Raw genomic sequence first — 55,797 nt, forward strand, 5'->3', positions numbered from 1 at the left:
GCCCTGCTCGGCCGCCCGCTCGCCGCCGACCAGGGCGACGTCGACGACCGCCACGTCGCGCTCGGCGGCCACCGCGGCCATCCGCACGCAGGTGTCGGGCCGCACCGACGAGCAGATCGCGACGACGGTCCCGGGACGGGCCACGTCGCGGATGCCACCCTCGCCGGCGATCGCCTCCTCGACCTGCGCGTCGTCCACGACGACCAGCAGGACCAGGTCGGCCTCCCGCGCCACGTCGGCGGCCGAGCCGCGGAACTGCGCGCCGGCCGCCCGCACCCGCTCGTCGGCCCCCGGCGCCGGATCGGTCGCGAGCACCGGCCAGCCGCGTTCGACCAGCCAGCGGCCCATCTCCGCACCCATGCGGCCCCAGCCCACGACGCCGACCGTGCCGATCTCCCCCACGGCGCCCATCAGATGACGAACGTCTCGGTGGACTCGGGGGCGAACAGCTCCGCCGGCTCGTACTGCCGCCGGGACAGCCCCTGCTCGTGGTGGTACCGGAGGAAGGTGCTCAGCACGTGCTCGTTGCCCTGCAGCCCGTAGGACCAGTAGTCCTCCCCCATCAGCGCCCGCGCCTCCTCGAGCCCCGGGATGAGCCAGGGCAGCATGAAGCGCAGCGCCGAGGCGTCGTAGAGCTCGGCCGCCGCCTTCCGCTTGGCCAGGTGCAGCGCCTTGGTGAGGGTCTGGGCCACCCACGGGTGCCGCTCGTAGACATCCCGGCGGACCACGACGACGTGCATGATCGGGAAGATCCCGGTCTCGGCGAAGTACTGCTTCTCCGCAGCCACCGGGTCGGCGAACAGGCGCCGCACGTTCCCGCCGGGGACGAAGGACGACGGCACCCGCGGGCCCTGGAAGGCGTCGATCTCGCCGTCGGCCAGCATCCGCGCCAGCGTCTGGTGCGGGCCGATCGGCGAGATCCGGATGCGGTCGCCCAGGTCGACCGCGGCCTTCTCGATGCGGCCGGGGGTCTCCTGCCCACCGGTGCGGTACTCGACCGAGTCGATCGGCACCCCGTACCGGTCGGCCAGCAGGCCGCGGATCCAGACGTTGGCCGTCAACTGCCACTCCGGCGTCCCCACGACCTTGCCCCGGAGGTCCTCGGGCTTCTCGATGCCGGACTCCGCGTTGATGAAGATGCCGGCGTGCCGGAACTGCCGGGAGGTGTAGACCGGCAGCGCGACGAAGCCGGGGTCCTCGGCGTCCAGCGACTTGACGTACGAGGACAGCGACATCTCCGCGACGTCGAACTCGCGGTACCGCATCATCCGGAAGAAGGTCTCCTCCACCGGCAGGCGCAGGAAGGTCAGGTCGATGCCGTCGGGGCGCACGGTGCCCTCCTCGAGGGCGCGGGTGCGGTCGTAGTCGCCGCAGGCGAAGGTCAGGTGCAGTCGGGACACGGGCTCAGTTCCCTCTCAGACGGGCGTCGAGCCGGGGGTACACCCGGCGGGCGTTGTCCTCGAAGACCGCCTGCTTCTCGGCGTCGCCCAGCCCGGCGGCGTCCAGGTAGCGCTTCGTGTCGTCCCACTCGACGCCCGTCTCGGGGTCGGCCCCGCGGACCGCGCCGAGCATCTCCGAGGCGAAGAGGATGTTCTCGGCCGGGATGACGCGGGTGAGCAGGTCGATGCCGGGCTGGTGGTAGACGCAGGTGTCGAAGAAGACGTTGCGCAGCAGCTCGGCGGGGTCCTGCCAGCCGTTGCGCATCGCCAGCCCGCGGTAGCGGCCCCAGTGGTACGGCACCGCGCCGCCGCCGTGCGGGATGACCAGCCGCAGCGTCGGGAACCGTTCGAACAGGTTCCCTTCGAGCAGTTGCTGGAACACCGTCGTATCGGCGTTGAGGTAGTGGGCCCCGAGCGCGTGGAACACCGGGTTGCACGAGCTGGAGACGTGCACCATCGCCGGCACGTCCAGCTCGACCAGCGCCTCGTAGACCGGGAACCAGTACGGGTCGGTGAGCGGAGCGGAGGTCCAGTACCCGCCCGACGGGTCGGGGTTGAGGTTCGCCCCGACGAAACCGCGCTCCCCGACGCAGCGGCGCAGCTCGGCGACGACGCCGTCCAGCGGACCGCCGGGGGTCTGCGGGAGCTGGCACACCGGGGCGAAGTGCTGCGGGTAGAGGCCGGCCACCCGGGCGACGAGGTCGTTGCTGGCCCGCGCCCACGCCACCGCCGCCGCCGGGTCGGCGACGTGGTGCTCCATGCCCGATGCCTTGGGGCTGAAGACCATGACGTCGCCGCCGCGCTCGCGGAGGATCCGGAGCTGGTTTCCCTCGACGCTCTCGCGCAGCTCGTCGTCGCTGATGGCCGCCGGCTCCGGGGCGGCGCCCCCGCCGTCCAACGCGTCGAGCTGGGCGTTCCGGAAGCGCTGCAGCTGCGCCGGGGCGGTCGTGTAGTGACCGTGGATGTCGATGATCACCGCGGCGGCTCCTGCTCGACGTAGGTCAGCCCCTTGGCGGCCAGCGGTTCGCGCATGCCGTTCATGTCCAGGCCGAGCTGGCCGGCCCGGTAGCGCTCGCGGATGCCGGCCTCGCGCTGCTCGCGTGCCCGGGCCGCCGCCAGCACGTCGGCGGCGCGCTCCCGCGGGACGACGACGACGCCGTCGTCGTCGGCGACCACCACGTCCCCCGGCTCGATCCACTGGCCGGCGCAGACCACGCCGACGTTGACGCTGCCCAGGGTCTCCTTGATGCAGCCGAAGGCGGAGACGTGCCGGGACCACGCCGGGAACCGCATGGCGGTCAGATCCGCCACGTCGCGCACCCCGGCGTCCACGACCACCCCGCGGACCCCGCGGGTCGCGAGGGCGGTGGCCAGCAGGTCACCGATGTAGGCGGCCTGGGAGGGCGTGGTCGGCGCGATGACCAGGACGTCGCCCTCGGTGCACTGCTCCACGGCGACGTGCACCATCCAGTTGTCACCCGGCGGCAGGCTGACCGTCACCGCGGTGCCGGCGATGCGGGCTCCGGGGTGAACCGGCCGCAGCGCGGGGTCGAGCAGGTGCGTGCGGCCCTGCGCCTCGTGGACCGTCGCCACGCCGCAGTCGGCCAGCCCGTCGACGACCGCGCGGTCCGCCCGTGCGATGCCCGTCACGACGACGGTGCCGCGCTGGGCCCCCATCAGGCGTCGCCCCACGGCTTGAGCGAGATGTGCAGCGCGTCCTCACCGGTCTCGCCGGCCAGCGCGCGGATGGCGTGGTCGACGTCCTCCAGGCCGAAGCTGTGCGTGGCCAGCCGCTCCAGCGGGAAGCGGTGCGACGCCAGCTGCTCGAGCGCGAGCTCGACCGACCGGTAGCTGTGCCCGCGGGCGCTGGCCAGCGTGATGCACTTCTCGGTCATTTTCTTCAGCGGGAAGTCGGGGAACGCAGCCTCTTCGCCCTGGGTGACCATGACGCCCTCGCGGCGCTTGAGCGCGTCGATGCCGAGCAGCACCGGAGCGGTACCGGCGCCGGAGGTGCAGTCGAGGACGACGTCGACGCCCTGTCCACCGGTGAGCTCCAGGACGGTGGCCAGCGCGTCCTCCTGGAGGACGTCGACGACCGCGTCCGCGCCGAGGTCCTTCGCCAGCTGCAGGCGGGTGGCATCGCGGGTGGTGCCGGTGACGACGATCAGCGAGGCGCCGGCCTGCTTGGAGGCCACCACCTGGGACAGGCCCTGCTGGCCGGGGCCCTGGATGAGGACGGTCGTCGCGTAGCCGACGCCGCCGGCGTTGAGCGCCCACTCGATGCCGTTGGAGAGCGGGGTGACCAGGCCGGCGAGCTCGGCGGTGACGCCGTCGGGGACCTTGTGGGTGACCGCGTTCCAGGGCAGGTACATGTACTGGCTGAACCCGCCCCACAGCCGGCCGGGGTTCTCCGACGACGTGTAGCCGTAGCGGCGGGCGTCGGGGTTGGTGCGCCAGTCGGTGAGCTCGCAGTGCCGGTACTCGCCGAGCCGGCACCACTCGCAGTGCATGCAGCCGACGTAGTGCTCGACGAAGATCCGGTCGCCCTCGCGGAGCCCGTGGATCTCCTGCCACGTCGCGCCGGCCTTCGCCACGATGCCGACGTTCTCGTGACCCATGATCACCGGCGCGTCGATCGTGGGCTTGCGGTACAGCTTGACGTCGGTGCCGCAGATGCCCGCGACCTCGATCTTGAGCAGCGCGGCGTCGTCCGCGATCTCGGGCATCGGGAACTCCCGGAGCTCCGTCGTCCCGGGCCCTGTCCGGACCGCTGCCAGCACCTGCTCCGCCATGTTCGCTCCTCGCCTCGGTGTGTCCTGCAGCACCCTAATCGACGGTCTATTGGTCTGACCATGGCCGTGCTAGCGTCCGCCGCCATGGCTGACCTGCACCTGCGCACCGTCACGCGCGCCCAGGGGAACAACCGCGCACTCATCGACGGGACCGTCACGCCGGAGGGCGCGGCGTTCGACTTCGAGGAGGTCCCGGTCCTGGTGCAGGGCTTCCGCCGGATGGTGCGGGACCTGGAGTTCGACGTCTGCGAGATGGCGCTCACGACGTACCTGGTCGCCAGGGCGCACGGCGTCCGGTTCACGGCGGTGCCGGCGTTCCTCGTCCGCGGGTTCCACCACGGCGCGATCACGGTGGACACCCGGCACGGCATCTCGCAGCCGAAGGATCTCGAGGGCAGGAAGGTCGGTGTCAACCGTGGCTACACGGTGACCACCGGAGTCTGGGCTCGATCGGTCCTGGCCGACGAGCACTGCGTCGACCTGGACTCGATCACCTGGATGCTCTCCGGCGACGAGCACGTCGCCGCCTACCGGCCGCCGGCCAACGTCGTCCCCGTCGACGCCGGTCGGACCCTGGACGAGATGCTGGCCAGCGGGGAACTCTCCGCCGTGGTCGGGGTCGAGATCGACTCCCCCGACGCGCGCCCGCTGCTCCCCGACCCGCAAGCGGCTGCCTACGCGGCGCTGCGGCGGGGGCTGTGGCCGATCAACCACCTGGTGGTGATCCGCGACGAGCTGCTCGAGCAGCACCCCGACCTCGGCCGGCGGGTGTTCGACGCCTTCGCCGAGTCCAAGCGGCGCTACGTGCAGCAGTTGCGGGCCGGGACACTGCCGCAGGAGACCGCTACCGACCGCATGCACCGCACCGTCATGGAGACCACCGGCTGGGACGACCCGCTCCCCTACGGCATCGAGCCCAACCGGACGGTGCTGGAGGAGCTGCTGCGGACGGCGGTGGACCAGAAGATCCTCGACCGCGCACCGCGGCTCGAGGACATCTTCACCGCCGACACCCGCGACGTCGTGGGCTGAGGGCGGCGGCCATGCGGATCGCGATCGCGGCCGACCACAACGGGGTGGCGCTGAAGGCCCGGCTGGTCGAGGCGTTGCGGGCCGGCGGCCACGAGGTCGACGACCGCGGTGCGGCGTCGCACGAGGAGGTCGTCGACTACCCGCCGCTGTGCGAGGACGTCTGCCGCCGGGTGGTGGACGGCCGGGCCGACGCCGGCGTCGTCGTCGGCGGCAGCGGGCAGGGCGAGGCCATCGCCTGCAACAAGATCGCCGGCATCCGCGCGGGGCTGTGCCCCGACGTCTGGCACGCGGAGATATCCCGCGGCAACAACGACGCCAATGTCCTGGTCCTCGGGGCCAAGGTCGTCGCGCCCGGCACCGCCGAGGTCGTGCTGCGCACCTGGCTGGCGACGCCCTTCAAGGGAGACGTGCACGCCCGCCGCGTGGCGATGATCGCGGCGCTCGAGCGGGGCGAGTCGCTGCGCTGAGCGGCTCGCCCCCGGCGGATCAGCGGCCGAGCACGGGCAGCCGGGTCGTCGCCGGACGCAGGCGGCGCAGGAACGCGGCGGCGCTGGTGGACCAGGAGCCGTCCCCACCGCGGTAGTGGCGCAGGCGCGGCTCGCCGCTGCCGATCATCTCCGCGCTGGCACCCTCGCTGACGAACCAGGGGGCGGGCATTCCGGTGGTCATGGCAGAACTCCTCGTGATCTCGAGCGGGCTCGACCGCACGGTGGTGCGACCGGCCTCCCGTGTTCGCGCCCCGGGTAGGGGCACTCGACCATTCAACACGTCGCTGAGCTGCGGAAATGCGCTCCCGGATGTGACGTCCCGCGCACTGCGGCACCAGGGACGGTGGGTTTCATCACGCTGTGGTCTTGCACACGGTGATCCGCCCCTGACAGGATTGCCGGACTAATGGTCTGTTCTTTACTCCAGAGGTCGATGCCCGCGATGAGCACCAAGACGACCACGTCGGTCACCCACTACCACGTGCAGAAGAGCCGGCGGAAGAAGTTCGTCGAGGACTGGCGGCAGAACTGGCGGACGATCGTCCGGGTCGAGGACGCCCCCCTCGTCCCGACCGAGCGCGGCTCGCGCGTCGGCGTCTACGTCGGCGCCGACGGTGACCGGCAGACCCGCACCATGGACGCCCTGGTGCACGAGATCGACCCAGGGGTCACCACGACCGTGCACCGCCACTCGTGGGACGCGATGGTCCTGGTCGTCGGCGGCACCGGCTGGTTCGAGATCGACGGCGAGCGCATCGAGGTCGGCCCCGGGGACTCGCTGCACCTCCCCACCTGGGCCTGGCACCGAGCCGGAGTCGACGAGGACCCGGCGGCGGGCGACATGAGCCCGCTGCGCTACATGACCTTCTCCAGCGAGCCGATGCTCGAGACGATGGGCATGTCGGTTCTCGAGGACGCCGGTCACGCCGAGTTCGCCACGCTCCCGCCCCGGCCGCCGGTCGCCGAGGGCGCCCCGGGCGACGACCCCTACGCCCGCCGGCTGCGCCGCGTCGCCCGCCAGCAGCAGGAGCGCCGCTCCGGGCGGCTGCACACCAGCTGGGACGACCTGGAGCTGCTGAACACCCCCCGCGGCACCCGGACGACCTTCCTGCTCGACAAGGCCATCGGCTACCAGGCCTCGGGCATCACGATGGCGATGTTCGAGATCGGGCCGGGCCGTCGTCAGTCGATGCACCGGCACCCGGGCGAGGCCTGGCTGTACGTGCTCGACGGCACCGGCCACTCCTACGAGGGCACCGAGCCCGAGGGTGGCCGGGACTACCCCTGGAAGAAGGGCGACCTGATCGTGGTCGACCACTTCCTGTGGCACCAGCACTTCAACGACGACCCCGACAACACGGCGAAGGTCGTCCGCATCCACATGTTCGACAGCCTGCTGGAGACGATGCGGGTGCTCGCCGATCCGCTGGTGCTCTTCGAGGAGCCGCCGGACCACATCCGCGACCAGCAGGCCGGTGACGTGAGCACCATCGAGTGGCCGGCGCTCCAGCGGCCCACCTGGCCGTAAGGGATGACGCTGAGCGCGGTCGGGCCGGCAGCGAACCACCCCCCGGGCATCGTCGGGGTCCACGTGCTGCCGGCCGACCACCACGACGGCCCCTGGGACAGCATCATCACGCCACCGGAGGTGAAGGAGCGCCTGCTCGGCACCGCGCTGCTGGTGCTCCGCCACGGCTGGGTGCTGGGACAGCTGGGCGGCGCCCCGCACGGGCTGGTCCTGCTGTCCGGCCCGCCCGGCACCGGCAAGACGACGCTGTGCCAGGGCCTGGCGCAGAAGGTCGCGCTGGCCCTGGCGCCGCGAGGCGCGACGACGTTCGTCGAGGTCGACCCGCACGCCTTCCCGAGCGACATGCTCGGCGAGGGACCGCGCGCCGTGCAGCGGCTGTTCTCCGACACGCTGCCCGAACTGGCGGCCCGTCGTCCGCACACCATCGTGCTCGTCGACGAGATCGAGGCGCTCGCCGTCCGGCGCAGCACCGCCAGCTTCGAGACCAACCCGGTGGACGTGCACCGGGCGACCGACGCCCTGCTCTCCGGACTGGACATGCTGCGCACGACCTGCCCGCAGGTGCTCGTCCTCGGGACGACGAACTTCGCGGCCGCCGTCGACGAGGCGTTCCTGGACCGGGCGGACCTCGTCCTGCGCCTCGGGCTGCCGGACCGCCCGACGGTCGAGCGGATCCTGCGTGAGTCCCTGGCCGAGGCCGCCGGGATCTTCCCCGGCCTGCTGGGCGTGGCGTTCGACGAGGCGCTGATCGCTGAGCTCGCCGAACGCTGCACCGGTCTCGACGGACGACGGGTGCGCAAGCTCGTGCTCTCGGCCATGGGTTCGCACCCCGAGGTCGCGCTGGACCCCGGGCTGATGACCGCCGACCACCTGCGGGCAGCGGTCGACGCCGAGCTCCCGGCTCGCGCGCGGTGAGGGTGGAGCAGCCGTCGGGGCTGCCCGCCGAGCGCCCCGCCGCGGCCTGGGGCAGCGACCTGGTCGTGGACCTGCTCGCGGCCCTGGACGTCCCCTACGTGCCCCTCAACCCGGGGTCGTCGTTCCGCGGGCTGCACGACTCGCTGGTCAACCACGGCGGCAACCGCGACCCGCAGCTGCTGCTGTGCCTGCACGAGGAGGTGGCGGTCTCCCTCGCGCACGGCTGGGCCAAGGCCACCGGCCGGCTCGGCGTGGCCGCGGTGCACGACCTGGTCGGCCTCCAGCACGCCTCGATGGCGGTCTACGACGCCTTCTGCGACCGGACGCCGCTGCTGCTGCTCGGCGGCAGCGGACCCGCCGACCCGGCGCAGCGCCGACCGGTCGACTGGATCCACTCGGCGACCACGCAGGCGCAGCTGGTGCGGGACTACACGGTCTGGGACGCCGAGCCCGTGACGCCGGCCGCGTTCGTCGCCGACGTCACCCGCGCTCGGCAGCGGGCCCTGTCGGCACCGCAGGGCCCGGCGTACGTCAGCCTGGACGCCGGGGTGCAGGAGACCGCGCTCGACCGGCCGGTCCCGCTCCCCGACCTCCTCCGGCACGCCCCCGCGCCGCCGCTGGCGGCCCACCCCGATGCCGTGGAGCGGGCCGTCGAGGTGCTGGTGGAGGCCCGCTTCCCGGTGGTGGTCGCCGGCCGGGTCGGGCTCGACCCGCGGGCCACCGCGGCGGTCGGCGAGGTCGTCGAGCTGCTCGGGGCGGCCTACCGGGACGACCGGAACGTCGTCGTGCTGCCCACCCGGCACGGGCAGAACGCCACCGGGGACACCCGGCTGCTCGAGGACGCCGACGTCGTCCTGGCGATCGACGTCGTGGACCTGCCGGCGCTGCTGCGCCGCGAGGACCGGGGCCCCCGGGGCTCGGCCGGCAGGGCCGGACGCCCCGGCCCGCTGGTGGTCGACCTCTCGCACGGCGACCTGGGCCGGCCCTCGTGGACCAACGCCTTCGGCGCCCCCCTGGCCCGCGACGTGCAGCTGCTCGCCGACCCGTTGACCGGGCTGGCGCAGCTGGTCGCGGCGCTGCACGGCCGGGTGGACCCTGCGGCCGCCGCCCGCCGCCGGGAGCAGGTCGCCGACCGGGTGCGCCGGCTGCGCGAGCGCCGGGCGGCCGAGCTGGTGCACCGGTGGGACGACCGCCCGATCTCGCCGGCCCGGCTCGTCGCCGAGACCTGGACCGCCGTCCAGGACGTCGACCACCTGCTGTGCCTGCGCAACACCCGCACCTGGCCCGAGGGCGTCTGGGAGCTGCCCGGCGCCGGCAGCTACCTGGGCCACTCGGGAGGCGGCGGGGTGGGGTACGGCCCGGGCGCGCTGGTCGGCGGGGCCCTCGCCGCCCGCGACCGGGGACAGCTCGGCGTCGGCATCATCGGGGACGGCGACCTCCTCATGGCCTCGTCGGCGCTGTGGACCGCCGCGCACTACCGCATCCCCGCCCTCGTGGTGGTCAACGACAACTCGAGCTTCTACAACGACGAGCCGCACCAGGCCGAGGTGGCCCGGCACCGCGGACGCCCCGAGCAGAACAGCTGGATCGGCATGCGCATCAGCGACCCCGCCGTCGACATCGCCGGCCTGGCCCGCTCCTACGGCTGCTGGGCGGAAGGCCCGGTGGACGACCCGGAGGACCTCGCCGGTGCGCTGGGCCGCGGCCGCGACGCCGCCCTCGGCGGTGCGGTCGCCGTCGTGCACGTCCGGACGGCGCCGCGATGACCGGGCCGGCCGGCCACCGCCGCATGATGGTCGGCGGCCAGTGGCGGGACGCCGCCGACGGGGCGGTCCTGGAGGCCGAGAACCCGGCCACCGAGGAGGTCATCGGCACCTTCCCCGCCGGCACGGCCGCCGACGTCGATGCCGCGGTGGCCGCCGCGGCGGAGGCGGCGCCCGCCTGGCAGGCGCTGGGCTGGGCGGAGCGGGCTCGGCTGCTCCGGGAACTGGCCGGGGCCCTGCGCGAGGAGCGCGAGCTGCTCGCCCGCCTGGACACCAGCGACGGCGGTTCGCCCGTCACCGCCATGCGGGCCGACGTCGACGGTGCCGTCAAGGAGCTCGAGTACTTCGCGGGGATCGCCTCGCAGACCCGCGGCAGCACGGCGCCGCCGGACTCCGGCTCGCTCTCCTACACGCTGCGCCAGCCCTACGGCGTGGTCGGCCGGATCGTCCCCTACAACCACCCGCTGAAGTTCGCCGCGGGCAAGTGCGCCGCGCCCCTCGCCGCCGGCAACACCGTCGTCCTGAAGCCCGGCGAGCAGACCTCGTTGTCGGCCCTCGAGCTGGCCCGCATCACCGGGGCGATCCTGCCGCCGGGCGTGCTGAACGTGGTCACCGGCGCCGGGGACGTGGTCGGCAACCGGCTGGTCGCGCACCCCGACGTCCCCCGGATCGCGTTCACCGGCTCGGTGCCCACCGGCCGCGCGGTGCTGCACGCCGCGGCCGACGAGATCAAGCACGTGTCCCTGGAGCTGGGCGGGAAGAACCCGGTGCTGGTCTTCCCGGACGCCGACCCGGAGCGGGCCGCGCGGGCCGCGGTGGCGGGGATGAACATCGTCCGCTCGACCGGGCAGAGCTGCGGCTCGGGCACGCGGCTGTTCGTGCACGACGACGTGCGCGGCCCCTTCCTGGACGCCCTCCACCGCCGCCTCGACGAGCTGCGGATCGGCGACCCGCACGACGAGGAGACGGAGGTCGGCCCGCTGTCCTTCCGCGCCCACTACGAACGGGTGACCGGCCTCGTGGAGACGGCGCGCCGGGAGGGGGCCACGGTCGCCTACGGGGGTGACCGGCCTGCCGGGCTGGACCGGGGGTACTACCTGCGGCCGACCGTCCTCACCGATCTCGACGACGGGATGACCGTCGTCCGGGAGGAGATCTTCGGCCCGGTCATGGCGGTGCTCGGCTGGCGCGACGTCGACGACGTCGTCCGGCGGGCCAACGCGCTGCCGCTGGGGCTCACCGCCAACATCTGGACCAACGACGTGAGCACCGCGGTGCGTACCGCCGCCGCCGTCGAGGCCGGCTACGTGTACGTCAACGGCACCGGGCGCCGGCCCACCGGCATGCCCTTCGGCGGGTGGAAGCGCAGCGGCCTGGGCCAGGAGAACGGGCCGGAGGAGCTGGTCTCCTACACGCGGGAGAAGGCCGTCACCGTGACGCTGCTGTGAGCGCGGCGGCCGACCCCGGCCTCTTCCGCGGGGAGGAGCGGCTGGACCCGGAGCGCACCGTGCTCTGCGTCTTCGACCTGCTCGAGCACTACCGCGCCGCGGCCGAGGCCGCCGGGGTGGTCCCGACGGTGCGGCGGCTGGCCGACGGGTGCCGCGAGCGCGGCGTCGTCGTCGCCTGGGCCCGCGCCGACCACCGCGCCGACGGGCTGGACCTGGCCCGCTCCCTGTCGGACCTGGACGGCGCCCACCGCGCCTTCGGCCCCGGCCACCCGCGCCCCCAGCGCCCGCCCGCCGGCTCCGGGGACGCGGCGTACCGCACGCTGGCCGAGCTCGGGCAGCGCCCGGAGGACGTCGACGTCCCCAAGCACCGCTGGTCCGCGCTCGAGGGCACCTGCCTGCTCCCGACGATGCGGGCACGGGGCGCCGACACCCTGCTGCTGGTGGGCGGCTCCACGCACGTCGGGATCGCCGCCACCGCCTACGCCGCCCGCGATCTGGATCTCCAGGTCGTCGTCGTCCGCGACGGCCTGACCGGCCGGGAGCCGCAGCGCTCCTTCTTCGCCGACGAGGTGTTCCCCCGGATCTGCCGGGTGCGCAGCACCGACGAGGTGCTGGCCGCCCTCGACCGCCCATCCCCGACCACAGGAGCCCCCGCATGACCGACCGGCCCGACGCCAGTGGCAAGGACCCTGCTTCCTACGAGAGGGAGCACGACCGCGGCGGCAACTTCGCCCCCTACGACAAGCCCGAGTGGGGCTCCGACGTCATGGTCGACGTCCTCCGGGGGCTCGGCCTGCGCTACGTCGCGCTGAACCCGGGCTCGTCGTTCCGTGGGTTGCACGACTCGCTGGTCAACTACGGCGGTGATGCGATCGAGATGATCGAGTGCCCGCACGAGAAGATCGCCGTCGCCCTGGCGCACGGCTACGCCAAGGCCACCGGCGAGCCCATGGCGGTGCTCCTGCACGACCTGGTCGGCCTGCTGCAGGGCACGATGGGCGTCTACTACAGCTACATCGACCGCACCCCGGTGATCGTCCTCGGCGGCTCCGGCCCGGCCGAGCACGACCGGCGGCGGCCCAACATCGACTGGATCCACTCGGCGAACGTGCAGGGCGAGGCGGTGCGCGCCTACACCAAGTGGGACCACGAGCCGCGCAGCCTGCCGTCGGTGCAGACCGTGCTGGCGCGGGCCCACCGGATCGCGATGGAGGAGCCCCGCGGGCCGGTCTACATCGCCCTCGACGCGGGCCTGCAGGAGTCGCCGGTTCTCGAGCCGGTGCCGCTGGACGACCTGCCCCGGCTGGCCGCCGTCCCCTCCCGGCTGGCGCCGGAACCGCAGGCCCTGCGGCGGCTGGCCGAGATGCTGTGCGCCGCGCAGCGCCCGGTGATCGTCCCCTCGTACGCCGGACGCGACCCGCAGAGCTTCTCCACGCTCGTCGACCTGGCCGAGACGGTCGGCATCGGCGTCGTCGAGACGCACTGGCGGCTGAACTTCCCGAACCGGCACCCGTTGAACGTCACCGGCAGCACTGCGCTCGAGGACGCCGACTGCGTGCTGTTCGTCGACGTCAAGGACATGGGCAAGCCGACCCAGAAGCTGGACTCGGTCACCCGGAGCATCCAGTCGAAACTCGCCCCGGGCACGACCGTGCTCGACATCGGCTTCAACGACGTCGGCATCTCCTCCTGGAGCGAGGACTACGCCGAACTGCTGCCGACCGACCTGCAGATCACCGCGGACACCGCGGTGGCCCTGCCGCTGCTGCTCGAGGAGTGCCGCCGCCTCGTCGCCGCGGACGACGACGCGCGCGCCGCCCTCCGCCAGGCCTGGCGCGAGGACCTCACCGCCCGGCACGACGAGGTGTGGGCCGGCTGGCGGGCCACGGCCGCCGAGAAGCGGGACGAGGTCCCCGTGTCCACGTCCCGGCTGGCCGAGGAGGTCTGGGCGGTCGTCCAGGAGCACGACTGGGTGCTCACCGCCGGCACGGCCGCGGAGTGGGCGCTGCGCACCTGGGACTTCGACGCCCCGCACCGGCACCCGGGCAAGCAGCTGGGCACCGCGACGCAGATCGGCATCTCCCTCGGCGTCGCGCTGGCGCACAAGGGCACCGACCGGCTCGTGGTCGACCTGCAGCCCGACGGCGACCTGATGTTCGACGCCGGCGCCCTCTGGGTGGCCAGCCGGTACGAGCTGCCGCTGCTGGTGGTCATGTTCAACAACCGCGCGTACTACAACGACTGGGAGCACCAGGAGCGGCTGGCCCGCCAGCGCGGCACCCCGGTCTCCCGCGCGCACATCGGCATGGCCATCGACACACCTGCGCCGGACTTCGCCGCGCTGGCCAGGTCCTTCGGCTGGTGGGCCGAGGGGCCGATCGAGGACCCCGACGACATCCGGGACGCCGTCCGCCGCGCCGCCGAGCACGTGCTCGCCACCGGCACGCCGGCCCTCGTCGACGTGGTCTGCCAGCCCAAGTAGCAGAGGTGGAGACGGTGGGGCCCGGCGCCGTACGGCGGCCGGGCCCCACCGGGTCGGGGGGGGTCAGGTCTTGCGGGTCTCGCCCGCGAGCGGTCGGGCGTCCGGCGGCGCCACCGGCTCCGCGGGCTGCTCCACCGGCTCTTCCTCGACCTGTCCCTGGTAGTCCCGGACGACGTTGGGCCGCGACCAGAAGCCCAGCGCCACGAGCATCGGGCCGACGCCGCCGACGGTGAGCGCCACGACCGGGCCCACCACCCCGGCGAAGGCCCCCATGGCCACGTCACCGATCGCCGGGCCACCGCGGGAGGACATCTGGTAGAAGGCGGTGACCCGTCCCCGGATCTCGTCGGGGGTGTCGATCTGCACCGCCGCGTGCCGGATCGTGGTGGCCATCGCGTCGAAGGCGCCGAGCAGCAGCGCCGCCCCGACGGCCAGCCAGACGACGGGCGACTGCGCCAGTCCGATCGCCGCGATGCCGTAGAGGAACGTCGAGGCCAGCAGTACCCGGCCCTGCCGACGCGAGCCCTTGACCACCCGGAAGATCGTGTAGGTGGCCAGCAGCGCGCCCGCCGACGGGGCGCTCGAGAGCACCCCGTAGCCCGTGGCACCCACCGCCAGCACGTCGGTGGCGAGCGCGGGCAGCAGGACCCGGTAGGCCGAGAGCACGGTGGCCGAGAGGTCCAGCCCCATGAGGCTGGTGATCAGCGGCCGGCGGACGACGTAGCGGGCCCCCTCCGCGATGCTGCCGAAGATCGACGCCGGCGGCGCCTTGTCGCTCACCAGCCGCGGTGTCCTGATGAAGGCGAGCACCACGACCAGCACGGCATAGGTGACGACGTCGACCAGGTACATCAGGCCGGGGCCGCCCACCGCGATGAGCAGCCCGGCCAGCAGCGGGCCGACCAGGACCGCCACCTCGCGGGAGGGGTTGAGCAGCGCGATGGCCTCGCCGATGTGCTTGCGCCCCACCAGCGCCGGGATGAGGGCCTGGCGCGCCGGCTGGTCGAACGTCGCCGCCGCCGTCGTGAACAGCACGCTGACGATGACGTGCCAGGCCTGCACCGCCCCGGACAGGGTCACCACGGTCAGCACCAGCGCGACCGCCAGCGCCACCGCCTGCGCCCCCTGCAGCAGCCGCCGGCGGTCGTACCGGTCGGCGAGGGCTCCGCCCAGCGGGCTGAGCAGCAGCAGCGCCACCGCCTGCCCCGCGCCGACCAACCCGGTGTAGGCGATCGAGTCGGTCAGCGCGTAGACGTGGAAGTAGTTCGCCGCGACGGTGCCGCGGGTGCCGATCTGGCTGAGGACCACCCCCGCCCAGTAGAGGTTGAAGTCGCGGTTGCCGAAGACCGCCGGGCGGGGCACTCAGTTCACCGGCACGAGGGAGATCTTCGACGGGTCCAGCTGCAGGTACACCGAGGTGCCCGACTCGATCGACACCGACGGGTTCACCCGGGCGCGTACCTCGTGCTCGCCGACGGCGACCACGTGGTCGACCGCATCGCCCAGGAAGGCGCGGGTGACGACGGTGCCCTGCCACTCGTTGGCGACCTGCTCGCCCCGGGCCGTGGTGGAGAGCTCGACGGCCTCCGGGCGGATCGAGACGACGACCTCCGACCCGACCGGCAGCTGGGACGCCGACTCCAGGTACAGGATCCCGTTGGACGTCTCGACGCAGTGCCGGCCGGCCCGCTGGGAGGCCACCGTGCCGGGGATGAAGTTCGAGGTGCCGATGAACTCGGCGACGAACTTGTTGGCCGGCTGCTCGTAGATGTCGCGCGGCTTGCCGAGCTGCACGACCCCGCCGCGCTCCATGACGGCGATCTGGGTGGAGAGGGCGAGCGCCTCGACCTGGTCGTGGGTCACGTACACCGAGGTGATGCCCAGCTCCCGCTGCAGCCGCTTGAGCTCGTAGCGCAGGGACTCCCGCAGCTTGGCGTCCAGGTTGGACAGCGGCTCGTCGAGCAGGAGCAGCGGCGGCTCGATGACCAGGGCCCGGGCCAGGGCGAGACGCTGCTGCTGGCCACCCGAGAGCTTGGTCGCCTGCCGGCCGGACTGCTCGGACAGCTGCATGGTCGCGAGCACCCGCTCGACCTTCTCGGCGATCACCTTCTTCGACGGCCGGTCGGAGCGCTCGCGCACCTGCAGCGGGAAGGCCACGTTGTCGAACACGGTCATGTGCGGCCAGATCGCGTAGGACTGGAACACCATGCCCAGACCGCGCTTGTTGGCCGGCATGTTCACCGTGCGCCCCCTGCCGGTGGAGGAGAACATCACCCGGTCACCGACGGAGATGGTGCCGCTGTCGGGCTTCTCCAGCCCCGCGATCGAGCGCAGCGTGGTGGTCTTCCCGCAGCCGGAGGGGCCGAGCAGGGTGAACAGCTCCCCCTCCTTGACCTCGAAGCTCACGTTGTTGACGGCGAACACCGCGGCGCTGCTCGCGGTCTTCTTCTTGCCTCGGGACTTCTCGCCACCGAAGGACTTGACGAGGTTGTCGATCCTCAGCATGGGATTCGGGAGTCCTTTCCGACTCGGAGCACGTGCGCGGGAAGTGGCTGGGGGGTGGGGTCGGGACGGGTGCAGGCGGTCGGCTCAGTCCTCACGCAGGCCCACCTTGGCGCCGAGCTTGTACGCGACCGTGACCATGAACATCAGGGCCAGCACCATGAGCACGCCGATGGCGGCCAGGACGTTGAAGGACCCGTTCTCGAACTGCTCCCAGATGAGGATGGAGAGCACCTCGTTGCCCGGGCTGTACAGCAGGATCGAGCTGGACAGCTCGCGGAAGCTGACGACGAGGATGTAGATGAACCCGGCCGTGATGCCCGGCGACAGCAGGGGCAGCAGCACCCGGCGGAACGTCGTCCACCAGCTGGCGCCGCTGACCATCGCCGACTCCTCGAGCTCGCTGGAGATCTGGGTCATCGACGTCGAGGCGTAGCGCATGCCGTAGGGCATGTACTTGGTGCAGTAGGCGATCAGCAGGATCAGGATCGTCCCGTAGATCGGCAGCGGGAAGCGCAGGTAGACGAAGGAGATCGACAGGCCGAGCACGATGCCGGGGATGACCAGCGGCACGAAGCTCAGCTGCTCGACGATGCCCCTGCCCGGGATGGTGGACCGGACCGAGATCCAGGCCGCGATCGCCATCAGGCCCATCACGATCGTCGCCGCGCCGATGCCCAGGATCAGGCTGTTCTTCAGGGCCCGGGCCGCGGAGTTCATCTCGAACACCTGGGCGAAGTTGTCGAGGGTGAAGGAGGAGATCGCCTCCCACGACGGCGCCTGGTAGAAGGGCAGCAGGGCGGCGTAGAGCAGCACCAGCAGCGGGCCGACCACGGTGACGAAGAAGTAGAACAGGATGCCGACGCCGACGACCGGCTTCCACTTGCCCAGGTCCAGCGGCCGCGGCCGGAAGCCCTTGCCCGTGACCGTCTGGTAGGTCTTGCTGCCCTTCCCGGCCAGCAGCCGGGTGACGGCGACACCGATGACGGCGACGGCGAGGAGGCTCACCGCGAGGGCGCCGGCCGCGCCGAGGTCCTGCGGGTAGCTCCGGAGCACGAAGTAGATGCGGCTGGTGAAGACGTAGATGCCGTTCTGCAGCCCGAGCAGCGCCGGCACCTCGAAGGACTCGAGGCTGGTGATCAGGATGACCAGGATCGAGGAGAGCAGGGCGGGCCGCACCAGCGGGAGGGTCACCTTGCGCAGCGTCTGCAGGCGGGTGGCGCCGGACATCAGCGCGGACTCCTCGAGCGAGGGGTCCATCGACCGGAACGCCGCCACCATCAGCAGGAAGACGATCGGCGAGGAGTGCAGGCCCTCGACCCAGATCATCCCCCAGATCGTGAAGATGTTGAACGGGGCCGTGCCGAGGATCGGCTCGAGGAAGGCGTTGAGCAAGCCGATCTGCGGGCTGGCCAGGAAGATCCACGAGACCGTGTACAGGATGCCCGGGACGATCAGCGGCACGATCGACGCGGCGAAGAAGAGCGCCTTGAACGGGACCGCCGTCCGCACGTTGAGGTAGGCCAGGGTCGTGCCCACGGTGATCGACAGCAGCGCGGCGCCGCCGGCGAAGGCGAGGGAGTTGCCCCACAGCTCCCCCATGCGGCCATCGCCGTAGGCCCGCTCGAAGCTGCCCAGGTCCAGGCCCTGCGCGTCGAAGAAGGTGCCCCAGATGAGGTAGCCCAGCGGCACCAGCGCCAGGTAGCCGATCGCTGCGGCCACACCGGCGACGATGAACATCTTGGGCGTCAGCGGCCAGCGCCACCGTGCCGCTCGAGGCTCCGGCGGGCCGTCGGCGGGCCGGCGCAGCTCCTCCGGTGTCACCGCCGGATCGGCGAGGTTGGCGGTCATCCCGGGGGATCACTCCTTCGTCTGTGGTGGTGCGGGTGGAAGGCGGCCCGGCCTTCGCCGGGCCGGTGCGGGCGGGGCGGCACCGCACGTGTGCGGCGCCGCCCCGGCCGGGATCAGTCGCTGACCTGCTCGACGCCGGAGAGCAGGTCGTCGTAGCGCTGGCTCCACTCGGAGCCCTCGTCGAGCAGCTTCTGGCCGTCGACCGCGACGATCTCGGTCTCGATCTCGGCGGTGGACGGGGTCGCCTCCGCGGCCGCGAGGACCTCCTGGCCCTCGGTGAGCAACCAGTCCATGAACAGCATGGCGGTGGCCGGGTTCTGCGCGGTCTTCATGCAGCTGCCGCCGTTGGGCCGGGCGATGACCGGGTTGACGTAGGGCTGGGTCTCCAGCGGCGCGCCGGAGGCCTTCATCGCCTCGACGATGTAGGTGTAGTTCGACGAGGCCAGGCCGTACTGGCCGGCGCTCATCAGCTCACCCATGACCGTGTGGCCCTTGACCACCTTGGCACCGTCGACGATGTCGGCCCAGAGCTGGTCGACCTCCTCCTGGCTCTTGCCCTGCTCCAGCCAGTAGTCGGTCAGGGCCATGTACCAGTCGTAGTCACCGAGCTCGAGGGCGAGCTGGCCGTCGTACTTCGGGTCGGCCAGGTCCTCCCACACCTCCGGGGGATCGGAGATGATGTTGGTGTTCCAGCTCGGGGCGAACAGGTTGAACCGCGTCGCGACCCAGTCCTCGTACTTGCCGGCCTCGGGCACCTCCTCCATCCGCTCCGGGGAGGCGCACTGCGCCATGACGTCCTCCTGCTGGAGGGCCATGAGCTCGGTGGCGTTGGTCTCGACCACGTCGTTGCCGGGGAAGCCGGCCTCCTGCTCCTGCAGGATGCGCTGCAGGACGGTCTCCGAACCGGCCCGGTAGACGCTCGGCTCGATGTCGAACTCGTCCTCGAAGGCCTCCGTGACGGCGTCCACCATGTCGGCGTTCATCGAGGTGTAGAGGTTGAGGCCGTCCTCCTCGGCGGCCAGCTCGACCAGCCGGTCACGGCGCTCCTGGCCGGACAGCCCGGCAATCTCCTCGTAGAGCTGCTCGGCCTCGGTGGGGCCGGAGGCCTCCGGGCCACCGGCGTCACCGGCCGGCGCCGCGGTCGGGTTGCCACCGCAGGCGGCCAGGACCATGACGGCGCCGGCGGCGAGAGCGGTGCGGGCGAGGGTGCGGGGCATCCGCATGGCTGTGCTCACTTTCTCGGGGGGTTCAGGGGGGCGTCGGTCGGGCGGTGGATCGGGCGATCAGTCGAGTGCCTGGCCGTTGGCCACGACGTCCTCGTAGGCCTTGTTCCAGGTGTCGGGGTCCTCGAGCAGCTTCTCCTCCGGCACGGGGAAGACCTCGAGGCCCTCGAGCGGGTCCTCGCCGCCCTCGATGGCCCCGATCCGAAAGGCCTCGGCGAAGACCTCCTGGCCACCGGTGAGCTCGTAGTCGACGAACAGCGTGGCCGCGCACGGGTTGGTCGCGGTCTTCACGAGGCCGATGCCGTTGGGCCGCACGACGATCGGCTGCACGGGCTCGCCGTTCGCCGGGCGCCAGGCGACGGGGGCCCCACCGGCGGCGGCCTTGTCGATGGTGTGGCTGTAGGAGGACGCGGTGACGGCGAACTGGCCGGCCGACAGCAGTTCGCCCTGGGTGGTGTGGCCCTTCGCGACCTGGGAGTTGGACGCCAGCCGGGTCATGAACTCGGTGAACTCGTCCTCGCTCATCCCCTGCTCCTCGACGTAGTAGTCGTGCAGCGCGGTGAACCAGTCGACGTCCCCGACCTCGAGGGAGACCTTGCCCTTCCACTGCGGCTCGGCGAGCTCCTCGAAGGACGTGGGCTCCTCCCCCGGCGGCACGAGGTCGGTGTTCCAGCCGACGACGAAGGCGTTGAACCGGGTGGCGGTCCAGTTCTCGTCCTCGCGGCCCTCCTCGCGGACGGAGTCGCGCAGCTCGCTCTCGTACGGGTGGAGCAGGCCCTCGTCCGAGGCGACGCCGAGTTCGAGGGCGTTGGTCTCGAGGACGTCGGCCCCGTAGTAGCCGGCCTCGTCCTCCTGCAGGATCCGCTGCAGCACCGACTCGGAGTTGGCCCGGTAGTTGTTCACCTCGATGTCGTACTCGTCGGTGAACCCGTCGATCAGCTTCTCCATGTCGGTGTTGGAGGTGTAGACGTTCAGCTCCCCCTCCTCCTCCGCGCAGGCGACGAGCTCGTCGGTCCGCTCCTGGCCGGACAGGCCGTTGAGGCGGTCGTAGGTCTCGGCGGCGGCGACGGCCTCGGCGGAGGAGTCGCGGCCACCGCCGCCACCTTCGGCGGTGGCGGTCGGCGAGCCGCCGCACGCCGACGTCATCAGTGCCACGGCGGCCAGACTGACCAGGGGGACCAGGGGGCGGTTCCGCATGTGCCTCTCCATCGAGGACGGGGCCGGTAGGCCCGTGAACGGGGGTGGTTCCTGTGCCGTCCCGGGCTCGACCCGGGTCCCTCTCGTGCAGGGTGTGATGCAGTCAACACACCCGAGTCGACATGGTCTAACCATTCGACCAGGCCGTTATGCGACCGTTACACAACCCCGGGCGCGCGCAACGGTCCGTCGGCGAGCAGGCGCGCCACGTCGCCGACCGTCGTCCCCGCCATGACTTGCCGGGCGGTCTCCGCGACCGGCACGTCCATGCCGACCCGCCGGGCCAGGTCGGCCGTGTTGGCCAGGTCCTTGGCGTGCCAGGTCAGGTGCATCTGCTCCAGCTCCCGCAGCGTGCGCGAGTCGGTCGGACCGTCCTGCAGCGCGGCCCGCAGGAGCGGCACCGACACTCCCCCGCGGCGCGCCAGCTCGAGCGCCTCGGTGATCGCCGAGATCTGTGCCCAGTGCACGAGGTTGTTGGCCGTCTTCCCGACCTGGCCGGCCCCGAGGGGACCGAGGTGGTGCACCGCCTTCGTCCACGGCTCCAGCAGTGGCCCGATCCGGGAGAGGACGCCGGCGTCACCCCCGACGAGGAGGTTGATCTCGCCGGCCTCGGCACCGCGCACCCCGCCGGTCAGGGCGGCGTCGAGGACGGCCACCCCCGGGGGCGCGGCGTCGGCCACCGCCTGGCAGGTCTCGGGGCGCACCGACGAGCAGAGCAGCACCACGGCGCCCTCCGCACAGCCGGCCAGCAGCCCGTCCTCCCCGAGGCAGACCCTGCGGACGTCGTCGTCGGTGGGGACGAAGACGGCGACCAGGCCCGCTCCCCGCGCCAGGTCGCCGAGCGCAGCGACCGGTCGCGCCCCGCGCGCTACGGCGCGTTCGACCGCGGCGGGGTCCAGGTCGTGGACCTGGACCGACACGCCGCCGGTGAGGAGGTGCCGCACGACGGGGGCACCCATCGCGCCCAGCCCGATGACGGCGACGAGCGGAGGATCGACCACGATGAGGACTCCTTCGAGCGGGGCGGCAGCGTGGGGGCCGTCACAATGTGCTTAAGGTAATACCTTCAGACCAGGCGTCAAGAGGGGGCCCGACCATGCGGTGCTCCTGGTCCACCCGGCGACGCGGGACGAGGACCGACGGCACCAGCCGGTTCCGCTCCTGGGGGCGGCGCACCTTCCGATCCCTCGAGGTGCCGAACTACCGCACCTTCTTCGCCGGCCACGCGGTCAGCGTCGTCGGCACCTGGATGCAGCGGGTGGCGCAGGACTGGCTCGTGCTGGAGCTGTCCGACTCCGCGGTGGCCGTCGGGGTGGCCACCGCTCTCCAGGCGGTGCCGACCCTGCTGCTCGGGCTCTGGGGTGGCGTGCTCGTCGACCGGCTGGACCGGCGCCGCACCATCATGGGCACCCAGGCGGCCAGCGCCGTCCTCGCCGCGGTCCTGGCGGTGCTCACCCTCACCGGGACGGTCCAGCTGTGGATGGTCTTCGGGTTGGCTCTGGGCCTGGGCCTGGTCACGGTGCTCGACGTACCGGCGCGGCAGGCCTTCGTCACCGAGATGGTCGGCCCGGAGGACTACGTCAACGCGCAGTCGCTCAACTCCACGATCCACAACCTGGGGCGCCTGCTCGGTCCGGCCGCCGCCGGGGTCCTCATCGCCACAGCCGGCAGCGGGATGGCCTTCGCCGTCAACGCCGCTTCCTTCGTAGGTGTGCTGCTCAGCCTCTGGCGCGTCGACGCCCACCGGCTCCGCCGCGGCGAACCCGTTCCCCGCCGGCGGGGTCAGGCGATCGAGAGCCTGCGCTACGTGTGGCACCGTCCCGACCTGCGGGCCTGCATGCTGCTCGTAGCCGTCGTCGCCCTGTTCGGCCAGAACTTCCGGGTGGTGCTACCCCTGTTCGCCCGCGACGCGCTGGGCGGTGGTGCGGCGACCTACGGATGGCTCACGTCGGCGATGGGCGCCGGCGCGGTCATCGGCGCCCTCGCCAATGCCGGCCGGGAGCGGATCACCTCGTGGTCGCTCCTGCTGTGGGCCGGCGGCTTCTCCCTCGTCAGCGTGCTGCTGGCCGGAGCGCCCGGGCTCGTCGTCGCCCTCGCGCTGCTCGTGGGGCTGGGCATCACCAACATCAGCTTCAACACCCTCGCCCGGGTGCTGCTGCAGCTGAGCGCCGACGCCTCGATGCAGGGCCGCGTCATCGCCCTGCACGCGACGGTCTTCCTGGGCAGCACGCCGATCGGCGGACCGCTGCTGGGCTGGGTCTGCGAGCAGTTCGGCTCGCGGACGGGGCTGCTCCTCAGCGGCCTGGCCCCCGCCGCCGCGGCCCTCGCGCTGCTGCCCACCCTGCGCCGTCTGCGCCGTCGGGCCGGGGAGGTGGCCGGCCCGGCAGGCGCGGTCGAACCCGGGACGCGCACGACCCCCACCTGATCGGCGGCAGCGGTCAGGTCACGAGCAGGGACCAGAGGAGGCCGAGCGACAGGGCCGCCAGGACGACCTTGAGCGGATCGACGTCCCACCGGGCGATCACCACCGCGACCACGGTCACGGCCAGCAGCTCGGCCGGCAGCAGCTCCAGCGGTGCGGCGATGCCCCAGGCCGCCGCCGCGATGAGCCCGGCGATGACGTAGCCGGACGAGGGCTTGATCCGGCGCAGGATGCGCTGCATCCGGTGCAGCGCCGCGCTCACCGCGCCGGCTCCGAGCACGGTCGGCACGAGGATGCCGAGGACGGCCGCACCCGCCCCGGGCAGGCCGGCGAGGTAGTAGCCGACGCCGGCGAGGAAGCCCGCGCGCGGGCCCGGGGCCAGGTAGGTGACCGCGAGCGAGAAGGAGAACAGCTCCGGCGCGAGGCGGCCGGGCTCGACCCACCGGCCCTGGATCAGCGGGATCTGGCCGTTGCCGCCGCCGAAGGAGAACAGCGCCGAGACCAGCACGAGCAGGAAGATCTCCAGCACACCGACGCCGTCCACTACCGGTCCTCGCCCGTCGGTCCCGGCCGGAGCAGGAGCGCGCCGACGACGAAGCCGACCACCGCCGACACCAGCAGGGGCGCGCCGAGGACGACCGAGACGAAGATCGCCGCGCTCAGGGCGATGCCGGTCTGCCGGTGCCGCCGGCTGCCCTTCTCGCCGCGGAGCTGGCGGTAGGCGTTGCCGAAGAGGATGCCGACGATCGCGATGCTGACCGCCCGGATCAGCGGCGCGAGAGGCCCGCCCAGCAGCTCGGGCCCGACGACCACCGCCGCGGCGAGGACCAGCAACGAGGCGGGCAGGACCAGGCCCAGCGCCCCGAGGAACGCCCCGGCCCAGCCCCCCACCCGGAACCCGACCAGCCCGCCGAGGCCGAGGAACCGCGGCGCCGGGATCAACGTGGCCAGCACGAAGGACGCCCGCAGCTCCTCCTTGGGGAGCCAGCCGGTGCGGTCGACCAGGTCGCGCTCCAGCTTGCCGGTGGCCGCCCACATCCCACCGAAGGTCGTCGCGCCCACTCCGAGGAACGTGCGGAAGACGCCCAGCAGCTGACGGGGGCCGGTCATCCCGGCCCGATCGGGGGCACCGGACGCCTCGGCACCCGGACCCTGCACCCGACACCGGTCGGCAGCCGCATCGTCAGTCCCGGATGTCCTGGAGGAACCACGCCGTCGGCAGTTCGCGGCCCAGACCGCGCTCGCGGCACTGCTCGTAGACGTGGCCGGCCACGGCGAAGAACTGCGCCCCCTGGATGTTGCCGCGCTCGGAGAAGGTGATCTCCGCGTCGCTGGTGCGCACGGTCGCGCTGCCGTCCAGCACGTCCTCCAGGGCAACCAGCCGGGGGCCGTCCGGCCCCTCCGGCGGCCGGCGGACCGTACCGCGCGTGTGCTCGTCCCGCACCGGGTCATCCGGCCGTGCGGCGTAGGAGAGGTACTCGTCGGTCGGCCGCCAGGTCGGGTCGTTCAGGGGCGCCGGTGCCGTCCCGAGGCGGAGCCAGGCATCGAAGCGCTGACGGGCACGGGCGTCCGGCCGTCCGCCGATGCAGGTGACGTGGGTCCCCGGCTCCAGCCAGTCGCCGATCACGACGTCGGCAGCGGCGTCGGTGCAGCCGGCGACGATGTCGGCCCCGCGGAAGACGTCCCGGGGTCCGTCGACCGCGACGACCTCGAGGCCGTGCTGCTCGGCCATCTCCCGGGCGTACTGCTCCCGGTTGGCCTCGGTGGGGCTGTAGACCTGCACCCGCTCCAGCGGCCGGACGGTCAGCAGCGCCTCGAGGTGGCTGCGGGCCATCCCGCCCGAGCCGAGCATCCCCAGCACCCGGGCGTCCTCCCGGGCGGCGTACTTCGTGCCGATCGCGGAGTCCGCGCCCACGCGCATGTGCTGCAGCACGCCGTCGTTGAGGATCGCCAGCGGTTCACCGGTGCGGGTGGAGAGGAGGAGGACCAGCCCGCAGTAGGTGCCCGGTTGCACGCAGTGCTTCTCCTGCGTGCGCGTTCCGCCGTACTCGGTGTACGTCAGCACGTCGGACTTCATCCGGATGGCGTAGTAGCCGGAGGCGGCCGAGCCGCCCTCCATCGTCCCCCACCGGTAGGTCGACCGGTCGTCGATCGGGAAGGACATGTCGATGCGCGGCCGGCAGACGGCCTCGCCTGCGGCCAGGTCGCGGTAGGCCCTCTCGAGGGCGTCGACGACCGCGGGCATCCGCAGCACGCTCGCCGTCGCCTCGTTGTCGATCAGCAGCATCGCACTCCCTGGCCGAGGCCGGAGCCGCGGAGGGATCGTCGCCCTCTCGGCAGACCTTGGACTGTGACGGACGACATGACATGATGGTCATACCATTCGCACGCACGCTACAGGGCGGCTCCGGGATGTGTGCGCACGAGCGCGCACCGGGCCGACAAGGAGGCAGACATGGGGAAAAAGGGCCGCGTCTTCGTCAGGGGACTGACCTCGGAGACCTACGGGCTGGGCCACTTCCGCAAGGCCCAGCTGGCCGCCGAGCGGGTCCGTGACGACACCATCGTCGTGGACGACGCCAAGATCGGGCACTCGGGCGACAGCGAGCAGAGCCGCACCTGGTGGCGGATCGGCCCGGGCGACGAGGAGTTCCTCACCCAGACCCTGCAGGTCCACTTCGTGGAGCTCCCGGGCGAGTCGAGCAACCACGGCCACGGCCACCAGAACGAGGCCGCCTTCTACATCCTCGAGGGCCGCGGGTACGAGATCCACGACGACCAGCGCTACGACTGGGAGAAGGACGACCTCGTCTTCGTCCACACCGACTCGGTGCACCGGCACTTCAACCCCTACCCGGAGAAGGCCGTCGCGCTCGTCGTCAAGGCGAAGTGCACGTTCATGTTCATGGGTCTCATCCAGCAGGGCCGCAGCGGCCCCGTGGAGAACGAGGACAAGTTCGGGCCCCGCGAGGACTGGTCGCAGATCTGGACGCCGGGCGTCCTCGACCGCAAGAAGGTCATCAAGCCGTCCGACTGCACGTGGGAGACCACCCAGCTCGGTCGGGTGCGCGTGATGAACGCGCCCGAGCGCACCGACGCGCGCCAGTTCTCGGTGGATGCCCTGGAGCTCCAGGTGCCCGCAGGCAGCCGCTCGGGCAAGTACTGGAAGATGGCCGACGAGGTGCACTACATCCTCGAGGGCGAGGGTTACGCCCTCATGTGGGAGGTGGAGTCCGAGATCGCGGAGAAGTACTACGCCCGCATCGCCAAGGAGCCCACCCGCCACGAGTTCACCCAGGGCGACACGGTCTACGTGCCGCAGAACCACATCTGCCAGATCTTCGCCGCCGACGGCACGCCGCTGCGCGTGCTCTCCTTCCAGAACCGCCTCTTCAAGCACCTGGGCTACGACAACGTCGCCTACCTGGAGGACGCGCCGGAGTACACCTCGTCGGCCGCCCGGATCGGCGAGCTCGCCGGCCAGGCCTGATCGCCGGCTGCACCCCAGCAGCACCGGACGGCGCCCCGCGGGACTCCCGCGGGGCGCCGTCGTGCGTCGTGCCCCCGGTTGCACGAAGGGGGCGGTTCCGCGGGTCGTCGACCCGGGGAACCACCCCCTCCGGGGCTCGCGGATCAGTAGCTGTCGACGACCAGCTGCTGGAACTCCTCCGGCGAGTCGAGCACCTCGCGCACCAGCTGGGCGGTCTCCTCCCCGCTGAGCGGGTTCAGCGGCCGCTGCTGGCTCTCCAGCTCGTCGACCAGCTCCTGGTTCCCGATCGCGCACTGGTAGCCCTCGCGCAGCGCCGCGACCCGGTCCTCCTCCATCTGCGGGGAGGCGATCAGCGAGCGACCGGTCTGCCCCATCGCGATGAGGTTGTCGACGATGGTCTGCGCGTCGGCGTCGGCCGCCTCGGTGTCGCTGATCGCGGGGGTGTCGGGCAGCAGCGGGTCCGGTTCGTCGTCGACGGTCACGACCGGGCGGACGTCACCGGACTCGATCGCTCCCAGCTGGCTGTCGACCGGCAGGGCGTGCGCGTCGGCGTTCCCGGCGACGACGGCCTGGCGGGCCTCGGTCGAGCCGGCGAACCCGGTGACGATCTCGTAGGGGAAGCCGTAGGCCTCGCCGAGGATGGTCGGTGCGATGTAGTCGTTCGCCCCCGGGCCCTGGGCGACGAAGCGCACCGTCTCCTCGGCGTCGACGATGTCCTGCCACGTCTGGAAACGGCTGTCCGGGGACACGACGACCACGTTCGGGGGTGCGGAGACCCGGCCGATCCAGTTGAGGTCGTCGAGATCGAAGTTGGCGCCCTCGGCGCCGGCGATCTGCGCGGACACCAGGCCGACGGTGTTCACGATCTGCAGCCGGTTCTCCGAGGCGGGGGCCGCCGCCGTCTTGTTGGTGGCCACGAGCCCGCCGGCGCCCGGCTCGTTGCGGACGACGACGCGTGCGCCCGTGCACTCCTCCAGGTAGGGGGCGAGGGCCCGGGCGTAGGCGTCGTAGCCGCCTCCGGGCTCGTAGGGGACGACCAGGTCCAGGTCCTCCCCCTCGAACGCCCCCTCGGCCGCCGCCGCCCCGTCCTCGGCGTCGCCGCCGGACCCGCAGGCGGTGAGCGCTCCGGCGAGCGCCACCGCCACGGCCGCGTGCCGGCCTGCCGCCCGTCTGGACGTCGTTCTCGTTCGCATCGCTCTGGTGCTCCTTCGTCGTGGACAGCCGGCCCCGGGAGTGAGGGGACGGTCAGTCGGCCGGCAGCCGGACCGCGTCGAGGAACTGCAGGATGCGCGCGGGGGCGGTCTCCTCCGTCTGCTCCGCGACGGGCGCATCCCAGTACTCGGCGTGCGGCAGGCACTCCTGCAGGTAGCGGGCGGCCGAGGGTGCGTGCGAGTCGTCCTGGCCGGGCACGATCAGCGTCGGCGTGGCCAGGTCGAGCAGGTCCTCCGGCTCCGCGCCGGGCACGGTGTCGCGGTCGAACATCAGCCGCGCCGTCCCGCTCACCAGCACGGCGTAGCGCTCCGGGTCGAGCTCCGCGTACCGGGCGGCGAACCCGGGGTCGGTCCGGACGACGCTGTTCCAGGGGCCCACCCGCGGGTCCTTGGTGAACCCCAGGTCGGTGCCCCGGATCAGCTCGACCACGGCCCCGAGGCCGCGCTCCTCCACGAAGGACAGGTGCTGGGCGAACCGGGCGTGCTGCTTCATGCGGTACTTGACACCACCGGCCGGCGAGTACAGCACCATGCTGTCGACCCGCTCCGGGTGCGCGACGGCGACGGCGGCGGCCGTGGAGCAGCCGACGCAGCCGCCCATGAGGTGGGCCGACGCGATGCCCAGCTGATCCAGGAGCCCGACGGCCTGGGCGACGTAGTCCGCCCAGCGGATCCGCTGCACCCGCCCCCCGGAGCGGCCCGATTCGCGCCGGTCGAAGGTGATGCAGGTGTAGCGGGTGCTCAGGTGGTCCAGCAGGGACAGCCGCCGGTAGACGCCCACCGTCCGCCAGCTCTCCAGCGTGGAGTCGAAGCCCCCGGGGGAGAACATGAGCAGCGCCGGTCCGGAGCCGCTCACCTCGTAACGCGTCTCGATCCCGTCGACGACGGCGGTGGGCACGGTGGACGTCCTCTCGATCGGTCGGGTCAGGTCGCGGGCGGGACGGGGATGCCACCGGGCAGTTGCCGGGCGGCGCGGACGTCCTCCGCGTAGGTGGTCATGGCATCCAGCGTCAGCTGCGCGACGTTGACGTAGGTGTCGGAGGCCCCGTCGAGAGCCGTGGCCGCGTAGCCGATCGCGGCGTTGACCATCCGCATGCGGCCGTCGAGCCACGGGCCGCCACCGAAGCCGCCCACCACCGGGATGGAGACCGCCGCGGCGACCGCGGCCCCGACCACCGGGCCGGAGTTGGTGAAGTTCAGCAGGGCCGCGCCGGCCTCCTCGAGCCGCTTGGCCTCGGCGACCATCTCGTCCTGAAGCTCGGCCGGCACCGCGTCGGCCGCGGAGGGGACGGACTTGTACTCCACGCCGTAGCGCAACGCCGTCTGCGGCGTGATGCCGAACTGGGCGAACACCGGGATGCCGGCGCGGTTCACCGCCTCCACCGCGTCCAGGTAGTCCGAGGCGGCGTCGAGCTTCACCATGTCGACGCCGGCTTCCTTGACGAACCGGATGGCCGCGCGGACGGCGCTGTCGGTGCCCTCCTGCAGCGGGCCGAACGGGAAGTCGACGCTGACCAGCGCCCGCGAGACGCCGCGGCGCACGGCCTTGGCGACGACGAGCATCTCCTCCATCGTCACCTCGAAGGGGTTCGAGTGGCCCCAGAGGTTGACACCCACCGTGTCGCCCACGGAGACGAGGTCGACGCCGGCGCGGTCGACGATCCGGGCGATCTGGTAGTCCCAGGCGACGACGCCCACGATCTTGCGCCCGTCGTCCTTCATCCGCTGCAGGTCGCGCAGCCCCACGCGCTCAGACACGGAGCGCGCTCAGCAGGTCGACGACGTCGACCTCGTCGGCCGAGGGCAGCAGCACCCGGGCGTGCGGTCGCAGCGCCGCCACGGCGGACGAGGCCGCGGTGCCGGCCTGCGTGCCGTCGCCCAGGACCAGACCGGCCGTCTGGATGCCGCGCTCCCAGCAGGCCTTGCCCAACGTGTAGGCGCAGCCCGCGCCGGCGTCGCTGGTCGCGACCATGACGACGACCGAGGCGCTGGCCAGCTCGTCGGCCAGGGTCGCCGGCCCGCCGTCGATGGTGTGCAGCACGACGTCCTCGGTGCCGGACCCGGCCGGCCCGCAGACGTAGAAGCGGGCATGGGCCCACTCCTGCTGCGCGGTCCGGCGCAGCACCTCGGCGGCGCCTGCATCGAGGGCCACGACCCGTCCGGCCCGGGAGGGGGCGATCGGCCGGTCGATCCGGTAGCGCGCCTCCTCCGCCGTGGCCGCCCGGGCGCAGCTGCTCAGCGTGTGCGTCTCGACAGCCACGATCAGACCGAGGAGATCGGGACGCCGGGGCGGACGCGGACGTCGTCGCGGGCGGCGTCGAGGAACGCCTCCTTCTGCGGCAGGACGACGGCGGCCGAGCGGACGTGGTGGTGCGCCGGGTCGACGCCGGGCGGGGTCACACCCTTGTCGCGCAGCCCGACCGCGGCCCGGTACAGCTTCTGCCGGGCCTTGATGATCCCGCTGTCGGCCGGGACCAGGCGCTCCTTGGTGCGGTCGACGATCGGGCCCATGCTCTCCTGCAGGGAGGAGTCCTGGATCGCGATGCCCTCGACGCCGGAGTACCACTCCCCGGTCCGCTGCTTCTCGCGGTTCATCAGGTAGTCGTTGTCCATGTTGGCCTCGGGCCGGTAGGTGCCCGGGATGTTCTTGCTGTGCACCCCGTGCCCGTCGATCATGGCCTGCCGCTCGGCCTCGGTGAGCGGCCGCATCGGGTGGTAGTCGAAGCTGTAGGCCCAGCAGTTCTCGTCGTCGATCGGGATCCAGAAGTGCCCGTGGATCGGGTGGTCACCACGCGGGGGGACCATCGTGAACGAGGGCATGACCCACGGCGTGATCCGCCAGTAGTACGACCCCTCCTCGGCGTTGCGCCGGGCGCCGACGAACAGGCCGCCGTCGCTGTCGGCCACCTCGAAGAACGGCTTCTTGTCGTTGAGGTTGTACTGGTTGCCCTTGGCGCCCTTGAACAGCGGGTCGCTCTTCAGGCCACCGGAGTGCAGGAAGGTCACGTGGCTGGAGTCGATGCCGCCCTCGAAGGCCTGCAGCCAGTTGCTCTGTTGCCAGCGCTTGGAGGTGTAGTGGTGCTCCGGCGGGGTGAGCGCGAACTCGAACTCCGGCAGCGGTGGCTGCGTGGCCGGGTCGCCCATGTAGGTCCAGAGGACGTCACCGATCTTGACCAGCGGGTACGACGTCAGCTTCACGTTCTCGGCGAAGCTGGAGTTGTCGGCCTCCGACGGCACCTCGACGCACTGACCCGTGGTGTCGTACTTCCAGCCGTGGTACGGGCAGCGCAGGCCGCCCTCCTCGTTCCGGCCGAACCACAGGGAGGCGCCACGGTGGGCGCAGAACTCGTCGATGAGGCCGTACCGGCCGTAGCTGTCCCGGAAGGCGACCAGCCGCTCGGAGAGCAGCTTGAGCCGGATCGGCGGGCAGCCGTCCTCCGGGAGCTCCTCCGCGAGGCAGGCGGGCATCCAGTACTGCCGGAAGAGCTCGCCCATCGGCGTGCCCGGACCCGTCCGGGTCAGCAGCTCGTTGATGTCCTGACGAAGCACCGGTGTCTCCCTCTCCTCAGCCGCGCAGCGGACTGATGGTCATACCAATCGTGGGCGCCGTCAACTCCCGGTTCACGGCTGCTGCGGCGGGACGTCCACGGTGAGCCCGTCGAGCTCCGGGGACACGGAGATCTGGCAACCCAGCCGGCTGCCGTCGCGGCGTTCGGACACCGCCATCTCCAGGAGGTCCTCCTCCTCGTCGCCCGGCTCGCCGAGGAGGTGCAGGAACTCGTCACGGACCCATACGTGGCAGGTCGCGCACGACGCGTTGCCGCCGCACTCCCCGATGATGCCGGGCACGCCGCTCTTCACCGCCGCGGCCATCACCGACTCACCGGCCGTCGCGTCGACCGCGTGCTCTTGACCGGCGCCCCCGACGTAGACCACCTTCGGCACGCCCTGCCCCCTCCGTCGTCCCTCACCCGTTCCCGGGCCCATCGAGCATTGGTATGTCCATTAGACCACACATGTGGCTAGGGTCACGACATGCCCTCGCTCGTCCTCCTCCGCCACGGCGAGAGCGCGTGGAACGCGGAGGACCGCTTCACCGGCCGGGTCGACGTCGACCTCACACCCCGGGGCGAGGACCAGGCCCGGCGCTGCGGGGTGCTCCTGCGCGAGGCCGGCCTGGTGCCGGACCGGTCCCACACCTCCACGCTGACCCGCGCCGTCCGCACCGGAGCGCTCGCACTCGCAGCCGCCGGGCGGCCGCTCGTCCCGGCCCGCCAGGACGAGCGGCTCGACGAGCGGGGTTACGGCGCGCTCGAAGGCCTGACGCGCGGCGAGGTGCGGGACCGCCACGGCAGCGCGCAGTACCAGCGGTGGCGGCGGTCCTGGGACGCCGCGCCGCCCCCGGCGTTCCGCGGCGGCGTCCGCCGGACCGGGGAGAGCCTCGCCGACGTCGCCGCCCGGCTGCGGCCCTGCTGGGAGGACGCGCTCGCGCCCGACCTGCGGGCCGGTCACACCGTGCTGGTGACCGCGCACAGCAACTCGCTGCGCGCGCTGATCGCCCTCCTGGACCAACTCGGCCCGGAGGAGGTGCTCGACCTGGAGGTCCCGATCGCGACCCCGTTGCACTACGCGCTGGACGGCCATCTGCGCCCCCTGGTCCCCGGCGGCCGGTACGTCCGCCACGATCCCCTACCGCGCGGGTCGGGGCCTGCCATCCACCCGTGAGCGTGATCGGACCCCGGCGGACCGGACGGTCTCGCCCGTCGGTCACCTAGGATGCGGGGGTGACGACGCAGGGACCGACCGAAGCAGCGACCGCCGGAAGCTCCCTGACCGGCAAGGGTGACCTGCTCAGCCGGGTCAGCGTCGGGCGCATCTCCGAGGTCATCGTCGACCAGATCCGCGTGCTGATCCGCAAGGGGCAGCTGGCCGCCGGCGACCGGCTGCCCTCCGAGCGGGAGCTCTGCGAGCGGTTCGGCGTCAGCCGGGTCACCGTCCGCGAGGCGCTGCGGGTCCTGGAGGCCAACGGCCTGGTCGAGATCCGGGTCGGCGCCCGTGGCGGCGCGTTCGTCACCGCGCCCAGCAGCCGGCTCGTCGGGGCCGGCATCGCCGACCTCATCTCGCTGGCGACGATGAGCGCCGTCGAGGTCACCGAGGCGCGCATGGTGTTCGAGCTGGGCATCGTGACGCTGGTCTGCGAGCGGGCGACCGACGAGGACATCGCCGCGCTGCACGCGATCTGCGACCGCAGCAGCGCCGCGCTCGAGGGCGACGAGTACCCGCTCGAGCTCTCCGCCGAGTGGCACACCCGCTTCGCGGTCGCGACGCACAACCGGGCCGTCGCCATGCTCGTCGAATCGCTGCACGACCCGCTGCTGCAGTCCCTGGAGCGGGCCCGGGAGGCAGCGCCGCTGCACGGCCGGCAGGGCGTGGAGGAGCACCGCGCCCTGATCGACGCCGTCGCCGGCCGCGACGTCGACGCGGCCACGACCCTGATGCGCACCCACCTGTCCCGCACGGCCGAGCGCGTCGCCGCGATGGAGACCGCACCCGCGAGCTGAGGCCGGCACGGCGCGTCAGGCCCCCGGCTCGTCCCCGAAGACGAGCGACTTGATCGTCACCGGAACCGTCCGCGAGGGGTGCCGCACGCGGCCGATGTCGATGTAGTCGAAGTCCCGCAGGGCGAGCCCGTCGACGACCAGCAGGTCGGAGGTGACCCCGAGCTCGTGCTGGAGCAGCCGGCCCAGGGTCATCGCGACGTCGCCGTCGAGCACGACGTACACCGGCCGGCCGGCGGCGATCCGCTCCGCGAGGCCGTCGCGCACCCCCCGGGCGAAGGCGGCGACCCGGCCGTAGCTCGGCAGGCCCGACCAGGACATCGCCAGCGCCACGTCCTTGTCGGCGTCCGCGGCGTCGAGGGCGACCAGGTGCCGGCGGACCGCCGCTGCCACGGCGGCGGCGTCCACGGTCTCGCCGAGCTCGTGGACCGGGCGCACCACCTGCAGGTTGCGCCGCGGCAGCAGGGCATCCGGGTCGGAGATCCAGCCGGTGTTGCCGCTGAGCTGGACGCTGTACTCCGACGCGCCCAGCGCGGTGGCCCGGATGCATTCCCCGGCGGGCAGCAGCGGGTAGGGCAGCAGGCCCGCGTCGACCCGCCGCCGGACCGCCTCGCCGAGCGGCCGGCCGAGGTCGCCGAACGACGCGCTCTCCCGGCCGTAGACGTACTCGGCCACCCCGCCGGAGAACACCACGCCGTCGATCGGGCCGACGTCCCCCAGGGGGTCGGTGAGGTAGAGCGCGGCCACGTCCGGCGGCGGCGTGGCGCCCAGCGCGGCGACCAGGGCGTCGGCCATCCCCTCGGCGACCCGGTCGAGCTCCTCGGGGCGGGTCGGGTCACCCAGGTCCCAGCCGAACCCGGCCCGGGCGGCGTGCAACCGGCCGGCGGGATCGAGGCGCACGATGCTCCCGGTCCCGTCGACGACCTGCAGCCGACCACCGATGTGGACCGCGGCGGTGGCCACGACCCGTCCGCGGTCGAGGACGGAGAGCTTCGTGGTGCCGCCGCCGATGTCGACGTTGAGGATGCGCCGACCGGTCTCGTACGACGTCCGGGCCGCTCCGGAGCCGTAGCCGGCCAGCATCGCCTCCATGTGGTGGCCCGCCGTCGCGGTCACCAGCTCTCCACCCCGCTCGGCCAGGACCTCGGCGATGGCCTCGGCATTGCGGCGGCGCAGCGCCTCGCCGGTGAGGATGACCACGCCGGTGTCGACGTCCTCCGGCCCGATCCGGGCCTCGCCGTAGGCGCGGTCGATGATCGTGCCGAGGGCCTCGGCGTCGATGTGCTCGGCGCTGGCGTACGGGGTCAGCGCCACCGGCGAGCGGTAGACCGTGTCGCGCCGGACGACGATGTAGCGGCTGGTCAGGTCCTCGCCGATGCGGCGGAGGTGCAGGCGGGAGAAGACCACCTGGGTGCCGGAGGAGCCGATGTCCATCCCGACGCTGTGCAGGGTGACGTTGTCCTGCTGCCAGATCGGGTTGTCCTCGAGCGGCAGCTCGGCGTCGTCGTGGTCGTGGTCGTGGTCCGGGGTGTGGGGCGAGTGCACCGTCCGCGGCGGGGTGTGCTCGCGGCCGTAGACCGGCTCGGCGGAGTGGGTGTGGGTCACGGGTGCGCTCCAGAGGACGGGGAGAAACGACGACGTGCGGTCCGCCGGCAGGAGGCGGACCGCACGTCGAGGCGGGACGGGAGGGATCAGGCAGCCGGCTCGGGCGGCAGGTTCTCCTTCTCCTGCTCGTACGCGGTCTCCATCGCAGGCTCGAGGCCGTGCTTGGCCAGCGCCTCCTTGAACGTCTCGCGCACGTAGGACGACTCGTCGGCGTAGTCGATCTGGTCACCACCGATGCGCTGGCTGATCCAGGCCTTCGGCACGCCCTGCGCGTTCCGGATCGAGACGACCTCGTGCTTGAAGGCGAGGTAGCGGGCCGGCTCCGTGCCGGTGTTGAAGTGCTGGTGGTACCACATGTTCGGCGGCACGATCATGCTGCCGGCCTGCCACTCGTAGCGCCGCGGCTCCTCGCCCTCGGGCCACATCAGGCTGTAGCCCTCGCCCGACAGGATGATCACGTGGGCGCCCGGGCCGTGCCGGTGGCCCTTCTTGTAGGTGGCCGTGGGGAACTGCGAGATGTGGCTGTTCATCGAGCCCCGCGCCATGTTGAAGCGGATGTGCCCGCCGCCGGCGCCGCGCTCCTTGGCCTCGATCAGCGGCAGGCTGATCGCGTCGGCCACGAAGTTGGTGTCGAGCAGCAGGCCCTTCTGCTCACCCTTGGGCGCGAAGTAGTCCGGCTCGCCGTTGAAACGCTTCGGGAAGTCGTGGGAGGTGCCGAAGACGAACTCGATGTCGTCGTAGAGGTTGATGATCCCCGGGGCATTGGTCGAGGAGACGAAACGCGCCACCTCGGTGCCCGAGCCGTTGAAGTGCTGGTGGTCGGCGTTGAGCGGGATGGCGAACAGCGCACCCGGGCCCCACTCGAAGGTGACCTCGGCGCCGGCGTCGTTCCACACCTTGGTGGAGCCGTGGCCCGAGAGGACCAGGATCATCTCCTCGAACAGCTGCCGCTGCGGGGCGAGCTGGCCGCCGGCCGGGATCTCGGCCACGTAGCAGTCGTTCGAGGTGCGGCTGGCCTCGTGGTTGATGAAGACGCCCCGACCGCCACGGCGGGCCCAGTCCTTGAGCTCGACGGTCTTCAGGTCGGGCACGTAGTGGGCGGCGATGATGTCGAGACCTTCGTCGGCCACCCAGCGGGTGTACGGCGAGTCCTTCTCGGTGGCGAACTTCGCCGCGAGGCTCTCGTTGACGATGGCATCCTTGGCCATGGGGCCTCCCTGGTCGACGCATGGGGTGAACCCCACGAACGGCGCGGCGAGCATGCCGCCATGCTTGATCGGTAGGACCATAAGACCACCGTCGGGGTGTGTCAAAGGACACCCACCGTCCTCGCCAGGTGTGCGGCAGGACCCCGGGGAGGGCCTGCGCCCCTCTGGCGTCGGGCTGCCGCCGGTCGCGCACCCACCGCTGGAACCCCTGGCCGGAACCTCGTCACGGCCGGCGTGATGGTCCTATCATTTGCCCGCTCTGCACTGCCCCCCGACGACAGAGGACGGCATGACCGAACAGCACCAGGTGATCATCGTCGGCGGCGGTCCGGTCGGCGTGGGGCTCGCGCTCGACCTCGGGCTGCGGGGCGTCCGTTGCGTCGTCGTGGAACGGCGTTCCCAGCTGTCCAGCATCCCCAAGGGCCAGGGCCTGTCCCAGCGGACGATGGAGCACGCCTGGCGCTGGGGCGTGGCGGACCGGCTGCGCGCGGCCCGCACCATGCCGGAGGGGCATCCCATCGGGCAGGTGACGGTCTACGGCAACCTGCTGGGCGACTTCTGGAGCGCTCCGCCGGCCCGTGAGCTGGTGCGGGACTACTACGCCCAGGCCAACGAGCGGCTGCCGCAGTACCGCACCGAGGAGGTCCTGCGCAGCCGGCTGGCGGAGCTGCCCGGCGTGGAGCTGCGCCTCGGCCGGCGGGCCACCGGGGTCGAGCAGGACGAGAACGGCGTACGGGTGGTCGTCGAGCACGAGGGCAGCCGGGAGGTGCTGGAGGCCGACTACGTGGTCGGCTGCGACGGGGGGCACTCCGTCGTCCGCGAGCAGGCCGACATCGAGCGCAGCGGCACCGACTGGGACGAGCTGGTCGCACTCGTGGTCTTCCGTTCACCCGAGCTGCACGAGGCGCTCAGCCGCTTCCCGGACCGGTCGACCTACCGCGTGATGCACCCGGACCTCGAGGGCTACTGGATGTTCTTCGGGCGGGTCGACGTCGGCGCCGAGTTCTTCTTCCACGCGCCCGTACCGCCGGGCACCACCGCCGACGGCCCGGAGATCGTCGAACTGCTGCACCGCGCAGCCGGCTTCCCCTTCGCCCTCGAGATCGACCACGTCGGCTTCTGGGACCTGCGCGTCCAGGTGGCCCACCGCTACCGCGCCGGCCGGGCGTTCATCGCCGGCGACGCGGCGCACACGCACCCGCCCTACGGGGGCTTCGGGCTCAACAACGGCCTCGAGGACGCCGCCAACCTCGGCTGGAAGCTCGCCGCCACGCTGCAGGGCTGGGGCAGCGACGCACTGCTGGACTCCTACAGCCTCGAGCGGCAGCCGGTCTTCCGGGACGTCGGCGAGGACATCATCGGCGGCTGGATCCGTGACGACCGCGCGATGCTCGAGAAGTACCGGCCCGAGGACGACCGCGAGGAGTTCGCCCGCGCCTTCGAGGAGGCGGCCCGCGGATTCGGCCGCCGGCTGCGCGGCTTCGAACCGCACTACGAGGGCTCACCGGTGGTCTTCGGCCCGGCAGGCGGGGTCAGCAGCGCACACGGCGAGCACACCTTCGCGGCCCGCGCCGGGCACCACCTGCCGCCGCGGCGACTGACCTCCGGGCGGACCGTCTTCGAAGAACTCGGCGCCGGTTTCACGCTCCTGGCCCTCGACGTCGACGACGCTGCGGTAGCGGCGTTCGGGGAGGCCGCCCGGCTCCTCGGCGTGCCGCTGACGATCCTCCGCGACAGCCGCACGGGGGAGGCTGCCGACTACGGGGCACGGCTGGTCCTCGTGCGGCCCGACCAGTTCGTGGCCTGGACCGGGGATGCTGCACCGGACGACGCGGTGCGGGTCCTCAACCGGGCGACCGGCGCCGGCTGAGTCCCGGAGCACTTTTCTGCAGCCATTCCGGTGTCGCCGTGTGACCTGGGTAATGAATGTCCTCGGAATCCGTGACTGGCTTCACGCAATGCCGACCGAACAGCACCTCGAATTGTCCTACCATTATTGCGTAATGGTGGAGAGATCGAGGAGTACGAGTTGACGAGCATCGCCCAGGCCCGGTCCCACGGAACGGCGGGTCTCGTCCGGAAGCCGGAGTTCGCGTTCCCGGCCCGACTGCGGATGGCCGCCGCGGGCACCACCGCGGTGGTCGGCCGCGCGATCACCGCTGCCCGGGCCTACGAGGGCGCGCGCGGGACGTCTGCCCGTCGCGCTGCGCTGCGGGAGTTCGCCGCCACCCGCTGACCGGGCCGCCGGTCAGCGCCGGCCGGCCCCCAGCAGGTCCAGCGCGCGGTCCGCGTGCACGACCGACGCGTACTTCAGGTGCAGGTCGAACAACGCGATCTTGTGGGACAGGGGGCTGCGGTCGAACACCGCCTCCTCCACCACCACCACCGAGAACCCGTGCGAGTAGGCGTCCACCGTCGTCGCCCGCACGCAGCCGCTCGTCGTCTCCCCCGCCACCACGAGCGTGTCCACGTCGAGTTGCCGCAGCCAGGTGGACAGCGCGGTGCCGAAGAAGGCGCTCGCCCGGCTCTTGCGCACCACGGTCTCCCCGTCGCGGGGCCGCAGCGGCTCGATGAACTCCAGGCCGGCCGCGTCGTCCCGGCCGGCTGCCGGCACCCGCTGGGTGACCCCACCGCCGGGGACGCCGGGGCGGACGTCCCCGGTCGTGTGCAGCACCGGAACCCCGGCCGAGCGGGCGCGTTCCAGCAGCGCCTCCAGGTGCGGCAGTGCCGTCCAGCCGGCCAGGCCGCAGGACGAGGGGAACTCCGCGATGGCCTCGGCGAGCGGCTGCGGCCGGTCCCCGAAGACCTTGCGGTAGCAGTCGACCAGCAGCAGGGCCGGGCGGCGCCCGGGCGACCGCGGCCGGTACCGCGTGGCGACCAGGCGCTCGTCGTCCCCGATGACGTCGTCCCAGCAGTGCCGCTCGGGGACGGGGTCCATGTCCTCTCCTCCCGGACGTCGGCCGCCCCGGCCCGCCGGGCAGGCGGGCCGGGGCGACGGTGGGCAGCCGCTCAGGCGCTCGCGCGCCCGCAGCTCAGTAGAACGTCTTCAGCAGATCGCCGTACGCGGGCGGCGCGTCCGAGATCCGCTGCACCAGGCCCTCGAGCTCCTCACCGGGCAGGTAGGCCAGCTCGCGCTCCTGCTGCACCGACTCCTCGATCAGCTCGGGGTCGTTCATGGCCGCATCCATGGCGCCGCGCAGGCACGAGGTGACGTCCTCGTCCATCCCGGGGGGACCGACGAACGGCCGGCCGAGCTCGATCAGGGCCAGGTGGGCGTCCAGGATGGCGGCCTGCTCCTCGGTCGTGTCCAGGTCGTCGACGGTCGGGACGTCCTCCGGCACCCAGTCCGGCTTCTCCTCGCCGACCACGAGGATGGGCGTCTGCGTCCCCTCCTCGACGGCGCCGCGCCGGCTGGTGAGGTTTCCGGACATGCCGTCGACGCTGCCCTGGATGACGGCCAACTCGGTCTCGCCCGACCCCGGGAACCCGGTGATGACCTCGCCCGGGATGTCGAAGACCGCGCTGAGCAGCGAGGAGGTCACGTAGTCCTCGGCGCCCGGCCCGGTCGAACCCCAGCGGAACTGGTCGGCGGCTCGGACGTCCTCGAAGGTCTGGTACGGCCCGGTGGCGCTGGTGACGATCAACGACGGGTCGCTGGCCACGCGGCCGATGTAGGTGAAGTCCTCGAGCGAGAAGCTCGCGCCCTCGGCGCCGGCGATGGACGACCCTCCGGCACCCACCCCGTTCATGATCGCCAGCGTCGTCCCGTCCGGGTCCTCGGCCAGCAGGTTGTTCAGGGCCAGGAGACCGCCGGCACCGGGCTGGTTCTCCACGACGACGGTGGCCCCCAGCGCCTCCTCCAGGTACGGCGCGACCAGGCGGGTGTAGGTGTCGTAGCCGCCGCCCGGGTCGTAGGGGACGACGAGGGCGACCGTCTCGCCCTCCAGGGAGGCGCACTCGTCGCCGGCGGCGGCAGCCGTGGGCTCCGAGTCACCGGAACAACCGGTGAGCACACCGGCACCGAGGCCGAGGGTGACCAGGGGCCACAGGCTCCGCCGCAGCGGCACTGCAGGCTTCATGCGTTCGCTCCTTCTGGATGACGATCTGCGGGGTGGGGCGGGTGGGTCAGTCGAGGAACAGCCCCGGCGGCGTCGGGACGGCGAGCAGGAGCTCGAAGGCCACGTACAGCACCGCGCCGACGACGAGCGCGTAGACGGTGCTGAGCAGCCAGGTCCGCCGGCCGGCGAAGCGGAGGTAGAGGAACGAGAACACCGGAGCGGTGACGAAGAGGCCGGCGACGTACAGCAGGACGAAGAACCCGACGCACCAGCCGATCGCCTCGGCCCAGCGTCGTGCACCGGCGGTCTGGAAGACGTACTCGGCGTCGTCGTCGTCCAGCTCCTCGACCTCGGCACCGTCCCCGCCGGCAGCCGGTGCGGGCGAGCGCTCCTTCCGCAGCCCCACCAGCGACTGGAGGAGCAGCAGCGCCGTGAGGACGAACCCGGCACCGGTCACCATGCGGGGGAACAACGCGGCCGTGGGCGGCAGCCCGCTGGTCTCCAGGTAGGCCCAGGCGAACAGGGCCAGCAGCAGGACCGTGAGGACGAGGTCGGCCACCGTGTCGGCCGGCCGGCGCGCGGCCCGATCCGTGGACGCAGCTGCCGTCGGCTCCACGGGCATCCCCGCGCCGGCGCTCATGCCGCCACCTCGTCCTTCTCGTCGGTGCTCCGGGAGCTGCGGGACCGGGCGCGCAGCCGGCGGAGGGCCGGCGCGAGGACGGCCAGGACGATGATCGCGCCGATCCCGAGCACGATCGGCCGGGTCAGCCACGACCACTCGAACAGGGAGTAGGAGAGGAACAGGTACCGCTCGGCCAGCGACCCCAGCACCACGGCGAGCAGGAACGGGACCCGTGGCCAGTCGTAGCGGATGCAGAGCACCCCGATGACGGCGGCGGCGATCATCACCACGACGTCGGCGAAGTTGTTGCTGGCGGTGTAGGCGCCCAGGGCGAGGAGCAGCAGCAGGAACGGCACGAGCAGCGGGCCGGAGATGAAGGTCAGCCTGGTGAGCGGCTTGATGAGCAGGAAGGCTGCTGCCACGGCGATGAAGTTCGCCAGGACGGTCACCCAGATCATGGAGAAGGTGACGTCGAGCTCGGTGGTCAGCATCTCCTGGCCGGGATTCAGGCCGACGACCAGGAAGGCGCTGAGCAGGACGGCGCTGCCCGCGCCGCCGGGGATGCCGAAGCCGATCGTGGGGATGAGCGATCCGCTGTCCTTGGCGTTGTTGACCGCGCCGGAGGCGATGACCCCCTCGACCGCTCCCTTGCCGAAGAGCTCCGGCGTCCTGGAGCTCTGCTGAGCGGCGCCGTAGGCCATGAACTGCGCCACCGAGCCGCCCAACCCGGGCACGATGCCGATCCCGGTACCGATCGCGCTGGACCGCAGCACCACCCCCCAGTGCCGCAGGACGTCGCGGCACCCCTGGCCGATGCCGGACAGGGATGCCTCCGGCGTGGCCGCCGGGCCGCCGCTGGCGATGCTGCGCTTGCTCAGCATCAGCTGCAGCACCTCGGCGCCGCCGAACAGGCCGACGACGAGCGGGACGATGCCGATCCCGTCCCAGAGGTACAGCTGGTCGAAGGTGTACCGCGGGATACCGGCCTGGGGATCCAGCCCGACGAGCGCGACCAGCAGGCCCAGCGCCGCCATGACGAAGCCCTTGAGCAGGGTCTTCCCGGACAGCGCGACGACGAACGTCAGCCCCAGCATGGTGAGGGCGAAGAACTCCGGAGGTGCGAACGCCAGCACGAGCGGCCGGATCACCGGGATGGACAGCGCGAGGACGAGCGCGCCGAAGACCGCGCCGAGAGCCGAGCTGAACAGCACGGCGCCCAGGGCCCGGCCACCCTCGCCGCGCTTGGTCATGGGGTGGCCGTCGAGGACCGTCGCCGCCGACGTGGCTTCACCCGGGACGCCGAACAGCACCGAGGTGATGTCTCCGGTGGTCGAGGTGACCACCCACATGCCGAGCAGGAAGGCGAACGCCTCGACCGGCTGCATGTCGAAGGTGAACGGGATCATGAGCGCGAGCGTCACCGCGCCGCCCAGCCCCGGGAGGACACCGACGACGAAGCCGATGGCGATGCCGAGGAACATGAGCATCAACGGCACGGGCTGGAAGACCTGCGTGAGCCCGCTGATCACGTCGGACAGCATGTGTTCCTCTCGACGAGCGGGGTGGCGGCGCAGTGCGCCGCGTCACAGGAGAAGACCCAACACCGTCCGGCCGAATGGGTCAACCATCAGACCAAACGTTGCCCCAAGCGTTACACCCGCGGACCGACTGCCTTGATCCGCAGCCTCCCGGGTCCCGCGCGGATGCAGCCGGTCAGGGCTTCGGCGATCAGCCGAACAGGGCCGGCCGCACCCGCATGCAGGGCTGCCTCGACGACAGGGAAGGAGGGTAGGCGTTCGCGGTCAGCGGGCCAGCGCCGGCTCGGCGGCGTGCTCGGCCGGCACGTGCAGCAGCCGCTGGTAGACGCCGACGACGACCGCGGCGATCCCCGCGGCGACGATCGCGACGACGAACGCCCGGTTGGCGCCGGCGACGTCGACGATCTTGCCGGCGGCCGAGGCGCCCACTGCGACCCCCAGCCCCAGCGCGGTGCCGATCCAGGTGAACGCCTCCGTCACCGCCGACCGGGGCACCAGGAGCTCGGCCAGGGTGAAGGAGCTGATCAGCGACGGCGACACCGCGATGCCCGCGACGATCACGAACGGGACCATCACCCAGATGTCGTCGATGAACAGCAGCGGGACGACCAGCAGCGTGAGCAGGGCCAGGGCGCCGACGAGCCGCAACCGCAGCGGCAGGTGCCAGTGGATCGCACCCCAGCCGATGCCGCTGGCCATCGACCCGACGGCCAGGCTCGCGATGAGCACGCCGGACAACGCCATGGCGTCCTGCTCGTCGGCGAAGGCGACCAGGGCGATCTCCAGCGTGCCGAGGATGGCGCCCACCGCGGCCCCGACGACGAACAGCACGCGCAGCCCCGTGGTGCGGATCGCGGACGGACCCTGCCGGCTCGCGTGCCCGTGCGGCTCGGGCTCGGTGCGGCGCTGGGCGGCGAAGAGCAGGCTGCCCACGGTGGCGAGGGCGAACGCCGTCACCACGCCGGAGGTCGCGTGCCCGGTGGTGGAGAGGAAGGTGACCAGCACCGGGCCCACGATGAAGACGAACTCGTCCACGACGGATTCCATCGACAGCGCCGTGTGCAGCCGGTGGCTGCCGCGCAGGAGGTGCGTCCACCGGACGCGGATCATCGAGGAGACCGGTGGGATGCAGGCCCCGGCCAGCCCCGCGGAGAGGAAGACGATCAGCAGCGGCCAGTCCCGGCGCACGGAGAACAGGAAGACCAGCCCGGCGGCCACGAAGACCGCGAGCACCGGCAGCAGCACCCGCCGCTGGCCGTGCGTGTCGGCCCACCGCCCCAGGAGCGGGCCGGCGGCCGCCGTCGTCACCGCACCCACCGCGGCCACGGCGCCGCCGAGGCCGTAGGAGCCGGTCTCGTCGGCGACCAGGAGGACCGAGCCCAGCCCGACCATCGAGAGGGGCAGCCGGCCGATGAAGGCGGCGAGCACCATCGGCAGGGCGTGCGGCGTCCGCAGCACCTGCAGGTAGGGATTCGGCACGAGGGGGGTTGCCTCCGGGAACGGGAAGGGGCCCAGCCACGCTAACCGACGGTGGCCGCGCGCGCCGCGACGGCGACCCGTGCCGCCGCCCGCCCCACTCGCCGAGGGCCCGGACCGCAGCGGCGGTCCGGGCCCTCGGTCGACGCCTCAGGCCAGGCGGCTCTTGAGGATCTCGAGCTCGTCCCACATGGTGCTGGGCAGCTTCTCGCCGAACTTCTCGAACCACTCGGTGATCTGGGGGATCTCCTCGCGCCACTCCTCGGGCTTGACCGCGAGGGCCTGCTCGACCTGCTCGGTGGTCATGTCCAGGCCGGAGACGTCGAGGGAGTCCGGCGTGGGCACGTGGCCGACCGGCGTCTCGACGGCGGCTGCGGTGCCCTCGAGGCGCTCGATGACCCACTTGAGCACGCGGCTGTTCTCACCGAAGCCCGGCCACAGGAAGCCGCCGTCGGCGTCCCGGCGGAACCAGTTGACGTAGAAGATCTTCGGCAGCTTGCTCGCGTCGTGCATCTTGCCGGTCTCGACCCAGTGACCGAAGTAGTCACCGGCGTTGTAGCCGATGAACGGCAGCATCGCGAACGGGTCGCGGCGGACGACACCGACGGCACCGGTGGCGGCGGCGGTGGTCTCCGAGGAGAGCGTCGCCCCCATGAACACGCCGTGGTTCCAGTCCCGGGCCTCGGTCACCAGCGGGATCGTGGTCTTGCGACGGCCGCCGAACAGGATCGCCGAGATCGGCACGCCCTTGGGGTCGTCGTACTCCGGCGCCAGGATCGGGCACTGGGTGATCGGCGTGCAGAAACGGCTGTTCGGGTGGCTGGAGAGCTCGTCGGACTCCGGCGTCCAGTCCCGGCCCTTCCAGTCGGTGAGGTGCGCCGGCGGCTCGTCGGTCATCCCCTCCCACCAGACGTCGCCGTCGTCGGTGAGCGCGACGTTGGTGAACACCGAGTTGCCCTTGTCGATGGTGCGCATGGCGTTGGGGTTGGTGTCCCACCCAGTGCCCGGGGCGACGCCGAACAGGCCGTACTCGGGGTTGAGCGCGTAGAGGCGGCCGTCCTCGCCGAAGCGCATCCAGGCGATGTCGTCGCCCAGGGTCTCGACCTTCCAGCCGGGGATGGTCGGCTCGAGCATCGCCAGGTTGGTCTTGCCGCAGGCGCTCGGGAAGGCGGCGGCGATGTAGTACGTCTTCTGCTGCGGGTTGGTGAGCTTGAGGATCAGCATGTGCTCGGCCAGCCAGCCCTCGTCGCGCGCCATGACCGAGGCGATGCGCAGCGAGTAGCACTTCTTGCCCAGCAGTGCGTTTCCGCCGTAGCCGGAGCCGTAGGACCAGATCATCCGCTCCGCGGGAAACTGGACGATGTACTTGGTGTCGCTGCACGGCCACGGCACGTCGGCCTGGCCGGGCTCCAGCGGGGCGCCGAGGGAGTGCATCGCCGGCACGAACGGCCGGTCGGTGCCCATGGCCTCGAGGATGTGGGTGCCGATGCGGGCCATGACCCGCATGGAGACGACGACGTACTCGGAGTCGGTGAGCTCGACGCCGAACATCGGGTTCTCGGCCTCGACCGGGCCCATGCAGAACGGGATGACGTACATCGTCCGGCCGCGCATGCACCCCCGGTACAGCTCGGTCATGACCGACTTCATCTCGTTCGGGTCCATCCAGTTGTTGGTGGGACCCGCGTCGGCCTCGTCGACCGAGCAGATGTAGGTGCGGTCCTCGACGCGCGCGACGTCGCGGGGGTCGGAGGCGCAGTGGAACGAGTTGGGCTTCTTCTCCAGCGGCGTGAAGGTGCCCGCGTCGACGAGCTTGCGGGTGAGCCGCTCCCACTCCTCGTCGCTGCCGTCGACCCAGACCACCTGGTCCGGAGTCGTCAGCTCGGCCATCTCCCGCACCCAGGCCAGCAGCCGGGCGTGCGTCGTCGGGGCGTTCTCCAGACCTGGGGTGGCCACGGTGGTCACGGCGTCTCCATCCTCTGCGTCGCCGGCGCGGACTCCCGCTCCGACGGTGGTGCCCTGCGAGCCGCGGCCGCTGGAACGGCCGTGCGGATCGGGTCAGGGTACAAGCGCCGACATGCGCCTGTAACCGAGACAAATGTTACGTATAGGACGTCTACCGCTCAGCTCGGAGCAGCCTCTCGGATGGCGGCGTTCGCCACATGTCGTGACCTCTCCTGCACTCCTCTCGCCGTTCCGTCTCCGTGACGTCACGCTGCGCAACCGCCTCGCCGTGGCTCCGATGTGCCAGAACCACGATCCGATGGGTTGGTCGGGAACTACCACCTTGTCCACCCCGGCCGGTTCGCCGCCCACGACGCCTACCCGGTGCAGGCCGGGCCCCGGCGGCCTCCCGCGAACGACTGCTCGGCCGGTTCGGCCCGCGAGCAGGCCCCGACCCGGTGCAGGTGGTGGATCAGGCCTCCGGTGCGCGCCCGCCCGTCGCCCGATGGTGTGCGCTGATGCGCACTCCGGGGACTGGAACTGCGCATCGGCGCTCACCGTCCAGCAGCAGCGGGTCACCCCCGCCCGTAGGCCCGGCCGACCTCGGCGGCGAACGCGTCCCAGTCGCCGGGCACCGGGCGCCCGCTCACCTCGGCATCGAACTTGTCCAGGTACCAGTGCCACCCCATCGCGTAGTCGGTGACGTCGGCGCCGGCGGCGAAGAACTGGACGAAGCGCAGGACGGTCCGGTCACCCTCGGTGGACAGGTCGAGGTCGACCCGCCACACGCCGGAGCCCTCCTGCTCCTGCACCCACTGCACGACCAGCCGCCGGGGCGGGTCGCACTCGACGACGGTCATCGGCTCGCCGACCGCCTCGTCCTCGTGGGTCATCGTGAAGGTGCCGGTGCCGCCGGGCCGCCGCTCGCCTTCGTAGGTGCCGATCCAGCGGGCCATGCGGTCGGGCTCGGTGAGCGCGGCCCAGACGTCGTCGATCGGATCGGGCCAGCTGCGGCGGAACTCCAGCCGGCGTCGGCCGTCGTCCTCGGTGGTGACGGTGCCCCGCCGGGTGTCCAGGTCCTCGGTCATGCCGGTCCTCCCTCTCTGCGCGCCCGCCTGCCGCGGGCGATCTCGGTGTCGAGCGCGTCGAGCCGCTGCGCCCACAGGTCGCGGTAGGGCTCCAGCCAGTCGTCGATCTCCCGCAGCGGCCGCGGGTCGAGCGAGTAGCGGCGCTCGCGCCCGTCGGCACGCACGCTCACCAGCCCGGCCTCGCGCAGCACCCGCAGGTGCCGGCTGATCGCCGGGCGGCTGACGCGGAACGGCGCCGCGAGCTCCCCCGCCGTCCGCTCCCCACCGGCCAGCAGCGCCACGAGGTCCCGCCGGGTCGGGTCCGCCAGCGCCTGCATCGCCTCCACGGGTAGATGCGTAACACATGAGTTACGCCTTGGTCGAGGGGTTGGCGCGCGACGACACGGGAAAGGAGCCGTCCATGACCGTCACCGACCCGGACACGCCCGACCCGCTCAACGACCCCCGCACCCTGCAGGCCGACCCAGGGGCCTACGGCGAGGGCGCCGACCTGGCCTCCACGGAGGACGACGCGACGTCGACCGGCGAGGACGAGCTGCCCACCGGCCAGACGCTGTCGGACGAGGCCGGCGGGGGCGACGTCACCGGCGGCGCCTTCGGCGGAAACCCGTCGGAGTGACCGGGTGACGGACCGATCCTCCCCGGGTATGGCGGCCTCGACCCACCCACCTGCACCGAGGAGGACAGATGGCCACCGGTGAGACCGGCTTCGAGGACGTCTTCTACGACCTCGTCTCCGTCCAGTACCACTCGCTCAAGGCCGGGCACGACTACGGCCAGTACGTCCGGGACGCCGAGAACGCGGGCCTGGACGACGTCGCGGCGTTCTTCCGCGAGGTCATGCAGCAGGACTCCGACCGCGCCAAGCGCTGCCACGAGTTCCTCGGCCGGCTCCAGGGCACCTCGCAGGGGGGCCCGGCCACGCAGTAGCGGGGGCAGGATGCGGTCGTGATCACGACCGCGTTCACCCGCCGCTTCGCCCTCGCCACGCCGGTCGTCGGAGCACCCATGGCCGGCGTGGCCGGGGGCGCGCTCGCGCGGGCCGTGTCGCTCGGCGGCGGGCTCGGGATGATCGGCGTCGGCAGCGCGACGCCGGCGTCGTTCGTCGTCGAGCAGTGCGCGATCCCCCGCGGGGACGGGCTGCCGTTCGGGGTCGGGCTGATGGCCTGGGCGCTCCCCGACCGGCCCGAGTTGCTCGAAGCCACCATCGAAGCGACCCCGGACCTCGTCTCGGTCTCGTTCGGCGACCCCGCGCCCTGGGTCCCGCGCCTGCACGACGCCGGGATCACCGTAGCGGCGCAGGTCAACACCGTGGCCGATCTCCACCGGGCGCTGGCCGCCGGGGTCGACGTCGTCGTGGCGCAGGGCAGCGAGGCCGGCGGTCACACCGGGCACCGCGCCACCCTGCCGCTGCTGCAGGAGGTGCTCGCGCTGACCGACCGCCCGGTGCTGGCCGCCGGCGGGATCGCCACCGGCGCGGGGATGGCCGCCGCCCTGGCCGCGGGCGCGGCCGGCGTCTGGATCGGCACGCCGCTGCTGTCCTGCCCGGAAGGCCTCAACTCCCCCGCCGCCCGCCAGCGGGTGCGGGCGGCCAACGGCGAGGAGACGGTGCTGACCCGCGCCTTCGACGTCGCCGAAGGCGTCGCCTGGCCGGAGCGCTGGCCCGGCCGGGCGCTGGTCAACGACTTCTCCCGCGCCTGGCACGGGCGCGAGGACGAGCTCGTGCACGACGCCGACGCCCGGCAGCTCGTCGTGGACGGCCGACGGACCGGGGACCCGGCGACCGCCCCGGTCTACGCGGGCGAGGCGGTCGGCCTGGTCACCACGGAGCACTCGGCCACCGAGGTGGTGCGGGAGCTGGACGCCGGCGCCGAGCTGGCGCTGCGCGCGGTGGCGGGGCTGCTCGGCTAGACCGAGCAGCTGTCGTCGGTGCAGCCGTCCGCGGGCGGCACGGTGACCAGCGGGTTCGCGTCCGCCCACGCCCGGTCGAGCACCTGCAGCAGCAGCTCGGCCGGCTGAGCGCCCGCGGCGCCGTACGTGCGGTCGACGACGAAGAACGGCACACCGGTGGCGCCGAGCGACTGCGCGGTGGCGCTGTCCTGGCGGACCGCGGCGAGGTAGCGCCGATCCGTCAGCGCCGAGCGAACCTCCGCCTCGTCCAGGCCCACCTGGACGCCGAGGGGGACGAGGGAGTCGACGTCGAAGACCGAGCGGCCCTCCTCGAAGTAGGCGTGCAGCAGCAGCTCCTTGAGCTCGTTGCGCTTGCCGTGCTCGGCGGCCAGGTGCAGCAGCTCGTGCGCGAGCAGCGTGTTGCCGCTGACGGCGTCGGTCAGGTGGTACTCCAGGCCCTCACCGGCGGCGACCTGCTCGACCTTCGCCATGTTCGCCCGCATCTGCTCGACGCTCGTGCCGTACTTGCGGGCCAGCGCCGGCAGCGTCGGGTGCGTCTCGCCCTCGGGGGCGGTGGGGTCGAGCTGGAAGGAGCGCCACACGACCTCGACCTGGTCGCGGTGCGGGAACTTCTCCAGCGCGGCCTCCAGCCGGCGCTTGCCGATGTAGCACCACGGACAGACGACGTCGGACCAGACCTCTACCTGCATGCCCGGCCCAACGTCGTCGCCCGTCCGGCGATTCCGGGTCAGCCCCCGGTGAAGGAGCGGACCCCGACGAGGTCCACGACGAACACGAGCGTCGCGCCGGGCTTGATGACGCCGCCGGCGCCGCGGTCGCCGTAGGCCTTGTGCGCCGGGATGGTGAGCCGGCGGCGGCCGCCGACCTTCATGCCGACGATGCCCTCGTCCCAGCCCTGGATGACCATCCCGACGCCCACGCGGAACTCCAGCGGGTCGCCGCGGTCCCAGGAGGCGTCGAACTGCTCGCCGCCCTCGTGGGTGACGCCCACGTAGTGGGCGCTGACCAGGTCGCCGGCCTTGGCCTCGTCGCCGTCGCCGACGACGAGGTCCTCGATCACCAGGTCGTCGGGGGCCGGTCCGGTCGGCGGCTCGACCTCGGGTCGGCTCAGCTCGGCCACGGTTCTCCCTCCCGCACCGGGGCTCTCCCGGCGCCGTCGTCCCCCATCCAAGCAGCGCTCGAAGGCTCCGGCTCGGGCCGGCCGACGTCGAGCGGGTGGGCGAGCTCGTCGGCGGGCAGCCGTGCGGCCCAGATGGCCACGACGGCGAACACCGGCGGGGCGAGGCCGGCCACCAGGAACGCCCCGGACCGCCCGACCAGCTCGCTGAGCGGCCCGGCGAGCGCCATCGACAGCGGCATGAGGCTCAGCGAGACGAAGAAGTCGAGGCTCGAGACGCGACCGAGGAGGGCGGGCGGCACCCGGCGCTGCAGCAGCGTCCCCCAGATGACCATGCCCGCCTGGAAGGTCGCGCCCACGGCCGCCGCGGCGACGAGCATGACCCCGAGGTCGGTGGTGAACCCGAAGACGACCATCGGCACGCAGCCCACGCCCCACAGCAAGTTCATCACCGTGAGGTAGCGCCGCGGCAGCCGCCACGAGGCCACCAGTAGCGAGCCCAGCGCACCGCCCAGCCCGAAGGCGGCCAGCACCCACGCGTGCTGGCTCGCCCCGCCGCCGGCGTCCTCGATGGCGAAGGGGACGAGCACCTCGAACGGCCCCATGAAGGCCAGCAGCATGACGGCGGCGAACAGCAGCGTGGCCAGCAGCCAGGGGGTGGCGACGACGTAGCGGACGCCCTCGCGGACGTCGGCGACGAGGCCCGGCGGCGGCGCACCGTCGGCGTGCTCGCGGCGCACCGGCGTCAGCGGCAGCACGAGGAGGAAGCCGGCCGCGAGGAACGCCGTCGCGGCGGTACCGGCCATCGCCGCGCCCGGGGACCACGCGGCGACGAGGAACCCGGCGACCGCCGGCCCCGCCGCCTGGCCCAGCACCGGGCGCACCGCCCCCTCCAGCCCGTTCACCGCGAGCAGGTCGCCCTCGGGGACGAGCGCCGGCACGAGCGCGGAGTACGCGGGGTAGAACAGCCCGAGCGCCGCACCGTCGACCAGGGCGACCACGGCCAGGTGCCACAGCTCGAGGACGCCGGTGAGCGAGAGGGTGGCGGCGACGGAGGTCGCGCCGCCCTGCAGCAGCGCCACGAGCAGCAGCAGGTGGCGCTGCGGCACCCGGTCGGCCAGCGCCCCGCCGAGCAGTGTCATGACGAGCATGCCGCCGGAGCCGAGCGCGGCGACGAGCGACAGCGCGCCGGGGCCGCCGTCGAGCGCGACGACCTGCCACACCATCGCGATCGCCCACAGCCCCTGGGTGAGCAGCGAGAGCGCCATCGCCGCCGCGAGCAGCCGGTAGGAGCGGTGCCGCAGCGGAGCCAGGGCGCGTGGCAGCGTCATCGCTCTCCTCCGTGGGTGGTGGGCGCGCTCATGGTGGGTCACGGGTACGACAGGACGCACGTGGTTTCCCCGAGGGCGGAACCGGTCCAGATCGTCGGTCCTCGCCGCTACGGTCCGCGCCATGATCGACCACCTGGGTCTGCAGTGCACCGACGCCGAGGCGGCGGCGGCCTTCTACCAGCGCGTCTTCGCGGCCTGCGGCCTGCGCGAGGCGATGCGCATCGACACCCCGCACGGGCCGGTGATCGGGCTGTGCGGGCCCGACGGGCAGCCGCAGCTGTGGATCAGCCCCGCCGAGGACACCGGCCACCGCCCGGTGCACCTGGCCCTGGCCGCGCCGTCCCGCGAGGCCGTCGACGCCGTCTTCACCGCCGCACGCGAGGCCGGCGCGGAGATCCTGCACGAGCCGCGGGTGTGGCCCGAGTACCACCCCGGCTACTACGGCGTCTTCCTGCGCGACCCCGACGGCAACAACCTGGAGGCGGTCCACCACGGGGGGCCCTGACCTGCGGGCGGCGGCCCGGCGTGCTGGGCTGGGCGCATGCCTGTCGAGCAGCCGCCGTGGTGGACCCGTGCCGTCGTCTACCAGGTCTACCCGCGCTCGTTCATGGACTCCGACGGCGACGGCATCGGTGACCTCGGCGGCGTGCTGCTGCACCTGGACCACCTGGCCGACCTCGGCGTCGACGTCCTGTGGCTCTCGCCGGTCTACCCGTCACCGCAGGCCGACAACGGCTACGACATCAGCGACTACCAGGACATCGACCCGCTGTTCGGCTCGCTGGAACAGCTGGACGAGCTGATCGCCGCGCTGCACGCGCGCGGGATGAAGCTGGTCATGGACCTGGTCGTCAACCACACCAGCGACCAGCACCCCTGGTTCCTCGAGTCCCGCTCGTCGACGGACAACCCCAAGCGCGACTGGTACTGGTGGCGCCCACCGCGGGAGGGCATGGCGCCGGGCGACCCCGGCGCCGAGCCGACGAACTGGCAGTCGTTCTTCTCCGGCCCGACCTGGGAGCTCGACGAGGCCAGCGGCGAGTACTACCTGCACCTGTTCGACCGCCGGCAACCCGACCTCAACTGGGAGAATCCGGAGGTCCGGCAGGCGGTGCACGCGATGATGCGGTGGTGGCTCGACCGCGGGGTCGACGGCTTCCGCATGGACGTCATCAACATGATCAGCAAGGACGTCGGCCCGGGCGGGCACCTGCACGACGGTCCACCGCTGGCGGGCTCCGCGCTGGGTGACGGCTCGGCGTCCTACCTGTGCGGACCGCGGATCCACGAGTTCGTGCAGGAGATGCACCGCGAGGTCTTCGCCGGGCGGGACGGCGCGTTGCTGACGGTCGGCGAGATGCCGGGCGTGACCGTGGAGCAGGCCCGGCTGTTCACCGACCCGGCCCGCGCCGAGGTGGACATGGTGTTCCAGTTCGAGCACGTGGGCCTGGACCACGGCACCTCGAAGTGGGACATCCACCCGCTTCGGATGCGCGACCTCAAGGCCTCGTTCGGGCGCTGGCAGGCCGGCCTGGCCGACGTCGGCTGGAACTCCCTCTACTGGGACAACCACGACCAGCCGCGCGCCGTCTCTCGCTTCGGCGACGACTCACCCCGGTACCGGCGCGACTCCGCGACCTGCCTGGCCACGCTGCTGCACCTGCACCGGGGGACGCCGTACGTCTACCAGGGCGAGGAGCTCGGGATGGCGAACTACCCGTTCACCTCGCTCGAGGAGTTCGCCGACGTCGAGTCGCTCAACCACCACGTGCACGCGGTCTCCGCCGGCCACGACCCGGCGGAGGTGCTGACCGCGCTGCGCTGCATGAGCCGGGACAACGCCCGCACGCCGGTGCAGTGGGACGCCTCGCCGAACGCCGGGTTCACCACCGGGACGCCGTGGCTGGCGGTCCACCCCGACCACGTCGAGTGGAACGCGGAGGCGCAGCGGGACGACGAGCACTCGGTGCTCGCCCACTACCGGCGGCTGATCGCGCTGCGGCACACCGACGACGTCGTGCCGCTGGGCGACTTCACCATGCTGCTGCCCGACCACGACGAGGTGTACGCGTTCACGCGCTGCCTGGACGGGGTCGAGCTGCTCGTCGTCTGCAACCTGTCGCGGACGCCGTACCGGCTGGCCGAGCTGCTGCCCGAGGCGCCGGCCGCCGAGCTGCTGCTCGGCAACCTGCCCGACGACGACCCGGCGGAGCTGCGCCCCTGGGAGGCCCGCGTCCTGCGCCTGCCGTGACCCGGCCGGCGCGACCCGGCGGCGCGGACCCAGCGGCGCGCCGGGCCGGCATCGGCCCGGAGGAGGACATTCGTGGCCCGCGGATGTCCTCCTGAGGGGCAACGCTCCGCACCACCGCCCGAAGCCGCCGGCCTCGGCTACGCGTTCGACGACGCCGGGGCGGTGCTCTCGGCGGGCGCCTGGCCCGCGGTCGCGCAGTTCACCTTCCTCGGCGAGGTGCTGCCGGCGCTGTGGCTCCTGCTGCGCGGCCGGCGGGCGACCCCGGGCAGCGGTCCCCCGGTCGCCGCTCCGGGCCTCGCAGCCGGGATGAGCGGGGACGCCCCGACCGGCGACCGCAGGCCCTACGCTGCCGGCGTCCCCGACGACAGGACCGCACATGGCGTACGACGCCGAGCTCGCAGACCGCGTCCGCGAGGCGCTTCCCGGGGAGAAGGCCCTCCGCGAGGTGAAGATGTTCGGCGGCCTCGCGTTCATGGTCGACGAGAAGATGGTGGCCTGCGTCTCGGCCGGCGGCGGTGCCCTGCTGGTGCGGGTCTCCCGCGGCCGCGACGCCGAGTACCTCGGGGTGGCGGGGGCCCGGCGGGCGGAGATGGGCGCGGGGCGCTCCATGGGTGAGGGGTGGATCGCCGTCGACCGGGACGCGCTCGCGGAGGACGACGAGCTGCGCTTCTGGATCGACGCCGTCCTGGAGCACCACGCCGAGCAGGCAGCAGCCCGCTGACCGGACGGCGACATACCCACGGCACCCAGCACCGGTCGACGGGGCCCGCCTAAGCTCCCCTCCCCGTGGGCCGGGTCGTCGAAGCAGTGCTCCCGGCGCGCATGGGGACGCCGTTCCGCTGGCTGGTCGGCTCCTCCTGGGTGACCAACCTCGGCGACGGGATCACGCTGGCCGCCGGGCCGCTGCTGGTGGCCTCGCAGACCAGCGATCCCTTCCTCGTCGCGCTCGCCGCCCTGCTGCAGCGGCTGCCCTGGCTGCTGTTCGGCCTCTACGCCGGGGTGCTGGCCGACCGCGTCGACCGCCGGCTGCTGGTGATCGCCGTCGACGTGGCGCGCGCCGTCGTCCTCGGCGTCCTGACGCTCGCCCTCGTCACCGGGCAGGTGACCGTCGGGGTGGTCCTGGCCGCGATGTTCCTGCTGGGCACGGCCGAGGTCTTCGCCGACACCACCTCCGGGACGCTGCTGCCGATGGTCGTCGGCCGCGCCGATCTCGGCGTCGGCAACGCCCGGCTGATGGCCGGCGCGCTCACCATGAACCAGATGGCCGGCCCGGCCCTGGGCGCGGTGCTGTTCGCGGCGGGTTCGGCGTGGCCGTTCCTGGTGCAGGGCCTGTGCGTGGCGCTCGGCGCACTGCTGCTCGTGCGCATGGCGCTGCCCCCGCTCCCCCGCGCGCACGGCGAGCGGCACGTCGGCCGCGAGATCGTCGAGGGGCTGCGTTGGACGTGGGGGAACGGTCCGGTCCGCACGCTGACGATCACGATCGTCACGTTCAACGTCACCTACGGCGCCGCGTGGTCGGTGCTGGTGCTCTACGCGACCGACCGGCTCGATCTCGGCGCCATCGGGTTCGGGCTGCTCAGCACCGTGACGGCGGTGGGCGGCCTGCTCGGCACGGCGTCCTACGACTGGCTGGCCCGGCGCGCCGGCCTGGCCCTGCTCATGCGCATCGGCCTGGTCATCGAGACCTTCACCCACCTCGGCCTGGCGCTGACCACGACCCCCTGGGTGGCGGCGGCGATCCTGTTCGTGTTCGGCGCGCACGCGTTCGTGTGGGGGACGACGTCGCGCACCGTGCGCATGCGTGCCGTCCCCGCGCACCTGCAGGGGCGGGTGGGCAGCCTCTACTACCTCGGGGTCTTCGGCGGGATCTTCGTCGGGCAGGCGGCGGGCGGGCTGATCGCGCGGGCCTGGGGCATCACCGGCCCGTTCTGGTTCGCCTTCGCGGGGTCGGCGGTCATCCTCGTGCTCATCTGGAAGCAGCTGGCGCACATCGCGCACGCCGACGAGGACGTGCCTCCCGCGGGCTGACCGTGGTGCAATGCCAGGCCGGGCAGCACCGGGGAACGGACGGACGACGATGCAGCACGGCACCACCCGCACCGCCCCCGGGCCCGGCCGCCGCACCCACCGGCCCGGAGCGGTGCGGCGCACCTGGGCGCGCCACCCCCGGATCGGCCTCGCCCTGCGGGCGGCCGTGGCGGCGACGGCGGCCTGGGCGCTGGCCCTGCTGATCCCCGGCCCGTTCGCCGACTACCCCTACTACGCACCGCTCGGCGCGGTCGTCGCGACGACGGCGTCCACGCTGGC

At 72.6% G+C, this 55,797-nt stretch carries 56 protein-coding genes (2 of these 56 cut by a window edge); 22 read left to right on the forward strand and 34 right to left on the reverse strand.

All coding sequences use genetic code 11. The features are described 5' to 3' along the window. The 5 genes in view from BMW62_RS07340 to BMW62_RS07360 are tightly spaced (at most 4 nt apart) and all read right to left on the reverse strand, a layout consistent with a single transcriptional unit that may run on beyond the window. Window positions 1–411: the 5' end (the start) of an NAD(P)-dependent oxidoreductase gene (locus BMW62_RS07340; protein WP_091930190.1), read on the reverse strand. 411 nt of this gene lie to the left of the window's left edge; only the first 411 of its 822 coding nucleotides appear in the window; the start codon lies at window positions 409–411; its stop codon lies off the left edge, out of view. Further along, on the reverse strand, window positions 411–1,400 hold the full coding sequence (locus tag BMW62_RS07345) for a type 2 periplasmic-binding domain-containing protein (protein WP_091930191.1): 990 nt from the start codon (window positions 1,398–1,400) through the stop codon (window positions 411–413). Before BMW62_RS07345 ends, BMW62_RS07340 begins: the two co-directional genes overlap by 1 nt. A 4-nt stretch (window positions 1,401–1,404) precedes the next feature. Continuing rightward, entirely contained in the window at window positions 1,405–2,415 is a 1,011-nt protein-coding gene (locus tag BMW62_RS07350; protein WP_091930192.1) for an amidohydrolase family protein, read from the reverse strand. Next, window positions 2,412–3,131: a 4-carboxy-4-hydroxy-2-oxoadipate aldolase/oxaloacetate decarboxylase gene (locus BMW62_RS07355; RefSeq protein ID WP_244523895.1), complete on the reverse strand. Its 720-nt coding sequence runs from the start codon at window positions 3,129–3,131 to the stop codon at window positions 2,412–2,414. The genes BMW62_RS07350 and BMW62_RS07355 overlap by 4 nt, the downstream gene beginning before the upstream one ends. Then, window positions 3,116–4,231, reverse strand: coding sequence for a zinc-dependent alcohol dehydrogenase (locus BMW62_RS07360; RefSeq protein WP_091930193.1), 1,116 nt, complete (start codon window positions 4,229–4,231; stop codon window positions 3,116–3,118). The genes BMW62_RS07355 and BMW62_RS07360 overlap by 16 nt, the downstream gene beginning before the upstream one ends. Before the next feature lie 84 nt (window positions 4,232–4,315). Here BMW62_RS07360 and BMW62_RS07365 point away from each other — a divergent pair, with 84 nt between their 5' ends. After that, window positions 4,316–5,263 carry an ABC transporter substrate-binding protein gene (locus BMW62_RS07365; protein ID WP_211435029.1) on the forward strand — a complete coding sequence of 316 codons (948 nt, stop codon included), beginning with the start codon at window positions 4,316–4,318 and terminating at the stop codon, window positions 5,261–5,263. Between the two features lie 11 nt (window positions 5,264–5,274). Further along, window positions 5,275–5,730, forward strand: coding sequence for an RpiB/LacA/LacB family sugar-phosphate isomerase (locus BMW62_RS07370; protein WP_170852257.1), 456 nt, complete (start codon window positions 5,275–5,277; stop codon window positions 5,728–5,730). A 19-nt stretch (window positions 5,731–5,749) separates the two neighbouring features. Here the strand turns inward: BMW62_RS07370 and BMW62_RS07375 are convergent, their stop codons facing one another. Beyond that, a complete protein-coding gene (locus BMW62_RS07375; RefSeq protein WP_091930195.1) occupies window positions 5,750–5,932 on the reverse strand; it encodes a hypothetical protein in 183 nt (60 codons plus the stop codon). Window positions 5,933–6,193: 261 nt separating this feature from the next. Here BMW62_RS07375 and BMW62_RS07380 point away from each other — a divergent pair, with 261 nt between their 5' ends. Genes BMW62_RS07380 through BMW62_RS07405 form a run of 6 tightly spaced genes read left to right on the forward strand, consistent with a single transcriptional unit; the run spans window position 6,194 to window position 13,887 of the window. Next, window positions 6,194–7,279, forward strand: a complete 1,086-nt coding sequence (locus BMW62_RS07380; RefSeq protein ID WP_091930196.1) for a cupin domain-containing protein — start codon at window positions 6,194–6,196, stop codon at window positions 7,277–7,279. Window positions 7,280–7,282: 3 nt separating this feature from the next. After that, complete coding sequence (locus BMW62_RS07385) at window positions 7,283–8,194, forward strand: AAA family ATPase (RefSeq protein ID WP_091930197.1); 912 nt, start codon at window positions 7,283–7,285, stop codon at window positions 8,192–8,194. Beyond that, window positions 8,191–9,960: a thiamine pyrophosphate-binding protein gene (locus BMW62_RS07390; RefSeq protein ID WP_091930198.1), complete on the forward strand. Its 1,770-nt coding sequence runs from the start codon at window positions 8,191–8,193 to the stop codon at window positions 9,958–9,960. The genes BMW62_RS07385 and BMW62_RS07390 overlap by 4 nt, the downstream gene beginning before the upstream one ends. Then, window positions 9,957–11,405 carry an aldehyde dehydrogenase family protein gene (locus BMW62_RS07395; protein WP_091930199.1) on the forward strand — a complete coding sequence of 483 codons (1,449 nt, stop codon included), beginning with the start codon at window positions 9,957–9,959 and terminating at the stop codon, window positions 11,403–11,405. The genes BMW62_RS07390 and BMW62_RS07395 overlap by 4 nt, the downstream gene beginning before the upstream one ends. Further along, the gene (locus tag BMW62_RS07400) at window positions 11,402–12,064 is read left to right on the forward strand and encodes an isochorismatase family protein (protein WP_170852259.1); all 663 of its coding nucleotides are present in this window, start codon (window positions 11,402–11,404) and stop codon (window positions 12,062–12,064) included. The genes BMW62_RS07395 and BMW62_RS07400 overlap by 4 nt, the downstream gene beginning before the upstream one ends. Then, entirely contained in the window at window positions 12,061–13,887 is a 1,827-nt protein-coding gene (locus BMW62_RS07405) for a thiamine pyrophosphate-binding protein (RefSeq protein WP_091930201.1), read from the forward strand. The genes BMW62_RS07400 and BMW62_RS07405 overlap by 4 nt, the downstream gene beginning before the upstream one ends. 63 nt (window positions 13,888–13,950) lie before the next feature. On the opposite strand, the gene BMW62_RS07410 is transcribed toward BMW62_RS07405, so the two are convergent. The 6 genes from BMW62_RS07410 to BMW62_RS07435 all read right to left on the reverse strand — a co-directional run bounded on the left by BMW62_RS07410 (window position 13,951) and on the right by BMW62_RS07435 (window position 21,661). Next, window positions 13,951–15,249: an MFS transporter gene (locus BMW62_RS07410; RefSeq protein WP_091930202.1), complete on the reverse strand. Its 1,299-nt coding sequence runs from the start codon at window positions 15,247–15,249 to the stop codon at window positions 13,951–13,953. Next, window positions 15,250–16,392, reverse strand: a complete 1,143-nt coding sequence (locus tag BMW62_RS07415) for an ABC transporter ATP-binding protein (protein WP_091930203.1) — start codon at window positions 16,390–16,392, stop codon at window positions 15,250–15,252. It abuts the gene before it with no gap. 84 nt (window positions 16,393–16,476) lie between these two features. Then, window positions 16,477–18,240, reverse strand: coding sequence for an ABC transporter permease (locus BMW62_RS07420; RefSeq protein WP_091930204.1), 1,764 nt, complete (start codon window positions 18,238–18,240; stop codon window positions 16,477–16,479). 113 nt (window positions 18,241–18,353) lie between these two features. Further along, a complete protein-coding gene (locus tag BMW62_RS07425) occupies window positions 18,354–19,457 on the reverse strand; it encodes an ABC transporter substrate-binding protein (protein ID WP_139206215.1) in 1,104 nt (367 codons plus the stop codon). Between the two features lie 66 nt (window positions 19,458–19,523). Beyond that, the gene (locus tag BMW62_RS07430) at window positions 19,524–20,660 is read right to left on the reverse strand and encodes an ABC transporter substrate-binding protein (RefSeq protein ID WP_170852260.1); all 1,137 of its coding nucleotides are present in this window, start codon (window positions 20,658–20,660) and stop codon (window positions 19,524–19,526) included. Window positions 20,661–20,818: 158 nt separating this feature from the next. Next, window positions 20,819–21,661: an NAD(P)-dependent oxidoreductase gene (locus BMW62_RS07435; RefSeq protein WP_091930207.1), complete on the reverse strand. Its 843-nt coding sequence runs from the start codon at window positions 21,659–21,661 to the stop codon at window positions 20,819–20,821. A 191-nt stretch (window positions 21,662–21,852) separates the two neighbouring features. Between BMW62_RS07435 and BMW62_RS07440 the strand changes: the two genes are divergently transcribed. After that, the gene (locus BMW62_RS07440) at window positions 21,853–23,085 is read left to right on the forward strand and encodes an MFS transporter (RefSeq protein WP_170852261.1); all 1,233 of its coding nucleotides are present in this window, start codon (window positions 21,853–21,855) and stop codon (window positions 23,083–23,085) included. 13 nt (window positions 23,086–23,098) lie between these two features. Here BMW62_RS07440 and BMW62_RS07445 read toward each other — a convergent pair whose 3' ends face one another. The 3 genes from BMW62_RS07445 to BMW62_RS07455 form a co-directional block, all read right to left on the reverse strand. After that, the gene (locus BMW62_RS07445; RefSeq protein ID WP_091930209.1) at window positions 23,099–23,626 is read right to left on the reverse strand and encodes a chromate transporter; all 528 of its coding nucleotides are present in this window, start codon (window positions 23,624–23,626) and stop codon (window positions 23,099–23,101) included. Next, entirely contained in the window at window positions 23,626–24,192 is a 567-nt protein-coding gene (locus BMW62_RS07450) for a chromate transporter (RefSeq protein WP_139206216.1), read from the reverse strand. Before BMW62_RS07450 ends, BMW62_RS07445 begins: the two co-directional genes overlap by 1 nt. Before the next feature lie 73 nt (window positions 24,193–24,265). Continuing rightward, window positions 24,266–25,369 carry an ornithine cyclodeaminase family protein gene (locus tag BMW62_RS07455; RefSeq protein ID WP_091930211.1) on the reverse strand — a complete coding sequence of 368 codons (1,104 nt, stop codon included), beginning with the start codon at window positions 25,367–25,369 and terminating at the stop codon, window positions 24,266–24,268. A gap of 168 nt (window positions 25,370–25,537) precedes the next feature. Between BMW62_RS07455 and BMW62_RS07460 the strand changes: the two genes are divergently transcribed. Continuing rightward, window positions 25,538–26,572 carry a cupin domain-containing protein gene (locus BMW62_RS07460; RefSeq protein ID WP_091930212.1) on the forward strand — a complete coding sequence of 345 codons (1,035 nt, stop codon included), beginning with the start codon at window positions 25,538–25,540 and terminating at the stop codon, window positions 26,570–26,572. A 143-nt stretch (window positions 26,573–26,715) separates the two neighbouring features. On the opposite strand, the gene BMW62_RS07465 is transcribed toward BMW62_RS07460, so the two are convergent. From BMW62_RS07465 to BMW62_RS07490, 6 genes are all read right to left on the reverse strand, one after another. After that, a complete protein-coding gene (locus BMW62_RS07465) occupies window positions 26,716–27,711 on the reverse strand; it encodes a tripartite tricarboxylate transporter substrate-binding protein (protein ID WP_170852262.1) in 996 nt (331 codons plus the stop codon). Between the two features lie 106 nt (window positions 27,712–27,817). Next, window positions 27,818–28,681, reverse strand: a complete 864-nt coding sequence (locus BMW62_RS07470) for an alpha/beta fold hydrolase (RefSeq protein WP_170852263.1) — start codon at window positions 28,679–28,681, stop codon at window positions 27,818–27,820. A 26-nt stretch (window positions 28,682–28,707) separates the two neighbouring features. Continuing rightward, window positions 28,708–29,541 carry a 3-methyl-2-oxobutanoate hydroxymethyltransferase gene (locus BMW62_RS07475; RefSeq protein WP_091930214.1) on the reverse strand — a complete coding sequence of 278 codons (834 nt, stop codon included), beginning with the start codon at window positions 29,539–29,541 and terminating at the stop codon, window positions 28,708–28,710. Further along, window positions 29,534–30,043, reverse strand: coding sequence for a hypothetical protein (locus BMW62_RS07480; protein WP_091930215.1), 510 nt, complete (start codon window positions 30,041–30,043; stop codon window positions 29,534–29,536). The genes BMW62_RS07475 and BMW62_RS07480 overlap by 8 nt, the downstream gene beginning before the upstream one ends. Before the next feature lie 2 nt (window positions 30,044–30,045). Next, on the reverse strand, window positions 30,046–31,332 hold the full coding sequence (locus tag BMW62_RS07485; RefSeq protein ID WP_091930216.1) for an aromatic ring-hydroxylating dioxygenase subunit alpha: 1,287 nt from the start codon (window positions 31,330–31,332) through the stop codon (window positions 30,046–30,048). 72 nt (window positions 31,333–31,404) lie between these two features. Beyond that, window positions 31,405–31,728: a 2Fe-2S iron-sulfur cluster-binding protein gene (locus tag BMW62_RS07490; RefSeq protein ID WP_091930217.1), complete on the reverse strand. Its 324-nt coding sequence runs from the start codon at window positions 31,726–31,728 to the stop codon at window positions 31,405–31,407. A 90-nt stretch (window positions 31,729–31,818) separates the two neighbouring features. Here BMW62_RS07490 and BMW62_RS07495 point away from each other — a divergent pair, with 90 nt between their 5' ends. Then, window positions 31,819–32,508: a 2,3-bisphosphoglycerate-dependent phosphoglycerate mutase gene (locus BMW62_RS07495; protein WP_091930218.1), complete on the forward strand. Its 690-nt coding sequence runs from the start codon at window positions 31,819–31,821 to the stop codon at window positions 32,506–32,508. A 59-nt stretch (window positions 32,509–32,567) separates the two neighbouring features. Then, complete coding sequence (locus BMW62_RS07500; protein ID WP_211435030.1) at window positions 32,568–33,344, forward strand: FadR/GntR family transcriptional regulator; 777 nt, start codon at window positions 32,568–32,570, stop codon at window positions 33,342–33,344. A gap of 15 nt (window positions 33,345–33,359) precedes the next feature. Here BMW62_RS07500 and BMW62_RS07505 read toward each other — a convergent pair whose 3' ends face one another. Both BMW62_RS07505 and BMW62_RS07510 read right to left on the reverse strand, forming a co-directional pair. After that, window positions 33,360–34,946, reverse strand: coding sequence for an ethanolamine ammonia-lyase reactivating factor EutA (locus BMW62_RS07505; RefSeq protein WP_091930219.1), 1,587 nt, complete (start codon window positions 34,944–34,946; stop codon window positions 33,360–33,362). Between the two features lie 86 nt (window positions 34,947–35,032). Then, complete coding sequence (locus BMW62_RS07510) at window positions 35,033–36,154, reverse strand: cupin domain-containing protein (RefSeq protein WP_091930220.1); 1,122 nt, start codon at window positions 36,152–36,154, stop codon at window positions 35,033–35,035. A gap of 289 nt (window positions 36,155–36,443) precedes the next feature. Between BMW62_RS07510 and BMW62_RS07515 the strand changes: the two genes are divergently transcribed. Further along, window positions 36,444–38,024 carry an FAD-dependent monooxygenase gene (locus tag BMW62_RS07515; RefSeq protein WP_091930221.1) on the forward strand — a complete coding sequence of 527 codons (1,581 nt, stop codon included), beginning with the start codon at window positions 36,444–36,446 and terminating at the stop codon, window positions 38,022–38,024. A gap of 159 nt (window positions 38,025–38,183) precedes the next feature. Next, window positions 38,184–38,390: a hypothetical protein gene (locus BMW62_RS07520; protein ID WP_091930222.1), complete on the forward strand. Its 207-nt coding sequence runs from the start codon at window positions 38,184–38,186 to the stop codon at window positions 38,388–38,390. A gap of 12 nt (window positions 38,391–38,402) precedes the next feature. Here BMW62_RS07520 and BMW62_RS07525 read toward each other — a convergent pair whose 3' ends face one another. The 8 genes from BMW62_RS07525 to BMW62_RS07560 form a co-directional block, all read right to left on the reverse strand. Then, a complete protein-coding gene (locus tag BMW62_RS07525) occupies window positions 38,403–39,092 on the reverse strand; it encodes an isochorismatase family protein (protein WP_091930223.1) in 690 nt (229 codons plus the stop codon). A gap of 94 nt (window positions 39,093–39,186) precedes the next feature. Continuing rightward, window positions 39,187–40,233, reverse strand: coding sequence for a Bug family tripartite tricarboxylate transporter substrate binding protein (locus BMW62_RS07530; protein ID WP_091930224.1), 1,047 nt, complete (start codon window positions 40,231–40,233; stop codon window positions 39,187–39,189). Window positions 40,234–40,279: 46 nt separating this feature from the next. Beyond that, window positions 40,280–40,852, reverse strand: coding sequence for a tripartite tricarboxylate transporter TctB family protein (locus BMW62_RS07535; RefSeq protein ID WP_091930225.1), 573 nt, complete (start codon window positions 40,850–40,852; stop codon window positions 40,280–40,282). Continuing rightward, entirely contained in the window at window positions 40,849–42,375 is a 1,527-nt protein-coding gene (locus BMW62_RS07540) for a tripartite tricarboxylate transporter permease (protein WP_091930226.1), read from the reverse strand. The genes BMW62_RS07535 and BMW62_RS07540 overlap by 4 nt, the downstream gene beginning before the upstream one ends. Before the next feature lie 261 nt (window positions 42,376–42,636). Then, window positions 42,637–43,851, reverse strand: a complete 1,215-nt coding sequence (locus BMW62_RS07545; protein ID WP_091930227.1) for an MFS transporter — start codon at window positions 43,849–43,851, stop codon at window positions 42,637–42,639. A gap of 147 nt (window positions 43,852–43,998) precedes the next feature. Next, window positions 43,999–45,813: a phosphoenolpyruvate carboxykinase (GTP) gene (locus BMW62_RS07550; RefSeq protein WP_091930228.1), complete on the reverse strand. Its 1,815-nt coding sequence runs from the start codon at window positions 45,811–45,813 to the stop codon at window positions 43,999–44,001. 554 nt (window positions 45,814–46,367) lie between these two features. Continuing rightward, entirely contained in the window at window positions 46,368–46,880 is a 513-nt protein-coding gene (locus tag BMW62_RS07555) for an SRPBCC family protein (RefSeq protein ID WP_091930229.1), read from the reverse strand. Next, complete coding sequence (locus BMW62_RS07560; RefSeq protein ID WP_091930291.1) at window positions 46,877–47,197, reverse strand: ArsR/SmtB family transcription factor; 321 nt, start codon at window positions 47,195–47,197, stop codon at window positions 46,877–46,879. Before BMW62_RS07560 ends, BMW62_RS07555 begins: the two co-directional genes overlap by 4 nt. 83 nt (window positions 47,198–47,280) lie before the next feature. On the opposite strand from BMW62_RS07560, the gene BMW62_RS07565 reads away from it, so the two are divergent. From BMW62_RS07565 to BMW62_RS07575, 3 genes are all read left to right on the forward strand, one after another. Further along, window positions 47,281–47,499: a hypothetical protein gene (locus tag BMW62_RS07565; RefSeq protein ID WP_091930230.1), complete on the forward strand. Its 219-nt coding sequence runs from the start codon at window positions 47,281–47,283 to the stop codon at window positions 47,497–47,499. Window positions 47,500–47,567: 68 nt separating this feature from the next. Then, on the forward strand, window positions 47,568–47,810 hold the full coding sequence (locus BMW62_RS07570) for an acyl carrier protein (protein WP_091930231.1): 243 nt from the start codon (window positions 47,568–47,570) through the stop codon (window positions 47,808–47,810). A gap of 18 nt (window positions 47,811–47,828) precedes the next feature. Continuing rightward, window positions 47,829–48,791 (forward strand): NAD(P)H-dependent flavin oxidoreductase, encoded by a 963-nt coding sequence (locus tag BMW62_RS07575; protein ID WP_091930232.1) that lies wholly within the window; start codon window positions 47,829–47,831, stop codon window positions 48,789–48,791. Here the strand turns inward: BMW62_RS07575 and BMW62_RS07580 are convergent. Genes BMW62_RS07580 through BMW62_RS07590 form a run of 3 tightly spaced genes read right to left on the reverse strand, consistent with a single transcriptional unit; the run spans window position 48,788 to window position 51,239 of the window. Continuing rightward, window positions 48,788–49,480: a DsbA family oxidoreductase gene (locus tag BMW62_RS07580; protein WP_091930233.1), complete on the reverse strand. Its 693-nt coding sequence runs from the start codon at window positions 49,478–49,480 to the stop codon at window positions 48,788–48,790. The two genes, BMW62_RS07575 and BMW62_RS07580, sit on opposite strands and share 4 nt — an antisense overlap. A gap of 38 nt (window positions 49,481–49,518) precedes the next feature. Then, window positions 49,519–49,911 (reverse strand): FKBP-type peptidyl-prolyl cis-trans isomerase, encoded by a 393-nt coding sequence (locus BMW62_RS07585; protein ID WP_091930234.1) that lies wholly within the window; start codon window positions 49,909–49,911, stop codon window positions 49,519–49,521. Continuing rightward, window positions 49,899–51,239 (reverse strand): MFS transporter, encoded by a 1,341-nt coding sequence (locus BMW62_RS07590; protein ID WP_091930235.1) that lies wholly within the window; start codon window positions 51,237–51,239, stop codon window positions 49,899–49,901. The genes BMW62_RS07585 and BMW62_RS07590 overlap by 13 nt, the downstream gene beginning before the upstream one ends. Before the next feature lie 121 nt (window positions 51,240–51,360). Between BMW62_RS07590 and BMW62_RS07595 the strand changes: the two genes are divergently transcribed. The 5 genes from BMW62_RS07595 to BMW62_RS07615 form a co-directional block, all read left to right on the forward strand. Further along, the gene (locus BMW62_RS07595) at window positions 51,361–51,744 is read left to right on the forward strand and encodes a VOC family protein (RefSeq protein WP_091930236.1); all 384 of its coding nucleotides are present in this window, start codon (window positions 51,361–51,363) and stop codon (window positions 51,742–51,744) included. Between the two features lie 36 nt (window positions 51,745–51,780). Further along, window positions 51,781–53,490: an alpha-glucosidase gene (locus tag BMW62_RS07600; RefSeq protein ID WP_091930237.1), complete on the forward strand. Its 1,710-nt coding sequence runs from the start codon at window positions 51,781–51,783 to the stop codon at window positions 53,488–53,490. 376 nt (window positions 53,491–53,866) lie between these two features. After that, window positions 53,867–54,211: a TfoX/Sxy family protein gene (locus BMW62_RS07605; protein WP_091930238.1), complete on the forward strand. Its 345-nt coding sequence runs from the start codon at window positions 53,867–53,869 to the stop codon at window positions 54,209–54,211. A 65-nt stretch (window positions 54,212–54,276) separates the two neighbouring features. Next, window positions 54,277–55,518 (forward strand): MFS transporter, encoded by a 1,242-nt coding sequence (locus BMW62_RS07610; protein ID WP_091930239.1) that lies wholly within the window; start codon window positions 54,277–54,279, stop codon window positions 55,516–55,518. 49 nt (window positions 55,519–55,567) lie between these two features. Then, window positions 55,568–55,797, forward strand: partial view of an FUSC family protein gene (locus tag BMW62_RS07615; RefSeq protein ID WP_091930240.1) — the beginning only. 901 nt of this gene lie beyond the right edge of the window; 230 of the gene's 1,131 nt are visible here — the first part of the coding sequence; its start codon is at window positions 55,568–55,570; its stop codon lies beyond the right edge, outside the window.

It is taken from the genome of Blastococcus sp. DSM 46786 (assembly GCF_900109665.1).
Taxonomy (GTDB): domain Bacteria; phylum Actinomycetota; class Actinomycetes; order Mycobacteriales; family Geodermatophilaceae; genus Blastococcus; species Blastococcus carthaginiensis.

Excerpts from the sequence above, each read along its gene's own strand:
- BMW62_RS07510 (WP_091930220.1), bottom strand. The coding sequence starts at position 36,154 with ATGGCCAAGGATGCCATCGTCAACGAGAGCCTCGCGGCGAAGTTCGCC.
- BMW62_RS07370 (WP_170852257.1), top strand. The coding sequence starts at position 5,275 with ATGCGGATCGCGATCGCGGCCGACCACAACGGGGTGGCGCTGAAGGCC.
- BMW62_RS07460 (WP_091930212.1), top strand. The coding sequence starts at position 25,538 with ATGGGGAAAAAGGGCCGCGTCTTCGTCAGGGGACTGACCTCGGAGACC.
- BMW62_RS07380 (WP_091930196.1), top strand. The coding sequence starts at position 6,194 with ATGAGCACCAAGACGACCACGTCGGTCACCCACTACCACGTGCAGAAG.
- BMW62_RS07605 (WP_091930238.1), top strand. The coding sequence starts at position 53,867 with ATGGCGTACGACGCCGAGCTCGCAGACCGCGTCCGCGAGGCGCTTCCC.
- BMW62_RS07570 (WP_091930231.1), top strand. The coding sequence starts at position 47,568 with ATGGCCACCGGTGAGACCGGCTTCGAGGACGTCTTCTACGACCTCGTC.
- BMW62_RS07495 (WP_091930218.1), top strand. The coding sequence starts at position 31,819 with ATGCCCTCGCTCGTCCTCCTCCGCCACGGCGAGAGCGCGTGGAACGCG.
- BMW62_RS07530 (WP_091930224.1), bottom strand. The coding sequence starts at position 40,233 with ATGAAGCCTGCAGTGCCGCTGCGGCGGAGCCTGTGGCCCCTGGTCACC.
- BMW62_RS07600 (WP_091930237.1), top strand. The coding sequence starts at position 51,781 with ATGCCTGTCGAGCAGCCGCCGTGGTGGACCCGTGCCGTCGTCTACCAG.
- BMW62_RS07595 (WP_091930236.1), top strand. The coding sequence starts at position 51,361 with ATGATCGACCACCTGGGTCTGCAGTGCACCGACGCCGAGGCGGCGGCG.
- BMW62_RS07515 (WP_091930221.1), top strand. The coding sequence starts at position 36,444 with ATGACCGAACAGCACCAGGTGATCATCGTCGGCGGCGGTCCGGTCGGC.
- BMW62_RS07580 (WP_091930233.1), bottom strand. The coding sequence starts at position 49,480 with ATGCAGGTAGAGGTCTGGTCCGACGTCGTCTGTCCGTGGTGCTACATC.
- BMW62_RS07430 (WP_170852260.1), bottom strand. The coding sequence starts at position 20,660 with ATGCGGAACCGCCCCCTGGTCCCCCTGGTCAGTCTGGCCGCCGTGGCA.
- BMW62_RS07415 (WP_091930203.1), bottom strand. The coding sequence starts at position 16,392 with ATGCTGAGGATCGACAACCTCGTCAAGTCCTTCGGTGGCGAGAAGTCC.
- BMW62_RS07560 (WP_091930291.1), bottom strand. The coding sequence starts at position 47,197 with ATGCAGGCGCTGGCGGACCCGACCCGGCGGGACCTCGTGGCGCTGCTG.
- BMW62_RS07535 (WP_091930225.1), bottom strand. The coding sequence starts at position 40,852 with ATGAGCGCCGGCGCGGGGATGCCCGTGGAGCCGACGGCAGCTGCGTCC.
- BMW62_RS07405 (WP_091930201.1), top strand. The coding sequence starts at position 12,061 with ATGACCGACCGGCCCGACGCCAGTGGCAAGGACCCTGCTTCCTACGAG.
- BMW62_RS07425 (WP_139206215.1), bottom strand. The coding sequence starts at position 19,457 with ATGCCCCGCACCCTCGCCCGCACCGCTCTCGCCGCCGGCGCCGTCATG.
- BMW62_RS07360 (WP_091930193.1), bottom strand. The coding sequence starts at position 4,231 with ATGGCGGAGCAGGTGCTGGCAGCGGTCCGGACAGGGCCCGGGACGACG.
- BMW62_RS07555 (WP_091930229.1), bottom strand. The coding sequence starts at position 46,880 with ATGACCGAGGACCTGGACACCCGGCGGGGCACCGTCACCACCGAGGAC.
- BMW62_RS07540 (WP_091930226.1), bottom strand. The coding sequence starts at position 42,375 with ATGCTGTCCGACGTGATCAGCGGGCTCACGCAGGTCTTCCAGCCCGTG.
- BMW62_RS07590 (WP_091930235.1), bottom strand. The coding sequence starts at position 51,239 with ATGACGCTGCCACGCGCCCTGGCTCCGCTGCGGCACCGCTCCTACCGG.
- BMW62_RS07395 (WP_091930199.1), top strand. The coding sequence starts at position 9,957 with ATGACCGGGCCGGCCGGCCACCGCCGCATGATGGTCGGCGGCCAGTGG.
- BMW62_RS07525 (WP_091930223.1), bottom strand. The coding sequence starts at position 39,092 with ATGGACCCCGTCCCCGAGCGGCACTGCTGGGACGACGTCATCGGGGAC.
- BMW62_RS07420 (WP_091930204.1), bottom strand. The coding sequence starts at position 18,240 with ATGACCGCCAACCTCGCCGATCCGGCGGTGACACCGGAGGAGCTGCGC.
- BMW62_RS07365 (WP_211435029.1), top strand. The coding sequence starts at position 4,316 with ATGGCTGACCTGCACCTGCGCACCGTCACGCGCGCCCAGGGGAACAAC.
- BMW62_RS07450 (WP_139206216.1), bottom strand. The coding sequence starts at position 24,192 with ATGACCGGCCCCCGTCAGCTGCTGGGCGTCTTCCGCACGTTCCTCGGA.
- BMW62_RS07375 (WP_091930195.1), bottom strand. The coding sequence starts at position 5,932 with ATGACCACCGGAATGCCCGCCCCCTGGTTCGTCAGCGAGGGTGCCAGC.
- BMW62_RS07455 (WP_091930211.1), bottom strand. The coding sequence starts at position 25,369 with ATGCTGCTGATCGACAACGAGGCGACGGCGAGCGTGCTGCGGATGCCC.
- BMW62_RS07385 (WP_091930197.1), top strand. The coding sequence starts at position 7,283 with ATGACGCTGAGCGCGGTCGGGCCGGCAGCGAACCACCCCCCGGGCATC.
- BMW62_RS07565 (WP_091930230.1), top strand. The coding sequence starts at position 47,281 with ATGACCGTCACCGACCCGGACACGCCCGACCCGCTCAACGACCCCCGC.